The sequence below is a fragment of the Aeromonas sp. TECH754 genome (assembly GCF_056279295.1).
Genome location: NZ_JBWBRA010000001.1, coordinates 2798191 through 2854441, shown reverse-complemented (window position 1 = coordinate 2854441; position 56251 = coordinate 2798191). Strand labels below are relative to the sequence as shown.

The 56251-nt window shown below is 61.1% G+C and carries 53 protein-coding genes, 2 tRNA genes and 1 pseudogene (2 of these 56 running past the window's edge); 37 read left to right on the top strand and 19 right to left on the bottom strand.

The genetic code is table 11. The annotated features are described in order from the left end of the window. The 3 genes from torD to torC all read right to left on the bottom strand — a co-directional run. Positions 1 to 365: the 5' portion of a molecular chaperone TorD gene (gene torD, locus ACZ9IL_RS12835; protein WP_476003855.1), read on the bottom strand. The gene continues 304 nt to the left of window position 1, outside the view; only the first 365 of its 669 coding nucleotides appear in the window; it begins with the start codon at positions 363 to 365; its stop codon lies beyond the left edge, outside the window. A 98-nt stretch (positions 366 to 463) separates the two neighbouring features. Next, the gene (gene torA, locus ACZ9IL_RS12830) at positions 464 to 2956 is read right to left on the bottom strand and encodes a trimethylamine-N-oxide reductase TorA (RefSeq protein WP_476003854.1); all 2493 of its coding nucleotides are present in this window, start codon (positions 2954 to 2956) and stop codon (positions 464 to 466) included. 23 nt (positions 2957 to 2979) lie between these two features. Next, entirely contained in the window at positions 2980 to 4143 is a 1164-nt protein-coding gene (gene torC, locus ACZ9IL_RS12825; RefSeq protein ID WP_476003853.1) for a pentaheme c-type cytochrome TorC, read from the bottom strand. A 146-nt stretch (positions 4144 to 4289) separates the two neighbouring features. Between torC and torR the strand changes: the two genes are divergently transcribed. After that, positions 4290 to 5003, top strand: a complete 714-nt coding sequence (torR, locus tag ACZ9IL_RS12820; RefSeq protein ID WP_476003852.1) for a two-component system response regulator TorR — start codon at positions 4290 to 4292, stop codon at positions 5001 to 5003. Positions 5004 to 5084: 81 nt separating this feature from the next. Here torR and ACZ9IL_RS12815 read toward each other — a convergent pair whose 3' ends face one another. From ACZ9IL_RS12815 to torT, 3 genes are all read right to left on the bottom strand, one after another. After that, positions 5085 to 5489, bottom strand: coding sequence for a GFA family protein (locus ACZ9IL_RS12815; RefSeq protein ID WP_476003851.1), 405 nt, complete (start codon positions 5487 to 5489; stop codon positions 5085 to 5087). 26 nt (positions 5490 to 5515) lie between these two features. After that, positions 5516 to 5806, bottom strand: a complete 291-nt coding sequence (locus ACZ9IL_RS12810) for a hypothetical protein (RefSeq protein WP_476003850.1) — start codon at positions 5804 to 5806, stop codon at positions 5516 to 5518. A 107-nt stretch (positions 5807 to 5913) separates the two neighbouring features. Further along, positions 5914 to 6966: a TMAO reductase system periplasmic protein TorT gene (gene torT / locus ACZ9IL_RS12805; protein ID WP_476003849.1), complete on the bottom strand. Its 1053-nt coding sequence runs from the start codon at positions 6964 to 6966 to the stop codon at positions 5914 to 5916. Positions 6967 to 7035: 69 nt separating this feature from the next. Here torT and torS point away from each other — a divergent pair. The 15 genes and pseudogenes from torS (at position 7036) to ACZ9IL_RS12730 (ending at position 24494) form a co-directional block, all read left to right on the top strand. Further along, a pseudogene (torS, locus tag ACZ9IL_RS12800) lies at positions 7036 to 9851 on the top strand (TMAO reductase system sensor histidine kinase/response regulator TorS). Between the two features lie 130 nt (positions 9852 to 9981). Beyond that, positions 9982 to 11235, top strand: a complete 1254-nt coding sequence (gene glyA, locus ACZ9IL_RS12795; RefSeq protein ID WP_476003848.1) for a serine hydroxymethyltransferase — start codon at positions 9982 to 9984, stop codon at positions 11233 to 11235. 108 nt (positions 11236 to 11343) lie between these two features. After that, positions 11344 to 11772 (top strand): hypothetical protein, encoded by a 429-nt coding sequence (locus ACZ9IL_RS12790; protein WP_476003847.1) that lies wholly within the window; start codon positions 11344 to 11346, stop codon positions 11770 to 11772. Positions 11773 to 12151: 379 nt separating this feature from the next. Beyond that, the gene (gene nrdR / locus ACZ9IL_RS12785; RefSeq protein WP_033132390.1) at positions 12152 to 12601 is read left to right on the top strand and encodes a transcriptional regulator NrdR; all 450 of its coding nucleotides are present in this window, start codon (positions 12152 to 12154) and stop codon (positions 12599 to 12601) included. A 43-nt stretch (positions 12602 to 12644) separates the two neighbouring features. Next, complete coding sequence (ribD, locus tag ACZ9IL_RS12780; protein WP_476003846.1) at positions 12645 to 13754, top strand: bifunctional diaminohydroxyphosphoribosylaminopyrimidine deaminase/5-amino-6-(5-phosphoribosylamino)uracil reductase RibD; 1110 nt, start codon at positions 12645 to 12647, stop codon at positions 13752 to 13754. A gap of 128 nt (positions 13755 to 13882) precedes the next feature. After that, positions 13883 to 14536, top strand: coding sequence for a riboflavin synthase (locus tag ACZ9IL_RS12775; RefSeq protein ID WP_476003845.1), 654 nt, complete (start codon positions 13883 to 13885; stop codon positions 14534 to 14536). A gap of 290 nt (positions 14537 to 14826) precedes the next feature. Further along, positions 14827 to 15936, top strand: a complete 1110-nt coding sequence (gene ribBA, locus ACZ9IL_RS12770; RefSeq protein ID WP_476003844.1) for a bifunctional 3,4-dihydroxy-2-butanone-4-phosphate synthase/GTP cyclohydrolase II — start codon at positions 14827 to 14829, stop codon at positions 15934 to 15936. A gap of 131 nt (positions 15937 to 16067) precedes the next feature. Further along, on the top strand, positions 16068 to 16538 hold the full coding sequence (gene ribH, locus ACZ9IL_RS12765) for a 6,7-dimethyl-8-ribityllumazine synthase (protein WP_476003843.1): 471 nt from the start codon (positions 16068 to 16070) through the stop codon (positions 16536 to 16538). Positions 16539 to 16542: 4 nt separating this feature from the next. Continuing rightward, positions 16543 to 16956: a transcription antitermination factor NusB gene (gene nusB, locus ACZ9IL_RS12760; RefSeq protein ID WP_476003842.1), complete on the top strand. Its 414-nt coding sequence runs from the start codon at positions 16543 to 16545 to the stop codon at positions 16954 to 16956. Between the two features lie 59 nt (positions 16957 to 17015). Beyond that, entirely contained in the window at positions 17016 to 17975 is a 960-nt protein-coding gene (gene thiL / locus ACZ9IL_RS12755; protein ID WP_476003841.1) for a thiamine-phosphate kinase, read from the top strand. A gap of 70 nt (positions 17976 to 18045) precedes the next feature. Further along, positions 18046 to 18531 carry a phosphatidylglycerophosphatase A family protein gene (locus ACZ9IL_RS12750; protein WP_476003840.1) on the top strand — a complete coding sequence of 162 codons (486 nt, stop codon included), beginning with the start codon at positions 18046 to 18048 and terminating at the stop codon, positions 18529 to 18531. Positions 18532 to 19125: 594 nt separating this feature from the next. Next, the gene (locus ACZ9IL_RS12745) at positions 19126 to 20850 is read left to right on the top strand and encodes a dipeptide ABC transporter ATP-binding protein (RefSeq protein WP_476003839.1); all 1725 of its coding nucleotides are present in this window, start codon (positions 19126 to 19128) and stop codon (positions 20848 to 20850) included. A gap of 70 nt (positions 20851 to 20920) precedes the next feature. Further along, positions 20921 to 22477 carry an ABC transporter substrate-binding protein gene (locus tag ACZ9IL_RS12740; RefSeq protein WP_476003838.1) on the top strand — a complete coding sequence of 519 codons (1557 nt, stop codon included), beginning with the start codon at positions 20921 to 20923 and terminating at the stop codon, positions 22475 to 22477. A gap of 97 nt (positions 22478 to 22574) precedes the next feature. Beyond that, positions 22575 to 23549: an ABC transporter permease gene (locus ACZ9IL_RS12735; RefSeq protein ID WP_476003837.1), complete on the top strand. Its 975-nt coding sequence runs from the start codon at positions 22575 to 22577 to the stop codon at positions 23547 to 23549. Between the two features lie 3 nt (positions 23550 to 23552). Beyond that, on the top strand, positions 23553 to 24494 hold the full coding sequence (locus ACZ9IL_RS12730; RefSeq protein ID WP_476003836.1) for an ABC transporter permease: 942 nt from the start codon (positions 23553 to 23555) through the stop codon (positions 24492 to 24494). 210 nt (positions 24495 to 24704) lie between these two features. On the opposite strand, the gene dxs is transcribed toward ACZ9IL_RS12730, so the two are convergent. Genes dxs through xseB form a run of 3 tightly spaced genes read right to left on the bottom strand, consistent with a single transcriptional unit; the run spans position 24705 to position 27734 of the window. After that, on the bottom strand, positions 24705 to 26570 hold the full coding sequence (gene dxs / locus ACZ9IL_RS12725) for a 1-deoxy-D-xylulose-5-phosphate synthase (protein WP_476003835.1): 1866 nt from the start codon (positions 26568 to 26570) through the stop codon (positions 24705 to 24707). 21 nt (positions 26571 to 26591) lie between these two features. Continuing rightward, positions 26592 to 27482 carry a (2E,6E)-farnesyl diphosphate synthase gene (ispA, locus tag ACZ9IL_RS12720; protein ID WP_476003834.1) on the bottom strand — a complete coding sequence of 297 codons (891 nt, stop codon included), beginning with the start codon at positions 27480 to 27482 and terminating at the stop codon, positions 26592 to 26594. Then, positions 27483 to 27734, bottom strand: coding sequence for an exodeoxyribonuclease VII small subunit (xseB, locus tag ACZ9IL_RS12715; protein ID WP_476003833.1), 252 nt, complete (start codon positions 27732 to 27734; stop codon positions 27483 to 27485). A gap of 234 nt (positions 27735 to 27968) precedes the next feature. Here xseB and pomA point away from each other — a divergent pair, with 234 nt between their 5' ends. From pomA to greA, 3 genes are all read left to right on the top strand, one after another. Beyond that, positions 27969 to 28727, top strand: coding sequence for a flagellar motor protein PomA (gene pomA / locus ACZ9IL_RS12710; RefSeq protein ID WP_476003832.1), 759 nt, complete (start codon positions 27969 to 27971; stop codon positions 28725 to 28727). Between the two features lie 8 nt (positions 28728 to 28735). Then, complete coding sequence (locus ACZ9IL_RS12705) at positions 28736 to 29623, top strand: flagellar motor protein MotB (protein WP_476003831.1); 888 nt, start codon at positions 28736 to 28738, stop codon at positions 29621 to 29623. A 145-nt stretch (positions 29624 to 29768) separates the two neighbouring features. After that, positions 29769 to 30245, top strand: coding sequence for a transcription elongation factor GreA (gene greA / locus ACZ9IL_RS12700; RefSeq protein WP_033131601.1), 477 nt, complete (start codon positions 29769 to 29771; stop codon positions 30243 to 30245). Between the two features lie 50 nt (positions 30246 to 30295). Here greA and ACZ9IL_RS12695 read toward each other — a convergent pair whose 3' ends face one another. Both ACZ9IL_RS12695 and yhbY read right to left on the bottom strand, forming a co-directional pair. Next, on the bottom strand, positions 30296 to 30889 hold the full coding sequence (locus ACZ9IL_RS12695) for a PilZ domain-containing protein (protein WP_476003830.1): 594 nt from the start codon (positions 30887 to 30889) through the stop codon (positions 30296 to 30298). A gap of 105 nt (positions 30890 to 30994) precedes the next feature. Further along, positions 30995 to 31291, bottom strand: coding sequence for a ribosome assembly RNA-binding protein YhbY (gene yhbY / locus ACZ9IL_RS12690; RefSeq protein WP_033131603.1), 297 nt, complete (start codon positions 31289 to 31291; stop codon positions 30995 to 30997). A 97-nt stretch (positions 31292 to 31388) separates the two neighbouring features. Here yhbY and rlmE point away from each other — a divergent pair, with 97 nt between their 5' ends. From rlmE to ACZ9IL_RS12610, 16 genes are all read left to right on the top strand, one after another. Continuing rightward, complete coding sequence (rlmE, locus tag ACZ9IL_RS12685) at positions 31389 to 32018, top strand: 23S rRNA (uridine(2552)-2'-O)-methyltransferase RlmE (protein WP_476003829.1); 630 nt, start codon at positions 31389 to 31391, stop codon at positions 32016 to 32018. Positions 32019 to 32063: 45 nt separating this feature from the next. Then, positions 32064 to 34022 carry an ATP-dependent zinc metalloprotease FtsH gene (gene ftsH / locus ACZ9IL_RS12680; protein WP_476003828.1) on the top strand — a complete coding sequence of 653 codons (1959 nt, stop codon included), beginning with the start codon at positions 32064 to 32066 and terminating at the stop codon, positions 34020 to 34022. A gap of 80 nt (positions 34023 to 34102) precedes the next feature. Further along, complete coding sequence (gene folP / locus ACZ9IL_RS12675; protein ID WP_476003827.1) at positions 34103 to 34948, top strand: dihydropteroate synthase; 846 nt, start codon at positions 34103 to 34105, stop codon at positions 34946 to 34948. 17 nt (positions 34949 to 34965) lie between these two features. Continuing rightward, the gene (gene glmM, locus ACZ9IL_RS12670) at positions 34966 to 36300 is read left to right on the top strand and encodes a phosphoglucosamine mutase (RefSeq protein ID WP_476003826.1); all 1335 of its coding nucleotides are present in this window, start codon (positions 34966 to 34968) and stop codon (positions 36298 to 36300) included. A 130-nt stretch (positions 36301 to 36430) separates the two neighbouring features. Further along, positions 36431 to 37195 (top strand): triose-phosphate isomerase, encoded by a 765-nt coding sequence (gene tpiA / locus ACZ9IL_RS12665; RefSeq protein WP_476003825.1) that lies wholly within the window; start codon positions 36431 to 36433, stop codon positions 37193 to 37195. Next, entirely contained in the window at positions 37196 to 37522 is a 327-nt protein-coding gene (gene secG, locus ACZ9IL_RS12660; RefSeq protein WP_033131609.1) for a preprotein translocase subunit SecG, read from the top strand. 9 nt (positions 37523 to 37531) lie between these two features. Further along, positions 37532 to 37616: transfer RNA gene (locus tag ACZ9IL_RS12655), tRNA-Leu, on the top strand. A gap of 92 nt (positions 37617 to 37708) precedes the next feature. Next, positions 37709 to 37785 (top strand) — tRNA-Met (locus tag ACZ9IL_RS12650). Between the two features lie 166 nt (positions 37786 to 37951). Continuing rightward, on the top strand, positions 37952 to 38410 hold the full coding sequence (rimP, locus tag ACZ9IL_RS12645) for a ribosome maturation factor RimP (protein WP_042644116.1): 459 nt from the start codon (positions 37952 to 37954) through the stop codon (positions 38408 to 38410). Positions 38411 to 38424: 14 nt separating this feature from the next. After that, on the top strand, positions 38425 to 39927 hold the full coding sequence (nusA, locus tag ACZ9IL_RS12640) for a transcription termination factor NusA (protein ID WP_476003824.1): 1503 nt from the start codon (positions 38425 to 38427) through the stop codon (positions 39925 to 39927). A 20-nt stretch (positions 39928 to 39947) separates the two neighbouring features. Continuing rightward, positions 39948 to 42644: a translation initiation factor IF-2 gene (gene infB / locus ACZ9IL_RS12635; protein WP_476003823.1), complete on the top strand. Its 2697-nt coding sequence runs from the start codon at positions 39948 to 39950 to the stop codon at positions 42642 to 42644. A gap of 56 nt (positions 42645 to 42700) precedes the next feature. Beyond that, the gene (rbfA, locus tag ACZ9IL_RS12630; RefSeq protein ID WP_476003822.1) at positions 42701 to 43135 is read left to right on the top strand and encodes a 30S ribosome-binding factor RbfA; all 435 of its coding nucleotides are present in this window, start codon (positions 42701 to 42703) and stop codon (positions 43133 to 43135) included. Position 43136: 1 nt separating this feature from the next. Further along, positions 43137 to 44096, top strand: coding sequence for a tRNA pseudouridine(55) synthase TruB (gene truB, locus ACZ9IL_RS12625; RefSeq protein ID WP_476003821.1), 960 nt, complete (start codon positions 43137 to 43139; stop codon positions 44094 to 44096). A 159-nt stretch (positions 44097 to 44255) separates the two neighbouring features. Further along, positions 44256 to 44525, top strand: a complete 270-nt coding sequence (rpsO, locus tag ACZ9IL_RS12620; RefSeq protein ID WP_005317514.1) for a 30S ribosomal protein S15 — start codon at positions 44256 to 44258, stop codon at positions 44523 to 44525. 180 nt (positions 44526 to 44705) lie between these two features. Beyond that, entirely contained in the window at positions 44706 to 46853 is a 2148-nt protein-coding gene (pnp, locus tag ACZ9IL_RS12615; protein ID WP_476003820.1) for a polyribonucleotide nucleotidyltransferase, read from the top strand. Positions 46854 to 47006: 153 nt separating this feature from the next. Then, positions 47007 to 48224 (top strand): MDR family MFS transporter, encoded by a 1218-nt coding sequence (locus ACZ9IL_RS12610; RefSeq protein ID WP_476003819.1) that lies wholly within the window; start codon positions 47007 to 47009, stop codon positions 48222 to 48224. 3 nt (positions 48225 to 48227) lie between these two features. On the opposite strand, the gene ACZ9IL_RS12605 is transcribed toward ACZ9IL_RS12610, so the two are convergent. Next, positions 48228 to 48581 carry a DsrE/DsrF/TusD sulfur relay family protein gene (locus ACZ9IL_RS12605; RefSeq protein WP_476003818.1) on the bottom strand — a complete coding sequence of 118 codons (354 nt, stop codon included), beginning with the start codon at positions 48579 to 48581 and terminating at the stop codon, positions 48228 to 48230. A gap of 178 nt (positions 48582 to 48759) precedes the next feature. Here ACZ9IL_RS12605 and ACZ9IL_RS12600 point away from each other — a divergent pair, with 178 nt between their 5' ends. Further along, on the top strand, positions 48760 to 49134 hold the full coding sequence (locus ACZ9IL_RS12600) for a DUF1090 domain-containing protein (protein ID WP_042644101.1): 375 nt from the start codon (positions 48760 to 48762) through the stop codon (positions 49132 to 49134). A 67-nt stretch (positions 49135 to 49201) separates the two neighbouring features. Here ACZ9IL_RS12600 and ACZ9IL_RS12595 read toward each other — a convergent pair whose 3' ends face one another. Beyond that, positions 49202 to 49450, bottom strand: coding sequence for a YfhL family 4Fe-4S dicluster ferredoxin (locus ACZ9IL_RS12595; protein ID WP_033130936.1), 249 nt, complete (start codon positions 49448 to 49450; stop codon positions 49202 to 49204). 1 nt (position 49451) lies between these two features. After that, complete coding sequence (trhP, locus tag ACZ9IL_RS12590) at positions 49452 to 50813, bottom strand: prephenate-dependent tRNA uridine(34) hydroxylase TrhP (RefSeq protein WP_033130937.1); 1362 nt, start codon at positions 50811 to 50813, stop codon at positions 49452 to 49454. Positions 50814 to 51268: 455 nt separating this feature from the next. On the opposite strand from trhP, the gene ACZ9IL_RS12585 reads away from it, so the two are divergent. Further along, positions 51269 to 52195 carry a L,D-transpeptidase family protein gene (locus ACZ9IL_RS12585; protein WP_476003817.1) on the top strand — a complete coding sequence of 309 codons (927 nt, stop codon included), beginning with the start codon at positions 51269 to 51271 and terminating at the stop codon, positions 52193 to 52195. Between the two features lie 88 nt (positions 52196 to 52283). Here ACZ9IL_RS12585 and ACZ9IL_RS12580 read toward each other — a convergent pair whose 3' ends face one another. The 5 genes from ACZ9IL_RS12580 to fldB form a co-directional block, all read right to left on the bottom strand. Next, positions 52284 to 52658, bottom strand: a complete 375-nt coding sequence (locus ACZ9IL_RS12580; RefSeq protein ID WP_476003816.1) for a VOC family protein — start codon at positions 52656 to 52658, stop codon at positions 52284 to 52286. Positions 52659 to 52807: 149 nt separating this feature from the next. Continuing rightward, positions 52808 to 54148 carry a TldD/PmbA family protein gene (locus ACZ9IL_RS12575; RefSeq protein WP_476003815.1) on the bottom strand — a complete coding sequence of 447 codons (1341 nt, stop codon included), beginning with the start codon at positions 54146 to 54148 and terminating at the stop codon, positions 52808 to 52810. After that, positions 54148 to 54249, bottom strand: coding sequence for a TldD protein (locus ACZ9IL_RS12570; protein WP_476003814.1), 102 nt, complete (start codon positions 54247 to 54249; stop codon positions 54148 to 54150). The genes ACZ9IL_RS12575 and ACZ9IL_RS12570 overlap by 1 nt, the downstream gene beginning before the upstream one ends. After that, the gene (locus ACZ9IL_RS12565; protein WP_476003813.1) at positions 54249 to 55649 is read right to left on the bottom strand and encodes a TldD/PmbA family protein; all 1401 of its coding nucleotides are present in this window, start codon (positions 55647 to 55649) and stop codon (positions 54249 to 54251) included. The genes ACZ9IL_RS12570 and ACZ9IL_RS12565 overlap by 1 nt, the downstream gene beginning before the upstream one ends. A 182-nt stretch (positions 55650 to 55831) precedes the next feature. Continuing rightward, on the bottom strand, positions 55832 to 56251 hold the 3' portion of the coding sequence (gene fldB, locus ACZ9IL_RS12560; RefSeq protein WP_476003812.1) for a flavodoxin FldB. The gene runs 99 nt beyond the window's last position; only the last 420 of its 519 coding nucleotides appear in the window; the start codon falls outside the window, past its right edge; it ends in the stop codon at positions 55832 to 55834.

The window sequence follows — 56251 nt, the reverse complement described above, 5'->3', positions numbered from 1 at the left end:
CCAAGGCGCGTCAGGCGAGCCTGCATCTCTGTCATGGGGGACTGCATCAAGAGCCTGGCGTCCCCCCGATAGAGGGATTCATAGGGCAGGGCGCCCTGCTTGGGATCCACCAGGAACAGACCGGCGAAATCGGCGGCCAGCTCCAGTTGGCGATCCTGACGCACCAGCAGGCGGGCGATGGCATCGTTGAGCTCCGCCACGGCGTCACGCATGGGATCCAGCGTGGAGAGACTCTTCAGGAAGCTGCGCACGTCGTAGCTGTCATACTCGGCGATCTGCGCGTCGCTGAGCTCGGCGGCAAACAGGGTGGAGAACCACCAGTAGAGTTCGGCCCGGCGTTCGCTGGTAGCCATAAATTCCTGCATTCTTCCTCCGTGGATAACAATCGGGAGCCTGGATGGCCCCCGATTCTAACGACTTTAAAAATAAAGGAAACTCAAGGGGCGGTTTTGGCCGGCCCCGCTTACAGTGCCGGGAACATGGGGTCGATGCCGACCGCCGATCCCGGTGCACCAAAGGCGGTGACCGCCGGCGCCTGGCCCTGGAATTTCTCGATCTCCACCAGCGTGGTGTGGGCCGTGGTGGCCTGCGCCAGGCTGGAGGAGCCGATGTCCGCGGTCAGCACATTGGGGTCGCCATAGGTACAGAGGGTGCCCACCTTGCCCCCTTCCAGCGGACCATACCAGGCCCCCTCCTGGATGCGTACCACGCCGGGGGCATAGTCATCGGAGACCACCAGTCCCGCCAACACCTGGCCACGGCCGTTGAACACCCGCACCAGCTCCCCGTCCTTGAGGCCCCGCGCCTTGGCATCCTGCGGGCTCATGTAAACCGGCTCCCGACCCTGCACCGTGTAAGTGGCGCGGTAGGCATCCGAGGAGCAGAGCTGGCTGTGCAGCCGCTTGTCCGGGTGGCAAGACTGCAGGTGCAGCGGATATTGTTGGCTGCCCGGGCCGCCGTGGGAGCGCTCGAACGGCTCGATCCAGACCGGATGGCCGGGGCAATCCGCATAGCCGTAGTTGGCGATGGTCTGGGAGAAGATCTCGATGAGGCCGGACGGGGTGCCCAGCGGTTCCAGATCCGGCTCCTGGCGGAACGACTCGTGGCGCACCCAGGGCTGACCGGCGGGGAAGGTGACGAAGCCTTCTCCCTGCCAGAACTGGCTGAAGCGGGGCAGGCGGATGCCGATGCCACGGCCCTGCAGGCGAGCGTCGTCATAGATGCTCTGGATCCACTCCAGCTTGCTCTTGCCACCGGTGAACTCGGCCTCGCGATCGAAGCGGCGGCAGAGATCGGCGAAGATGTCGTAGTCATCGCGCGCCTCGAACAGCGGCTCCACCACCTTGCGCATGGCCAGGATGCCGGCGTTGGAGTGGGAGCCCCACTGCTCGATGTCGTCCCGCTCGTAGGTAGTGGTGGCCGGCAGTACTATGTCGGCGAAGCGGCAGCTCGCGGTCCACTGGTGATCCACGCTCACCACGGTTTCCAGCTTGCGCCAGGCCGCCACCATCTTGTTGCGATCCTGCTGGTGGTGGAAGGGGTTGTTGCCGCAGAACACCGCCATCTTCATGTCCGGGTAGGTGATGGTCTGGCCGTTGAAGGCGATGGTCTTGCCCGGATTGAGGATGCAGTCCACGAAGCGGGCCACCGGAATGAACTTGGAGTAACCCTTCCAGTCGCCGTCATGGCGCGGCTTGACGCCGGGGATGACGGAGCTGAAGCCGGACATGATGGGGCCTGTGCTGGTGAGAGTACCGGCGCCGTTGTAGTGCCAGCCAAAGCCATAGCCACCGCCCGGCAGGCCGATCTGGCCCAGCATGGAGGCAACGACCACCAGCATCCAGGCGTACTGCTCGCCGTGGTGCATGCGCTGCACGCACCAGCCGCCGATGAGCTGGGTGCGGCCAGCGGCCATGGTGCGGGCCAGCTCGCGGATGGTGTCGGCGGGCACGCCGCACAATTTGGCCGCCCAGTCGGCGTCCTTCACCTGACCGTCGCGGGTGCCGAGCAGGTAGGGCAGGAACTTGTCAAAGCCGGTGGTGTAGTTCTTCAGGAACTTCTCGTCGTGCAGCTTCTCGCTGTAGAGCGTGTGGGCGATGGCCAGCATCAAGGGCACATCGGTCTGCGGGTTCAGGGTGACCTGCTCGCAGCCCAGGTACTTCTGGGTCTTGGACTTGACCGGATCGACGCTGATGACCCGGATCTCGCCCTTGGCCACCTTCTCTTTGAGCTGGGCCCAGTAGTCGTAGACGCTGTGATCCGGCACCAGCCAGCCCACCTGCAGGTTCTTGATGGGATCCGAGCCCCAGATGACGATGGTCTTGCTGTGTTCCAGCAGCAGCGGCCAGGAGGTCTGCTGCTCATACACCTCCATGGCGCCCGCCACGTGGGGCAGGATCACCTGGGCGGCGCCGGTGGAGTAGTCACCGGCCTTGGCGAGGTAGGTGCCGTGCAGGTTCATGGCGCGGCCCAGCATGGCGCCGGCGGAGTGCAGCTTGCCCACCGATTGCCAGCCGGAGTGGCCTGCATAGAGAGCGCTCGGACCATGGCTCTTCTGCACCCGCTCCAGCTCGTGATAGAAGAAGTCCAGGGCCTGGGACCAACTCACCCGCACGAAGCGGTTCTGGCCGCGTTCGTGGGTGTCGGACTGGTGGCCCTTGCGCAGCCAGTCCAGGCGCACCATGGGGTAGCGGATGCGAGAGGGGTTGTAGACCACCTCGGCCAGCCCCTTGAGCATCTCGGTCGGGTGCTTGTCGTGCTCGAACGGCAGGGTCTCGACCCAGCGGCCATCCACCACCCGGGCGCGGAAGGCGCCCCAGTGGGAGCCCGATTGCACCAGCTTGTCACCGGATTCGGCGGCCATGACGGCGCGGCCGAGCAGGGAGGGGCCGATCAGGGCGCTGGCGCCGCTGGCCAGCAGGCCACCCAGGAAACCACGGCGGGAAATATTGATCATGATGTTATTCCTCTTTCGAATCCTTAGTGGCTACCCTGACCGCCGGTATCGGCGGCGTGGTTCTGCAGGTATTTGAGCAGGGTGCGCTCCTCTTCCTTGCTCAGGCGGTAGTAGGCTGACATCGCCTTGAGTCCGGAGATCCAGCCGTTGGCGGTGAAGTGAGCCGGGTTCGGCGCCGCGTGGCAGGAGTTGCAGGTGGATTTGTACATCTCGCCGGCATAGTCCCAGATGGGCTGCAACGAGGATTCAAGTCCCTTGCCATCGACCCAGGCCTGGACCCGTACCTGCTCCCAGGGGATCTGGGTCGCTTCATCCATCTGCTGCTTGAGCACCTGCTCACCGGCCTTGAGCTCATCGCGCAGGGTGGCGACGAAGACCCGCTTGCCCATGTATTCGCTCAGTACCCGGCCCTTGCCGCCCTGCTCGCGCCAGCCTTCGACCGCGACCTGCAGGCGATCGCCGCTGCGGGCCAGCACCTGGATGCGGGAGGCGGGCAGCAGCTTGCCGACGGCTTCGGTGCCCTGTTCATCGGCGTAGAGATCTTTCTCGGCCAGGGTGTAGAGCGCCTCGGCGGCGGGGGCTTCCTGGGCTGCCTCCTTGAGGCTGGCGAAGGTGGCGCGGAAGCCGCCGGCCATGTTCGGCAGCTCGTGGGCGATGCCCTTGTGGCACTCGATGCAGTTCATGTTCTTGGCGGCGGCGTCCTGCATGGCCAGGGCGGCGGCGGGGGACTGCTTGGCGTGATCCATGTTGTCGTAGCTGTGGCAGGACTTGCAGGTCTTGGAGTTCTGGCTGCTCATGCGGGCCCAGACCTTCTCCGCCAGGTGCAGGCGCCGGTCCTCGAACTTCTCCTGGGTGTCGATGCTGTGGCCTATGTACTCCTGATAGAGGTCGTTGGCGGCCTCCATCTTGCGGGACACCTTGCCGACGAAGTCCTTGGGCTGGTGGCAGTCGGTACAGACCGCTTGCACCCCGGAGGCGTTCTTGTAGTGAATGGACTCCTTGTACTCCTGGTAGACGGTGCTCTCCATGGAGTGGCAGGAGATGCAGAACTCCAGGGAGCTGGTCTTCTCGAAGCCGTAATGCAGGCCGACGGTGCCGGCCAGGGTCACGCCGACCCCGACCAGGATCAGCGCCAGCACCGACCAGCGGCGGCTGGGTGTGCGCAGGAAGTGCCACAGTTTTTTCATGGAAGGTCTCTCAGATCGCTTTTTTGATGTGAGCCATGATAGGGAGCGGCTGTGAACAGGGTTGCCGGTAAAAATTAATGAATTAGGGGTATTTATGAAAAAATGTGAATAGAATACTCCCCTCTTTCCCTGCTGCGAGCTCTGCCATGCGCCACCACATTCTGGTCGTCGAAGATGACGTCGTGACCCGCGAGAAGCTGACCGGCTATTTCGAGCGGGAGGGGTATCGCGTGACCGCGGTGGAGGACGGGCAGGGGATGCGGGCCGCCCTGGCGGAGCAGGAGATCGCCCTGGTGATGCTGGACATCAACCTGCCGGGGGAGGATGGCCTGCTGCTGACCCGCGAGCTAAGAGCCCGCAGCACGGTCGGTATCATTCTGGTGACCGGCCGCAGCGATGCGGTGGACAAAATAGTGGGGCTGGAGATGGGGGCCGATGACTATGTCACCAAGCCGTTTGAGCTGAGGGAATTGCTGGTGCGGGTCAAGAACCTGCTGTGGCGGATCACCCTGACGGCGCCGGCTCCAGAGGCGAGCGAACCCGATGACGATGCGGTCTGCTTCGGCCCCTGGCGCTTCGACATTCCCCGCCGTCAGCTCAGCAAGGACGGGGTGCCGGTGCGCCTCACCAAGGCGGAGTACGAGGTGCTGGTGGTGTTCATCGCCCACGCGGGCCGGGTGCTCAGCCGGGAGCGCATTCTTTCCCTGGTGACCCATCGTGGCGACGGGCCGAGCGATCGCACCATAGACGTGTTGATCCGCCGTCTGCGGGGCAAGCTGGAGGAGGACCCGCGGGATCCCCAGCTGTTTGTCACCGTGCATGGCGAGGGTTATCTGTTTGCCGGCCAGATAGCACCATAGGCAGTGAATCAGGCTATTTTTAGTGCCTTTGGTGAATTATTTGATAAGTAATATTGTGGTAAGTGGTGGGTTGTTCTGCCATCAGGCCGGTGGTCGGGTCTCGAACTGCGGGCAGTCGTCCCCTATCCGGTGCCAGGGGGCCTTGGAGCCGACGAAGATATGGAAGGCCGGCTGCTGACTCGGCACATCGTCCAGCACGCCGAGACGCAGGTTGATCTTGCCACTGCTGCGTTTCTGGCTGAACAGGCTGGAGCCGCAGTGGCGGCAGAAGACGAGGCTGGTTTCCTCCGTTTTCTGGAAGCGGGCCATGGCATCGCGGCCCTTCACCACCTCGACCTTGTCTCCATCCAACCCGCCCACCGAGGCGTAATCCGAGCCGGAAAACTTGCGGCACTCGCTGCAATGGCAGTTGCCCATGTAATCAAACTGATCCGGCAGCTGCAGACCGACGGCGCCGCACAGGCAGCTCGCGTGTAGCATCTTCATCTCTCTTCCTCGCGGGTGTCTCGGGCCTAGTGGTCATCGTCGGCGCGAAACAGCACCCGCTTGCACTTGGCACAGGCCCATTCGCGCCGGAAATCCGCCAGATGTACCAGGCCGACCTCCAGCAATTTGTGGTGACCGCAGTGGCGGCAGAACACTATCTTGCCGTCCACCGCCTCCGGGTGGTCGCTCAGGTACTGGGCCCGGGTGGGCACCTCCTCCCAGGGAGTGGCGGGGACGCGCTTGCGCTGATGGCTGTAGTAGATCCAGTAAAACAGAAAGAAGACCACCAGGATGATAAAGGTCAGCAGATGCTCCATCACGACTCTCCCCGTTTGCCTTGTGCGGTTTCAGACTTAAATCATATTCGAATGAATATGTTACAAGAACCGCCAGGGGGGGATTGTGATCCGCTTCGGGTTTTGGTCTAGGGGCTTGTCTGATCCAGGCCGACCCGGTAGATGGGGCGAAAATCCCCATCCGACAGCGAATGTTCCGGAGCGCTCAATGGCGCGGTCAGGGTCAGGATGGGAGGGCCCATGACCCGGGGGCACTGCGCCTCGCTGGCATCCGGCTGCCTGAGCAGACAGACCGCCTGCGCCACCGCGAGGCGCCCCTGCTCGCGCATCTGATCGCTGTTGGCGGCGAGGATCCTGCCGCGCAGCAGGCCGCGCTGGACGCCGTGGCTGAAGTAGATGGAGAGCACCCCGGGATGCTCGGCATGATGCTGGGCCAGCTCGTTGACCGCCACCTCGGCGGCGATGGCGCCCCCCACCAGATAGTCGAGGTCAGGGTGGCGGCTCAGGGTCTGCTGCACCAGAGTGCGCTGGATCTCGCGACTGTTGTCCCCCCGTGCCGTGGTGACCAGTTCGATGGCGCTGCCACGGATGGCCTCGATGAAGCCGGACTCGACGAAGGGGGTGCCGCCGCCGGAGTCGGGGCCCGGGAAGAGGGCGACCGAGACGGGCGGGCTGCCCGCCGGATGACGCTCTGCCAGCCAGTGGCCGATACGCCAGCCCATCTGTTGCCAGGGCACGCCAACCTGGGCGATGGCAAGCCCGGGGGCGAGATCGTTGACCAGCCCGAACACCGGCAGGGGGCTCTGCCTGATGGCCTCGGCCAGCCCTTCATAGCTGACCGCGCCGAGCAGGATGGCGTCACTCCCCTCATCGGCGCATTGGCGCAACTGCTTGCGCTGTTCGGCCAGGGCCCCGTAGCCCCCCGCCTCGTGGATCCGCACCCGGGCGCCCAGCCGCCTGGCTTCCTCCACCATGCCCTGATTGACCGACAGCCAGTAGGCATCCCGCAGATGGGGGTAGAGGGCGCACAGGGTCAGCGGCCGGGCGAGGGGAGCGGGCTCAGCCCAGGCCAGCCGCGTGGGTTGACCGGTGAAAGCCCCGTCCGCCCAGTGCTCCACCTCGAAGGCGAAGGCGGGACGGACGAGCAGCGCGAGCAGAATACACAGAGAGAGGCTTCGCATGGCAGAGGGTTTTGTTAAAGTGTGAGGCCCTATTATCCGGACAAAACCGATCACAACCAAGGATCCCGCGTGCGAATGTTTTCCGGCCTCGGCGGCAAGTTGCTGCTGGCCTTCTCCCTGATGGCATTGCTGACCCTGAGCGCCTCCCTGCTGGGCTGGGTCGGGCTCAACCGCCTGCGTCAGCTGGAACAGGGGGTGCAGCAGACTCTGGCGAGCCAGGAGAGCGCCCGCACCCTGGCGCGCCTTGGCGGCGAGATCCAGAACACGTCCCACCTGCTGGCCATGGCGAGCAGCGAGGCCGAACGTGCGCATCAGGGACGCCTGCTGACCCTGCAGGGGCAGCAGATGCAACAGGTACTGGAGCGGCTCGGCACCGAGGGGGATCTGGCGCAGTTGCATCGACTCAGCCAGACCATCATCGGCAACCTGGGTCAGCAGGGCTGGCTGGTGGGGGAGCGGCTGGGCCTGATGGCCGAAGGCAGTGCGCTGCGCACCCGGCTGGTGGGCGCCGCCGGTCAGGCGGCGGAGCTGGCCCGTAGCCAGATGGAAAACGCCGAGACGGTGATGGTGGCGGGCATGGGCTCCCTCTATCGGTTGCAGGGGGCCCGTGCCCATGGGGCCTTGGATCGACTGCTGGAGCAGGATCTCGACTGGCTGGAGCAGATGACGGAACTGCGCCACCGCACCCTGATGCAGCAGCAACGCATCGAGGAGATCTGGCGCAGCGAGCAACAACCCGCCCTGCAGCGGTTGCAACAGGAGAGCCGCAAGGCCCTGGCCATCTTGCAGCTGCGGGCCGGTGCCGTGACGGATCCCGGCCGCCGTGCCTCGGTGGAGCAGGCACTGGCGCTGCTCGGGCAGAGCGACAAGCTGGTGCAGCTGCGCAGTGACTGGCTCGGCAAGGGGGAGGCGCTGCGGGTGCTGGCCACGGCCAACGAGGTCATGATGGCGAGTCTCAACCAGCAGGTCGACAGCCTGGTGACGGGGGCGCGCGCGACGCCCTCGGTCAGAGCCAGCAGGCGCTGCGGGAGCGGCTGCAGCTGGTGGAGCGTGCGCTGGTGCTGATCGGCCTGCTCACCCTTGGCCTCTTGATCCTGCTGATGTGGCGCGTGGTCTACGGTCGCATCGTCTGGCCGCTGCAACACGCGGTGGAGGGGATGAGCCGGCTGGCGCGGGGGGATCTGGTGCCCTTGCCCCCCACGGCACGGGGACAGGACGAGCTGGCCGAGCTGGGTCGGGCCCTGCAGGTGTTTCGCGACAACGCCATCGAGCTCGGTCGCTATCAGCGGGAGCTGGAGTCCCGGGTAGAGGAGCGTACCGGCCAGCTCAGCCATGCGAACCTGCGCCTCAACGAAGAGGTGGAGAAGCAGCGACTGGCCCGCGCCGAGGCGGAGCAGGCCAACCGGGCCAAGTCGGTCTTCCTCGCCACCATGAGCCACGAGATCCGCACCCCCATGAATGGCATTCTGGGGGGGCTCAGCCTGCTGGAGGATACCCGGCTCAGCCCGGAGCAGCAGCGCTATCTGGCCGCCATCGGCCACAGCGGTGAATCCCTGCTCGAGATCCTCAACGATATCCTCGACTATTCCAAGATAGAGGCGGGCCATGTGGAAGCTCGTCGAGAGCCCTTCCCGCTGCGCCAGTTGGCAGACGATCTCTGCACCCTGTTTCGGCCAAGGGCCGAGGCCAAGGGACTGCGCCTCGAGCTGGCCTGCGTCGACACCCTGCCCCCCGTGGTGGAGGGGGACATGGGCAAGCTGCGGCAGGTGCTCGCCAACCTGCTCGGCAATGCCGTCAAGTTCACCCGGGAGGGGCGCATCAGCCTGTCGCTGATGCCGCTGGCCTGCGCCGGCCCCTGCGCCGAACCCTGCATCGAGTTCGTGGTGCAGGATACCGGTCCCGGCATTCCCGAAAATGAGCAGCAGTTGGTATTCGAGGCGTTTCGCCAGCGCAAACGGGATCTCGGCCATCAGGGGGGCACCGGGCTCGGCCTCGCCATCAGCCAGCGGCTGGTGACCGCCATGGGGGGCGAGTTGTTGTTGTCCAGCGAGCCGGGAGAGGGATGCCGCTTCAGCTTCAGCCTGCCCCTGCAACGTTCGGCAGCCCTCCTGCCCACTGAGCCACAGCCCTTCCACCTCTGCCGGCCACGGGAGATCCTGCTGGTGGAGGACAACGAGATCAACCGGCTGGTGGCCCAGGGCATGCTGGCGCGCCTCGGCCACAGCGTCACCCTGGCGGAGGACGGCCGCACCGCGCTGGCGTGGGTGACCGAACGGGCATTCGATCTGGCGCTGCTCGACATCAACCTGCCGGACATGGACGGCATCAGCCTGCGGGAAGATCTCGCCGCCATCAGCGAGGAGGTCCATGGCCGGGCGCTGCCCGCCATCGCCGTCTCGGCCCAGATGTACCCAGAAGATATCCGCCACTGCCTGGCCGCCGGTTTCGCGGATTTTGTCGGCAAGCCGGTGCGGCTGGCGGCCCTGGCCGGCGCCATCGCGCGTCAGAGCAAGGCGGAGGACGCCTCGATCGCTCAGGCTGGCACTGAGACGACGGCGCCAGGGCGGGCTGCGGGCCATGCGATGCTGGAGGCGGATCTGCCCCTGCTTGGCCTGGCGCGCATCCGCCAGCTGATCGCGCTGTTCGAGTCACAGGGCGCCGAGCTGGTGGCGGCACTGGCGGCGAGCGAGCCCGGAGAGGAACGGCGACAATGGGCCCACAAGCTCAAGGGCAGCGCCTTGGCGCTGGGCTTGAGCGAGCTTGCGACGTGCTGCGCCGAGCTGGAGGCGGGGGGCGGCGATCCGGCGAGTCTGAGCGCCGTGTTCGAGGAGACCATGGAGGCGTTGCGGCGCTGGCTGGCGACGAAAAGCGTGACCGCCGACTGAATAAATGTGCATTTTGCAACATGGATTCAACATTTTTTTAGGTGGTTGGACTGTCTCTTTGATCTCGCTCACGTTACAATGCGCGAGCCCACTTCACCTATCGCGCAAACGATTTTCAGGAGATAAACGGATGTTGAAACGTGACATGACCATCGCCGGCTACGATCCCGAGCTGTGGCAGGCCATTACCGACGAGACCCGTCGTCAGGAAGAGCATATTGAGCTGATCGCGTCTGAGAACTACACCAGCCCCCGTGTCATGGAAGCCCAGGGCTCCCAGCTGACCAACAAGTACGCCGAAGGCTACCCGGCCAAGCGCTACTACGGCGGTTGCGAGTATGTGGACGTGGTTGAGACCCTGGCCATCGAGCGCGCCAAGGAACTGTTTGGTGCCACTTACGCCAACGTGCAGCCGCACTCCGGCTCCCAGGCCAACAGCGCAGTCTACATGGCCCTGCTGCAGCCGGGCGACACCGTGCTGGGCATGAACCTGGCTCACGGTGGTCACCTGACCCACGGCTCCCCGGTCAACTTCTCCGGCAAGCTGTACAACATCATTCCCTACGGCATCGATGAATCCGGCAAGATCGACTACGACGAGATGGAACGTCTGGCCGTCGAACACAAGCCGAAGATGATGATCGGTGGCTTCTCCGCTTACTCTGGCGTGGTCGACTGGGCCCGCATGCGCGAGATCGCCGACAAGATCGGTGCCTGGCTGTTCGTCGACATGGCCCACGTGGCCGGTCTGATTGCCGCTGGCGTCTACCCGAACCCGGTGCCCCACGCCCACGTGGTCACCTCCACCACCCACAAGACCCTGGCCGGTCCGCGCGGTGGTCTGATCCTCTCCGCCGCCGACGACGAAGATCTGTACAAGAAGCTGAACTCCGCCGTCTTCCCGGGTGGCCAGGGCGGCCCGCTGATGCACGTCATCGCCGGCAAGGCCGTGGCGTTCAAGGAAGCGCTTGAGCCCGAGTTCAAGACCTACCAGGCCCAGGTCGTCAAGAACGCCAAGGCCATGGTCGAGGTGTTCCTGAGCCGCGGCTACAAGATCGTCTCCGGCGGTACCGACAACCACCTCATGCTGGTGGATCTGATCGGCCGCGAGTTGACCGGTAAAGAAGCCGACGCCGCCCTTGGCAAGGCCAACATCACCGTCAACAAGAACTCGGTGCCGAACGACCCGCGCTCCCCCTTCGTCACCTCCGGTGTGCGCATCGGTACCCCGGCCATCACTCGCCGTGGCTTCAAGGAAGCCGAGAGCAAGCAGCTGACTGGCTGGATCTGCGACGTGCTGGACAACCACGCCAACGACGAAGTGCTGGCAACAGTGCGCGAACAGGTGCTGGATATCTGCCGTCGTTTCCCGGTTTATGCCTGATAAACCAGAGATCCTGGTATGAAAACAATGCCACCCCAGGGTGGCATTGTTGTTTCTGCTGCGGCCTGGCCATGGGGCTGCACTCATTCGACCGACAGAGGAGGCTCCATGCCAAATCAGACCGCGCTCAGCGATGAGGAACTCATCTCTGCCATCCGCCCCCAGTATCACTTTCGCCCGAGCACAGAGGGCCTGCTGGCCTGGGATGTGCGCAAACTGGTGCGGTTGAGTCGTGCGCTGCCGGTGCGATCTGTGCCGCTTGCGCAGATTGCGGAGCTCGATAGCGAGCACTGGTACGGGCATGGCAGCGTGAGACCGACGGTGCGCAGTATCATCGAGCACTGCCAGCTGATGCTGGCCGCCGATCTCGCCTATCCCATCATTCTGGACAGCGCCGGACGGGTGATGGATGGCATGCACCGGGTGAGCAAGGCCATGCTGCAGGGGGCCACCCACATCGATGCGATGCAATTCGGGCAAGACCCGGCACCCGATTATGTGGATTGTGATCCCGATACCTTGCCCTATGACGACTGATGAGGGTGTCCACTCTCGCTGCAACCTCGATGTCAGCCATGGGTTGGGCAAGACCCGGCGCCCGACTATGCGGAGCGTGATTCCCGATACCTTGCCCTATGACGACTGATGAGGGTGTCCACTCTCGCTGCAACCTCGATGTCAGCCATGGGGTGGGCAAGACCCGGCACCCGATTATGTGGATTGTGATCCCGATACCTTGCCCTATGGCGACTGATGGCGGTGTCCATTCTCGAAGCAACCTCAATGCTACCGACGGGTGGCATTGTTTTTTCTGGGCTTTTACCGGTTTTGGATGGTCGTGTTACACTGGCAGGCCAAGATCCTGACCCTGGTGGCAGGTGACCCTTAATTTCCTGGAGTTTGCGCCGGAGGTCCGATGCATTGCCCTTTCTGTAGTGCCGTTGATACCAAGGTGATCGATTCCCGTCTGGTGGCAGAAGGCCATCAGGTGCGCCGACGCCGCGAGTGCCTGCTCTGCCACGAGCGCTTCACCACCTTCGAGATGGCCGAGCTGGTGATGCCTCGCATCATCAAGTCCAATGGCTCCCGCGAACCCTTCAACGAAGACAAGCTGCGCGGTGGCATACTGCGGGCGCTGGAGAAGCGTCCGGTGAGCATGGAAGCCATCGAGAAGGGGATCAATCACATCAAGTCCCGCCTGCGCGCCACCGGCGAGCGCGAGGTAGCGTCCCAACTGCTGGGCAACCTGGTGATGGACGAGCTCAAGACCCTCGACAAGGTGGCCTATATCCGTTTTGCCTCGGTCTATCGCAGCTTCGAAGACATCCGCGAGTTCGGCGAAGAGATCGCCAAGCTGGAAAAATAGCGCCAGCCACATAACCATTTTCTCGCCTGCAACGGGAGCCCAGATGTTTAGTCAAGACGATTATCAATGGATGAACCGGGCCCTCGAGCTGGCCCGTCGTGGCCGCTACACCACGGCCCCTAACCCTTGCGTCGGCGCCGTGCTGGTCAAGGCCGGGGTGGTGGTCGGCGAGGGCTGGCACCAGCGCGCCGGTGAACCCCACGCCGAGGTCTATGCGCTCCACGCCGCCGGAGAAGAGGCTCGTGGCGCCACTGCCTATGTGACCCTGGAGCCCTGCTCCCATCATGGCCGCACCCCGCCCTGCGCCGAGGCGCTGATCAAGGCCGGGGTGACCCGGGTGGTCGCCGCCATGGTGGATCCCAATCCCCAGGTGGGTGGGCGCGGTCTGCGCATGCTGTCGGAAGCCGGCATCAAGGCCGACTTCGGCCTGCTCAGCGCCGAGGCCGAGGCGCTCAACCCCGGCTTCTTCAAGCGGATGCGCACCGCCTTCCCGCAGGTGACGGTGAAACTCGGCGCGAGCCTCGATGGGCGTACCGCCATGGCGAGCGGCGAGAGCCAGTGGATCACCGGCCCTCTCGCCCGCGCCGATGTACAGCGTCTGCGGGCCCGCCACGATGCGGTGCTCTCCAGTGCGGAGACGGTGCTGGCCGATGGTGCCTCGCTGAACGTGCGCTGGGATGAGTTGCCGCCATCTGTCAAGGCGGTCTATCCCAAAGAAGCCCTGCGCCAGCCGCTGCGGGTCATCGTCGACTCGCAAAACCGGCTGACCCCGGACTTGCCGCTGTTCCAGAGCTCGGGACCCGTGTTGCTGGCCCGCCACAAGGTGGCCGGCGACTGGCCCGAGTGGGTGCAGCAGCTCGAGCTGCCGCTGCTGGATGGCAAGCTGGATCTGGTCAGCCTGTTCATGTTGCTGGCCAAACAGAACATCAATTCCGTGTTGGTGGAGGCGGGGCCAAAGCTGTGCGGCGCCCTGCTCGGCAAGGGGCTGGTGGATGAGCTGGTGCTCTATCAGGCGCCCAAGCTGCTGGGGGATGAGGGGCGTGGCCTGTTCCACCTGCCGGAGTTGACCCGCCTGTTCCAGGCGCCCAAGCTCACCCTCAAGGATGTGCGACTGGTGGGGCAGGACATTCGCATCACGGCCAGGATTGTGTAACCCGGGCTCATTCTCAAGGCCGGGCTGCTGGTCGATGGAAGCAACCTATTCGCATCACGGCCAGGATAGCCTGATCTTTCTATTCTTTGTCGGGGCTGCATGGCCCCGCCATCAGCAAGGTGATCTGCATGTTTACCGGAATTATCGAAGCCATGGGCACCCTGGCCGAGCTGCGTCGTCAGGGGGAGGACATGGCCCTCACCGTCCACGCGCCGACCCTCGACTTCAGCGACGTCAAGCTCGGCGATTCCATCGCCACCAACGGCGTTTGCCTGACGGTGGTGGCGCTGGGGGACAAGCGTTACACCGCTGACGTGTCGCTCGAAACCCTGTCGCGCACCGGTTTTGCCACGGCCAAGGTGGGGGACCCCGTCAATCTGGAGAAGGCGCTGTTGCCGACCTCGCGCCTCGGTGGTCACCTGGTCTCCGGCCATGTGGATGGCATCGGCGAGGTGAAGAGCAAGTCCAGCAGCGGTCGTGCCATCGAGTACTGGATTGCGGCGCCAGGGTCGCTCGCCCGCTATATCGCCGAGAAGGGCTCGATCGCGGTGGATGGCATCAGCCTCACGGTCAACGCCGTGCAGGGCAACCTGTTCCGCCTCACCATAGTGCCTCACACCGCGAGTGAGACCACCATCGCCCGCTGGAAGCCGGGTCATAAGGTGAACCTGGAAGTGGATCAGATAGCCCGCTATCTGGAGCGGTTGATGCAGGGCAAGGGGCAGGAGAGCGCAGGATCGTCCCTGACCCTGGATAAACTGGCCCAATCCGGCTTCCTGTGATAGTGAGTTGCTTTGTTTTTTATTGGTTTATCGCTCAATCTATCTATTAAATGTTGATTTTAAAGCGCAAATGACTGGCCGTGTTCGGTTATTTGCCTTGTTGACAAGCTCTCGCGACGGATCCCGGCCCGTCGCTCAGCCGGTTAGCCCCGCTGAGCGGCCCGTCAAAACGGTTTTCTGTGATCCCGCCCGGGTTGAAACGGGGGCCGGCGCCCCCATCTAACAACACATAAACCGTATCAAATCGGGCCCACGGGCTCAATCCCCGAAACATGTTGATGGAGTAGCCCATGGCGCTGAGCACAACCCAGGAAATCATTGCCGATATCAAGGCTGGCAAGATGGTGATCCTGATGGATGACGAAGACAGGGAGAATGAAGGGGACCTCATCATGGCCGCCTCCTGTGTTCGTCCTGAAGACATCAACTTCATGGCACGCTACGGCCGGGGCCTCATCTGCCTGACCCTGACCCGGGATCGCTGCAAGCAGCTGGCGCTGCCGCTGATGGTTGACCGCAACAACGCCCAGTTCTCCACCGCCTTCACCGTGACCATCGAGGCCGCCGAAGGGGTGACCACCGGTATCTCCGCTGCCGATCGCGCCGTCACTGTACAGGCCGCGGTCGCGCCCAATGCCAAGGCCGCCGATCTGGTGCAGCCGGGCCACATCTTCCCGCTGATGGCGCAAGATGGCGGCGTGCTGACCCGTGCCGGCCACACCGAGGCGGGCTGCGATCTGGCCCGCCTTGCCGGTTACGAGGCCGCTTCCGTCATCGTCGAGATCCTCAACGAAGACGGCTCCATGGCCCGTCGCCCGGATCTGGAGATCTTCGCCGAGCAGCACGGCATCAAGCTCGGCACCATTGCGGATCTTATCGAATACCGCAATCAGCACGAGACTACTGTGGAGAAGGTGGCCGAGTGCAAATTGCCGACCGAATACGGCGAGTTTGACCTCATCACCTTCCGCGACACCATCGACAATCAGGTGCACTTCGCCCTTAAAAAGGGTGAGATTCAGGCCGACCAGCCGGTGCTGGTGCGGGTCCATCTGCACGACGTGCTGAGCGATCTGCTGCACACCGACCGTCACAGCGCCCGCAGCTGGCCCCTGCCGAAATCCATGGCGCGCATCGCCGAGGAGGGCGGCGTGCTGGTGATCCTGGGGGCGGAAGCGAACAGCAATGAACTGCTGGCCAGGGTCAAGGCGTTCGAAGCCGCCGACAAGGGGCTGCAACCGGAAGGGGCCAAGTGGCAGGGCACCTCGCGCCGGGTTGGCGTGGGCTCCCAGATCCTGAAAGCCCTGGGGGTCGGCAAGATGCGGCTGCTGAGCTCGCCCAAGAAATATCACGCCCTCGGTGGTTTCGGTCTCGAGGTCGTGGAATACGTCGGCGAATAACCCCTGCGGATGAATGAACAAGCCACCATGCTCGCCCTGTGCGGGCATGGTTTTTGTCGTGGGTCTGTTGTGCTAGAATGTGCGCACTTTTGACCCCGGCCCTTTTTGATTGCACAGAGACAGGATTTCCAATGAAGATTATCGAAGGAAATATCGCCGCTCCCGAGGCGCGTGTTGCTATTGTCGTTGCCCGTTTCAACAGCTTCATCAATGACAGCCTGGTGAACGGCGCGCTGGACGTGCTCAAGCGTCAAGGCCAGGTGCAGGACAGCAATCTGACCCTGGTACGAGTGCCGGGTGCCGTCGAAATTCCCTTGGCTATCAAGAAGCTGGCCAAGAGTGGTCAATACGACGCCATCGTCGCGCTGGGCACCGTCATCCGGGGTGGCACCTACCACTTCGAACTGGTGGCAAGCGAGAGCAGCAAGGGCATGGCCCAGGTAATGATGGAATATGAAATTCCCGTTGCCTTCGGCGTGCTGACCACAGAAAACATCGAACAAGCCATCGAGCGTGCCGGTACCAAGGCGGGTAACAAGGGTGCAGAGGCTGCATTGAGCGCGCTCGAAATGATCAACGTTCTGAAACAGCTTGAGGAATAATACATTGAAACCGTCCGAGCGCCGTAAGGCCCGTCATTGCGCCACCCAGGCCATCTACCAGTGGCAGATGACCAAGGCCAACGTGGGCGACATCGAAGAGCAGTTCAAGATAGATCAGGACACCAAGGGTGTGGACCTGAACTACTTCCGCGATCTGCTGTTCGGGGTAGCCGTTCACTGCAACGAGCTGGACAAGGTGTTTTCACCTTTCCTCTCCCGTCCGCTGGAAGAAGTGGACATGGTGGACAAGGCGATCCTGCGTCTGGCGACCTACGAGCTGACCCGTCGTGATGATGTGCCGCCGCGCGTGGTGATCAACGAAGCGATCGAGCTGGCCAAAGCCTTCGCCGCCGATGACAGCCACAAGTTTGTCAACGGTGTACTGGACAAGGTGATCAAGACGCTGACCAAGCGTTGATCCCCCTTATCCATCAGCATTAAAGAGAGGAGCCAGCCTAACCGCTGGCTTTTTATTGCATGGGTGAATTTGAGCTGATTGAGAAGTACTTCAAGGTCCCCCACGCCCGCAAGGACGTGGTGATGGGCCCTGGAGATGACTGCGCCCTGCTGACCCTGCCCGCCGATACCCAATTGGCTGTGAGCACCGATACCCTGGTCAGTGGCGTGCATTTCTTTCCCGACATGGATCCGGTGGATCTCGGCTACAAGGCGCTGGCGGTCAACCTGTCCGATCTCGCCGCCATGGGGGCCGAGCCGCGCTGGGTCTCGATGGCGCTGACCCTGCCGGCCATCAACGAGGCCTGGGTTGCCGGCTTCGCCGAGGGCTTCCTCGAGCTTGCCGAGTATTACAACGTGGCCCTGGTCGGCGGCGACATGACCCGCGGCCCGCTCTCCATCACCGTCTCGGTGAAGGGTTCTGTGCCCGCTGGCCGAGCGCTGCTGCGCAGCGGCGCCAAGGCCGGTGACGGCATCTATGTCACCGGCACCCTGGGGGATGCGGCTCTGGCGCTCTCCCATCTGCTCGGCAAACGCGCCCTCAACGAGAACCAGCTGGCCGCGGTGCTGCCGCGCCTCGATCATCCTCATCCCCGCATCCTGGCGGGCCAGGCCCTGCGCGGGTTGGCGGGCAGTGCGCTGGATCTCTCCGACGGTCTGGCCTCGGATCTGGGCCACATCCTCAAGGCGTCCGGGGTGCGGGCACAGATCGATCTGGGTCTGCTGCCGCTCTCGCCGGTGTTGCAGGATGCGGTCCCCGTGCAGGATGCCTGGCAGCTGGCGCTGGCCGGTGGTGACGACTACGAGCTCTGCTTCACCGTGCCGCAGGAGCATCACGGCGCGCTGGACACGGCGCTCGCCAATTGCGGCGTCAAGTTCACCCGCATCGGCCGGATCCTGGCCGGCGAGCCCGGCATCGACTATATGCAGGACGATCAGCCGGTCGAGCTGACGCTCAAGGGATGGGATCACTTCGCATGACAGTCACCGCTGTACTCAAGACATCGGCTCCGGGACGGCCGCATCCGCTCAAGGGTTGGGGGCATTGCGCATGAAGATCAAACCCGAGCTGAAACGGTTGGACCTGAAAAATCCGCGCCACCTGCTGGCGGTCGGCTTTGGTGCCGGCTTGTCCCCCAAGGCGCCGGGCACCATGGGAACGCTGGTCGCCATTCCGCTCTATCTGCTGGTGAGCGGTCTGCCGACCCCCTGGTTTATCGCGTTGCTGGCGCTGGGCTTCCTGGTGGGGATCTGGCTCTGCCAGGGCGCGACCGATGCCATCGGCATGCCGGATCACGGCGCCATCGTCTGGGACGAGGTGATCGGCTTCGGGGTGACCATGATCGCGGCCCCCGCCGGTTGGGAGTGGGTGCTGGCCGGTTTCGTGCTGTTCCGGCTGTTCGATGTGCTCAAGCCCTGGCCCATCTCCTGGTTCGATCGCCGCATCCACGGCGGATTGGGGATCATGCTCGACGACCTGATAGCAGGGTTGTTCGCCTTGCTGTGCATGCAGTTGCTGGTCGGCTGGATAAAGTGATCCTGTCAGATTGAGCGCAGGTCCGACCTTTTGGCGGGCCTGCGCTGTTTTGTATGCAATTTTACCCCTGACTCCCCCCCATGGCCGCCCCCGTCACTGGCGGATCATTCTGATTTTTCCCTATTTATCTCTGCTTATTTTTCCTTCATCCAGATATGCTGCCGTTAAAAAATCATTTCACATAAATATTCACTACTCATTCGAAGCTTGGTAGGCGAAATTGAATAGTCGATCTGATTGCTTGTTAACTCATTGTTGAAATTTAAATGTGGTAATCGCTCGCATCGGCGTCACAATCTCTGGTAATGTGATTTTAGTCGACATTTTTAGCCATTGAACAGTACGTTATCCGTGCAAAACATTGCGAAATTGTATAACTGGATCATTTACACCCGCGGGCAAACCGACTAACTTACTCGCGGGTTATTCCAAAAAAATGCAAAAAACCCGCCCGGATCGCTGGTTTCACTGCCTCATGGATTGAGCGTTTCTTATTCGATAAACACTCAATATCACCTACCCAAGGCACCACCAGCATCTGCGGCTGATTTACGGACGAATTATTTGGGACGGATGTCCCCCGCAGAGGTAACCATGTCCTTGCTCGAAGTGAAAAACTTGCGGATCGAGTACCCCTCCCGCTATGGGGTGCTGGCCGCGGTGAAGGATCTCTCTTTTTCTGTGGAAAAGGGGGAGATCGTCGGGGTGGTCGGCGAATCAGGTGCCGGCAAATCCACCATCGGCAATGCCGTCATCGATCTGTTGAGCCCGCCCGGTCGCATCGCCCGTGGCGACATCTATCTCAACGGTGAGCTGATCTCCGGCAAGACCCAGAACGAGATGCGTGCCATCCGCGGCTCCCGTATCGGCTTCATCTTCCAGGATCCCATGACCTCCCTGAACCCGCTGTTCACCGTTGAACGGCAGCTGGTGGAGACCATCCTGGCCAATACCGATCTCTCGCGCGAGGCGGCCTTCGCCAAGGCGTTGGAGCTGATGAGCGCGGTCGGCATTCCGCAACCGGAATTGCGCATCAAGCAATATCCTCACCAATTCTCCGGTGGCATGCGCCAGCGGGTGGTCATCGCCATCGCCCTGTCCGGGGATCCCGATCTCATCATCGCCGATGAGCCGACCACGGCGCTGGACGTATCCATTCAGGACCAGATTCTGCAACTCATCCGCAACCTGTGCAAGGAGCGTCAGGTGGGTTGCATGCTGGTCACCCACGACATGGGCGTGGTGTCCAACGTCACCGACAAGGTGGCGGTGATGTATCGCGGCGATCTGGTGGAGTTCGGCACCACCGAGCAGGTGCTGGGTCGCCCCAGTCATCCTTATACCCGCAGCCTCATCTCGGCGGTGCCCCGCTCGGACGTGAAGCTGGTGCGCTTCCCGCTGGTCTCCTATATCGAAGATGCGAGCGCGCCGGACACCAGCATCGATCTCAAGACCCACTGGCTCGGCCAGAGTCAGGACCAGCGCAGCTATGAAGGCGCCCTGCTGCGGGTGGAGAACGTGGATCTGAAGTTCGTCACCAAGAACTCTCTGTTCCCGAGCCGTCGCCAGTATGTGCGCGCCTGCAACAACATCAGCTTCGAGATCTTCGAAGGGGAGACCTTCGGTCTGGTGGGGGAGTCGGGTTCCGGTAAATCCACCATCGCCCGGGCCATCACCGGCCTCTATCCGCCCGATACCGGCAAGATAGTGTTCGAGGGGATCGATCTGACCGCGTTGAAAGGGGAGCACGAGCGTCGCCCGCTGCGCCGTCAGATGCAGATGGTGTTCCAGAATCCCTACTCCTCGATGAACCCGCGCATGAAGGTGCGTGACATCATCGCCGAGCCGATCCGTTTCCATAAACTCGCCAGCAGCGAGAGCCAGATCCAGGGGATCGTCAGCGATCTGCTCGATCACGTCGGCCTTGGCCGGGGGGCGGGGGTCAAGTATCCCCACGAGTTCTCCGGTGGTCAGCGCCAGCGCATCTCCATCGCCCGCGCCCTGGCGACCCGCCCGCGTTTCCTCATCTGCGACGAGCCGACCTCGGCGCTGGATGTGTCGGTACAGGCCCAGATCCTCAATCTGCTCAAGGATTTGCAGCAGGAGCTTGGGCTCACCATGCTGTTCATCAGCCACGATCTGCCGGTCATCCGCCAGATGTGCGATCGCATCGGGGTGATGCAGCACGGTCATCTGGTGGAAGTGGCCGAGACCGAGAAACTGTTTACCAATGCCGAACATGAGTACAGCCGCAAGCTGATCTCCCTCATGCCGGAGTTTAAGGGAATGTCCCGCGAGGGGCTGGAAATCGCAAGCTAGGAAAGAGCCGGCTCGCCGGTCTGCTTGTCACAAAAAGTGTCAATAAAAAGCCAAAAGCATGGAGAAAGACATGAAGAAAGGATTATCCAAGATTGCCATGGCGCTGTTCGCCGCTGGTCTCGCATTTAACGTCTCTGCCGCCGACATCAAGGTCGCCGTCGCCTCCGACGCCACCTCGCTGGATCCGCAGGAGCAGCTCTCCGGTCAGACTCTGGAGATGTCTCACCTGGTGTTCGATCCGCTGATGCGTTACACCCAGGATCTGCAGTTCGAGCCACGTCTGGCCGAGAAGTATGAGCGCATCGACGACAAGACCGTGCGTTTCCACCTGCGCAAGGGTGTCAAGTTCCACTCCGGTAACGACTTCACCGCCGCCGACGTGGTGTGGACCGTCAACCGCCTGAAGGCCTCCCCGGACTTCAAGGCCATCTTCGACCCCATCGCCGAAGTGAAGAAGGTGGATGATTTTACTGTCGACCTGATCACCGCCAAGCCGTTCCCGCTGGTGCTGCAGACCGTCACCTACATCTTCCCGATGGACTCCAAGTTCTACACCGGCAAGGATGAAGCGGGCAAAGACAAGGCCGACATCGTCAAGAACGGCGACTCCTACGCTTCCACCCACGTCTCCGGTACCGGCCCGTTCAGCGTCAAGTTCCGCGAGCAGGGCGTGAAGCTGGAATACGCCCGTAATGCCAACTACTGGGACAAGGCTTCCAAGGGCAACGTTCAGAACCTGACCGTGGTACCGATCAAGGAAGATGCGACCCGTGTAGCCGCCCTGCTGGGTGGTGACGTTGACATGATCTATCCGGTCGCCCCGAACGATCTGGAGCGGGTGAAGAACGGTAAAAACTCCCAGCTGGTGACCCTGTCCGGTACCCGCGCCATCATCATCGAGCTGAACCAGAACACCAACCCGGCGCTGAAAGACAAACGCGTGCGTCAGGCGATCAACTACGCCATCAACCAGGTGGGCATCGTCGACAAGATCAACAAGGGCTTTGGTACCCCCGCTGGCCAGCTGAGCCCGAAAGGCTATGCCGGTTACAACGAGGCACTCAAGCCCCAGTATGATCTGGCCAAGGCCAAGGAGCTGATGAAGGAAGCCGGTTACGAGAAGGGATTCAAGATGAGCTTCATCTCCCCGGCTGCCCGCTACGTCAACGACGTCAAGATTGCCCAGGCGGTCTCCGCCATGCTGTCCAAGATCAACATCAAGGTCGATCTGAAGACCATGCCGGTGGCTCAGTACTGGCCCGAGTTTGACAAGTGCGCCTCCGACATGCAGCTGATCGGCTGGCACTCCGACACCGAAGACAGTGCGAACTTCTTCGAGTTCCTGACCTTCACCAAGGATGCCAAGACCGGCATGGGCCAGTACAACTGTGGCGGTTATGCCAACGCAGAAGCTGACAAGATGGTGATGGAAGCGAACACCGAGACCGATCCGGCCAAGCGTGCCGCCATCCTGCAGAAGGTGGAAGCCATGCTGATCGATGACGCTGCCTACGTGCCGTTGCATTGGGAAGATCTGGCCTATGGCGCCAAGAAGAACGTCGACATCAAGCCGATCGTCAACGTGATGAACTTCCCTTACCTGGGTGACCTGGTGGTCAACAAGTAAGTGACGTTGTAAGGAAGGACCCGGTGGGGGCGGCCATGGCGGCCCCCACCATTAACAGAAGCCTGTGCCACGACACAGGCCACGTAGAAGGACAAGCATGTTTACATTCCTGCTGAAACGGTTCTATCAGGCCGTGATAGTGATGTTCGTCATCAGCCTGGTCGCCTTCTCCATCCAGGACAACCTGGGGGATCCGCTGCGCGAGCTGGTGGGACAATCCGTCTCCGAGTCCGTGCGCCATGAATTACGCGAAAAGATGGGCCTCAACGATCCCTTCTTGGTGAAATACAGCCGCTTCTTGCAGAATGCGGTACACGGAGATCTGGGCACGTCCTATTTCTTCAAGCGACCCGCTCTCGAGGTGATCCTCGACAAGCTGGTGGCTACCCTTGAGCTGGTGTTTGCTGCCGCAGTCATCATCGTCGTCGTCTCCATTCCGCTGGGGGTTTATTCGGCGATCAGGCCTCGCAGCATACTGACCAAGTTCATCATGGCGGTGAGCAGCATCGGCATCTCGATCCCGGTGTTCCTGACGGCCATCATGCTGATGTATCTGTTCTCCATTCAGCTTGGCTGGCTGCCGGCCTATGGCCGTGGCGAGACTTACAACCTGCTGGGCTGGGAGTCGGGCTTCTTCACCTGGGATGGCATCAAGCACCTGATCCTGCCCGCGGTCTCGCTCTCCTCCATCATGCTGCCGCTGTTCATCCGGCTGGTGCGCTCCGAGATGCTGGAGCAGCTCTCCGCCGAGTACGTCAAGTTTGCCCGCGCCAAGGGGCTGGACAACAACAAGGTCTACTACAGCCATGCGCTGAAGAACACCATGCTGCCGGTCATCACCGTCGGCGGCGTGCAGATCGGCACCATGGTGGCCTACACCATTCTGACCGAGAGCGTGTTCCAGTGGCCGGGGACCGGTTTCCTGTTCCTCGAGGCGATCCACCGGGTCGATACCCCGCTGATCACCGCCTACGTCATCTTCGTCGGCCTTATCTTCGTGGTGACCAATACCCTGGTCGACCTGCTCTACGGGTTCATCAACCCGACCGTCAACTTGACCGCCAAGGGGTAAGCAATGACTAACGCTGTGACTGCAAGCCCAAGTCGTTGGGCTCGTTTCAAGAACTCTGACATCGTCTACTACTTCCTGCGGGACAAGGTAGCCATGTTCAGCTTCATGGTATTCGTGGTGTTCGTGCTGGCAGCGCTGCTGGCACCCTGGCTGGCGCCGCACAACGTCTACGACCTGACCAGCTTCGATCTGATGGATGCCGAGTTGCCGCCCTCCTGGCTGGAAGGGGGCGAGGCTCGCTTCTGGCTCGGTACCGACAACCAGGGCCGCGATATCTGGAGCACCATTCTGTACGGTGCCCGCATCTCGCTGACCATAGGTCTGTTCGCGGTGGCGCTGCAGCTGTTCCTCGGCATCGTTATCGGGCTGATTGCCGGTTACTTCGGTGGCCGCATCGACAACTTGCTGATGCGCTTCGCCGACGTGCAGCTGTCGTTTTCCACCATGATGGTGGCGATCATCATCTCCGCCATCTTCCAGGCGAGCTTTGGCTCCGAGCTCTATTCCGAGTTCGCCATCGTGATGCTGGTGGTGATCATCGGCATCGCCGAGTGGCCGCAGTACGCCCGTACCGTGCGTGCCTCGGTGCTGGCGGAGAAGAAGAAGGAGTACGTGGAAGCGGCGCAGATGATGGGGTTCCGTGCCCCGCGCATCATGTTCCGTCACATATTGCCGAACTGCCTGTCGCCCATTCTGGTTATCTCCACCGTGCAGGTGGCGAATGCCATCATGAGTGAGGCCGCGCTCTCCTTCCTGGGGCTCGGCATGCCGGTGGATCAGCCGTCGCTGGGCTCGCTCATCAGCGTGGGCTTCAACTACATCTTCTCCGGCTCCTGGTGGATCACCGCCTTCCCCGGTATCTGTCTGGTAGTGCTGGTGCTGGTCATCAACCTGCTGGGTGACTGGTTGCAGGATGTGTTCAACCCGAAGATCTACAAGGGCTGATGGAAACCTATCCACGAACTTACTGCGAGGCCGTGATCAAGGCTCATGCGCTGCTCGGAATCCTCATGTATGTCTATACGCTCCGGTTCCTGCGCTGCTCTTCACCTTGTTGACGGCCTTCTCGCGACAGTTCGTGAACAGGTTTGAGATCATGAATAACAAAAAGGGCGCCATCAGGCGCCCTTTTTTATTGCTCGTGAGTATCTATCGTCAGGCTCGTAGCCAGCTCTCGATACTGGCGAGGATACCCGCGCCATCGAGTCCCAGCATGGCGTAGATCTCTTCCTGGGTGCCTTGCTCGATGAAGCGATCCGGCAGGCCCAGGTTCAGCACTGGCTTGCACTGCTTGCTGCGCATCAGCAGCTCGTTCACCGCAGAGCCGGCACCGCCCATGATGGCGTTGTCTTCAATGGTGACGAACTGGGAGTGGGTGGCGGCGAGTGACAGCACCAGCGCCTCGTCCATGGGCTTGACGAAGCGCATGTCCACCAGGGTGGCGTCCAGCGCCTCGGCGGCGGCCTTGGCCAGGTGCAGCAGGGTGCCGAACGCCAGTATGGCGGTGCCTTTGCCCTCGCGAACGACGCGACCCTTGCCGAGTGCCAGCGCGGTCATCTCGGTCTGGATCTCGGTGCCGCAACCATTGCCACGAGGGTAGCGCACCGCCGCCGGTCCGTTGTGCTGGTAGCCGGTGTAGAGCATCTGGCGGCATTCGTTCTCATCGGACGGGGTCATCACCACCATGTTCGGCACGGTGCGCAGGAAGCTGATGTCGAATGCACCCTGGTGGGTGGGGCCGTCGGCCCCCACCAGACCGGCGCGATCGATGGCAAACAGCACCGGCAGTTGTTGCAGTGCCACGTCGTGGATCAGCTGGTCATAGGCCCGCTGCAGGAAGCTGGAATAGATGGCGACCACGGGTTTCTTGTCAGCGATGGCGAGGCCGGCGGCGAAGGTGACCGCATGCTGCTCGGCGATGGCCACGTCGAAGTAGCGCTCCGGATATTGCTGGCTGAACTTGACCAGCCCCGAGCCTTCACGCATGGCAGGGGTGATGCCGGCCAGCCGCTCATCTTTGGCCGCCATGTCGCACAACCACTGGCCGAAGATGGCGGAGAAGGTCGGCTTGCCGCCGCTGCTCTTGGGCAGGATGCAATCATCCGGGTTGAACTTGGGCACGGCGTGATAACCGATGGGGTCTTTCTCCGCCGGTTCGTAGCCCTTGCCCTTCTTGGTCTTGACGTGCAGTAGCTGGGGACCCTTGAGGTTGCGCATGTTGCGCAGGGTCTCGACCAGTGCATGGATATCGTGGCCGTCGATGGGACCTATGTAGTTGAAGCCGAACTCCTCGAACAGGGTGCCGGGCACCACCATGCCCTTGAGGTGCTCCTCCGCCCGCTTGGCCAGCTCCTTGACCGGCGGCACGCCCGCCAGCACCTTCTTGCCGCCTTCGCGGATGGTGGTGTAGAGCTTGCCGGACATCAGCCTGGCCAGGTGGTTGTTCAGCGCCCCGACATTCTCGGAGATGGACATCTCGTTGTCATTGAGCACCACCAGCATGTCCTTGTGGACATCGCCGGCGTGGTTGAGGGCCTCGAACGCCATGCCGGCGGTGATGGCACCGTCACCTATCACGGCGACGACCTTGCGGCCCAGCCCCTCGCTCTCGGCGGCGACCGCCATGCCGAGCGCGGCGCCGATGGAGGTGCTGGAGTGACCGACGCTGAGCACGTCATATTCACTCTCGTCGCGCCAGGGGAAGGGGTGCAGACCGTCTTTCTGGCGAATGGTGTGAATGCGCTCGCGCCGACCGGTCAGGATCTTGTGGGGATAGGCCTGATGACCCACGTCCCACACCAGCCGATCGAAGGGGGTGTTGTAGACGTAGTGCAACGCAACCGTCAGTTCGACGGTGCCAAGACCCGAGGCGAAGTGGCCGCTGGAGCGGCTCACCGAGTGCAGCAGATACTCGCGCAGCTCGTTGCACAGCACGGGCAGCCGCTCTTTGGGCAGGGATCGCAACTCGACCGGCGTATCCGCGAGGGCCAGGTTGGGGAAATTGCTTATATCAACGCTCATATTGTTACTGTTATCCAGCGTTTAGTGGGTTCGCTCGATGATGTAATCGGCAAACGCTTCCAGAATGTCGGTATTGTAGGGCAAGGATTGCAGGGCTGTTAAGGCCTTGTCATGCAGTTCGCGAGCCAGCTCACGGGCATTGTCGAGTCCGAGCAGGGCCGGATAGGTACTCTTTTGCTGCGCCAAATCCGAGCCTTGCGGCTTGCCGAGGGTCTCGGTATCGCCGGTGATATCGAGGATGTCATCCTGCACCTGGAAGGCCAGGCCGATGGCGGCGGCATAGGTTTGCAGGGCAGCCAGGGTGTCGGACTCCACATCGGCCTTGCACAGGGCACCCAGGGTAACGGCGCATTCGATCAACGCGCCGGTCTTGTGGCGATGCACCTGTTCCAGCTCGGCGAGGCTGATCTGGCGGCTCTCGGCCTCCAGATCCAGCGCCTGACCGCCGCACATACCCAGATATCCCGAGGCGCGGGCCAGGGTGCTCAGCATCTTGACCCGGTTGGCCATCAGTTCCCGGGGGAGGGGATGGTCGGCCAGGATCGAAAACGCCAGGGTCTGCAGGGCATCACCGGCGAGGATGGCAGTGCCTTCATCGAAGGCCTTGTGCACGGTCGGCTGACCGCGACGCAAGTCGTCGTTGTCCATGGCGGGCAGATCGTCGTGCAGCAAGGAGTAGGCGTGAATGCACTCAACCGCCGCCGCCGGTCCGTCGAGCCGTTCGCTCGGGACACCCAGCATCTCGCCGACGGCATAGACCAGGAAAGGGCGCACCCGTTTGCCACCGAGCAACAGGCCATAGCGCATGGCATCCCGCAGGCGAGGGGCCAGGGCGGGCAAGGTGTCAAGTTGTGCCGAGAGGCAGTCGTCGATACGGCGCCGGTGCAGGCGGGAAAAATCGTCCAGCGTCACTCACTCCTCTCCTTGCTCTGCCCGAAAGGGAACCGCCTGTTCAGTACCATCTGCCTGGGTCAACAGGATCTGGATCTTCTGCTCGGCCTGCTCCAGCTTCTGCTGGCCGGCGCGCACCAGGTGGATGCCTTGTTCGAACTGTTTGAGTGCCTCCTCGAGGGGGAGCGAGCCCTGTTCGAGCTGATGCACTATGGTTTCCAGCTCTTCCAGGGTGGCATCAAAACTCAGACGGTCGATCTTTTTACTGGCCATGTCCATCCTCGGGGATTGAAAAAAACGGCTCATCTTAACATCGACCGGCCACAGGGGGGAGGCAGAAAAACGCGCGGCGCTCAAACAATCGCGGCGGCGGCCGATAAGAGCCGGCTGGCATCCAGGTATTGCCCACCGGCCATTGCCGCGTGTCGGGCTTGCTGCCCGAGGCGCAATAACAGAAAATTCAACAAAGTATAAATAGATGGCAAGTTCGGTGACAGGAGTAAGGTTGTGGATTTAGGCAGTCTGATAGGCATAGTACTGGGCTTTGGTGTCGTCATTTACGGCATGTTGTTGGGCGGTCCGGTGACCATGTATGTGGATATGCCGTCGGTCTATATCACCATCTTGGGCTCCCTGTTCATCTGCATGATGAAGTTCAACATGAGTCAGTTCCTGATGGCGTTCAAGGTGGCGGGCAAGGCCTTCATGTACAAGGGCGACAAGCTCGATGACCTGATTGCCAAGGCGGTTGAGCTGGCCGATGCGGCGCGCAAGGGCGGCTTTCTGGCCCTGGAGGCGGCGGAGATCCCCAACCCCTTCATGAAGAAGGGGATCGACATGCTGGTGGATGGCCATGACGCCGACGTGGTGCGGGGCGTGCTGGAGAAGGACATAGAGCTGACCTCGGAGCGCCATGTCATCGCCATCAAGGTGTTCCGTTCCCTCGGCGATCTCGGCCCGGCCATGGGCATGATAGGGACCCTGGTGGGGTTGGTGGCCATGCTGGCCAACATGAGCGATCCCAAGTCCATCGGCCCTGCCATGGCGGTGGCCCTGCTGACCACCCTCTATGGCGCCATCCAGGCGAACATGATTGCCATCCCCATTGCCGACAAGCTGGAGCTGCGCAGCGGCGAGGAGCGGCTCTGCCGAACCCTGGTGCTGGACGCCATCATGGGCATCCAGGACGGCCAGAACCCCCGCGTGATCCAGGCCATGTTGCAGAACTATCTGCATCAGTCCAAGCGCAATAACGGGCTGGAATAGGAGGCCCCATGTCAAAGTGCAAGTGTCCGCCTCCCGGCCTGCCGAGCTACATGGGTACCTTCGCCGACCTGATGTCGCTGCTGATGTGCTTCTTCGTGCTGCTGCTCTCCTTTGCCGAGATGGACGTGCAGAAGTTCAAGCAGATTGCGGGATCCATGGAGAAGGCGTTCGGGGTGCAGCACATCCTGGAGGTCAAAGACATTCCCAAGGGGACCTCGGTCATTGCCCAGGAGTTCAGGCCGGGCCGGCCGGAGCCAACGCCCATCGATACCATCATGCAGCAGACCGTCGAGCTGACCGAGACCGAGCTGGATTTTCAGTCCGGTGACGCCGATCAGATCGGCGGAAAGGAGCAGCCGGATGGCAAGCTGAGCGGCGGTGAGAGTGTGCCGCCCATCCAGCAGGCGCAGCCCAGCGCCCTGGCCAGGGCGCTGGCCGAGCAGATGCGAGCCCAGATCCAGGACGGGACCCTGGAGATAGAGGCGCTGGGGCAGCAGATCATCATCCGTATTCGAGAAAAAGCAGCGTTTCCGGCAGGCTCTGCCTTCCTGCAACCCCAGTTCTGGCCGGTGATCCGCAAGGTGGCGGCGCTGTTAAAAGACGTGCCGGGAGAGATCACCGTCTCCGGTCACACCGACGATGCTGCTCCCGAAGACGAGTTGTTCCAGTCCAACTGGGAGTTGTCATCCCAGCGAGCGGTGGCGGTGGCCCACCAGATGATCAAGGTGCCCGGCTTCGACGGCAGCCGGCTGGTGGTGCAGGGCATGGCGGATTCCCTGCCGCTGGTGCCGAACAACAGCCCGGAGAACAGACGCATGAACCGACGGGTGGAGATTGCCATCATGCAGGGCAAACCGACGGTCGCGGCCCCGATCGGTCTGGTCGAGCCGCGGTAGCTTTCGGCAGGAAGCGCGATCCCGCTCGCAGGGGCTGACATGGATTTTGTGGCGGCTTCATATTAAGATGCGCCATCCGAACCGATAGCTGCGGCTCTCCCTGATTGCCGCAGCTTCTCTTTATAAAGCAACCCAGGTTTCGACTATGAATCATACTCCGATGACTGTTCGCGGCGCCGAAAAGCTGCGCCAAGAGCTCGACTATCTGAAGAGCGAGCTGCGTCCCCAGATTATCGAAGCGATTGCTGATGCCCGTGAACATGGTGATCTGAAAGAAAACGCCGAATATCATGCCGCCCGCGAGCAGCAGGGCTTCTGTGAAGGCCGCATCCAGGAAATTGAGAGCAAGCTCTCCAATGCCCAGGTGATCGACATCACCAAGATAACCAACAACGGTCGGGTCATCTTCGGTGCGACCGTGACCCTGCTGAAAAGCGAGACGGAAGAAGAAGTGGTGTACCGCATCGTGGGTGACGACGAGGCAGACATCAAACAGAACATGATCTCCGTGAATTCCCCCATCGCCCGCGCCCTGATCGGCAAGGAAGTGGACGATGTCGCCATCGTCAAGACGCCGGGTGGGGATGTGGAGTACGAGATCCTGGAAGTCGCCTATCTCTGATGGATGGGAACTGACTGACGAGACAGGGGAGCCCGGCTCCCCTGTTGCATTTAGTCCGATTGATATTCCTGAATGAAGGCGTCCTGATGACGCTGGAACAGCCAGTCACGGAACAGCTCCCGCTCCGTTGCCCCTAATTGAAACTGCAGGGCCCAGTCATGTTGCTGCTTGCGTGAGCGGATGCGCCTGATCAGGGTGCCGGTCAGCGGCAAGGGGGGCAGCCCCTCGATGCACAGGGTTCCGCTCAGTGGATCGCCCTTGGCCAGGGCTGGTGGCAGGCCTTCTACGATGAGACCGCCCAGCGACAGGCTGTGCACCTCATAGTCGGCGTCCGCCGTCTTCAGGCTGGCTTTCTCATCGAGCCGCCAGGCGCGCAGGCGCGGATGGCCGAGTTCGGTGATGGTGGGGGCGGCGATACGCAGCTCGGCGTGGCCCTCCGCGGTACCGGTGCAAGAGAGCGGGAAACGCAGCTGATGGCCGGCGATGCGGGCCTCGAGTATCAGGGGTTCGGCCCGTTGCAGCAGGCTGAGCAGGGGAAGGTTCAGATAACCGCGCAGGAATTGGCTGGCAGCCATTTCCTCGGCACCTCCCAAGTCCCGCAGCATGGCCAGCTCTTCTTCGGTGAGAATTTGATGCTTGTCCATCGTGGATGTCCGCAAGTATTCATCGCAGGTTAAGGGCCTGACGACTATTTTGGCAAGCGACTTGGGAAGAAGAGAAATGAAGGAAAGAGCGAATGCTCTTTCCTGTTACTTGCGCGGTAATTGGATTTTGGGTTCGCTGGCCTGACGGTAGATGGTCAGCACGTGGCCCATGCTCTGTACCTTGATGGCGCCGGTCTCACGGACGATGGCATCCATCACCAGCTGTTTCATCTCACGATCTTCAGACGACACCTTAACCTTGATCAGCTCGTGGTGGTTCAGCGCCAGATCGATCTCGGCCAGCACCCCTTCAGTCAGACCGTGCTGTCCCAGCAGGACAACCGGCTTCAGGCTGTGGGCAAGGCCCTTGAGGTACTGTTTCTGTTTATTGTTGAGAATCATGGCAATTTCTTCATAAGTCAGGGTTGAAAGGGGCGTATTCTACCCCCACTTAGCCCTTAATACTAATAACCCTTGTGGTTTTTTAAAGTCGACAATCATGACCCAGAAAAAGCATTCCCCCAGTTCAACCCGCTGGTTAAAAGAACATTTTGACGATCATTACGTCAAAAAAGCCCAGAAGTTGGGACTGCGTTCCCGCGCCGTGTTCAAGATCGACGAGATCCAGGGCAAGGACAAATTGCTCAAACCGGGCATGACGGTGGTGGATCTGGGGGCGGCACCCGGTGGCTGGTCCCAGTTTGCCATCAATCAGGTGGGTGACAACGGGCGAGTGATTGCGTGCGATATTCTGCCGATGGATTCCATCGCCGGTGTCGATTTCCTGCAAGGGGACTTTCGGGAGGAAACTGTCCTTGCTGCCTTGCTCGAGCGAGTCGGTCCGGACAAGGTTGATGTCGTCATGTCCGACATGGCGCCCAACATGAGCGGTACCCCGCAGGTGGATCAGGCGCGTTCCATGTACCTGATCGAGCTGGCGCTGGACATGTGCAATCAGGTCTTGCGCACGAACGGCAGCTTCGTGGTCAAGGTGTTCCAGGGAGAGGGTTTCGATGCTTATCTCAATGAAATTCGGAAGCTTTTCTCTGCCGTCAAGATTCGTAAACCAGACTCCTCCCGTGCCCGTTCACGAGAAGTCTACATTGTGGCTACCGGTTTTAAACTGTAGTACCCTAACCCTCATCGTTAACTGTCAGTCTGCGAGGTCATTGATTTGAGTGACATGGCGAAAAACCTAATCCTGTGGCTGGTCATCGCCGTCGTGTTGATGTCGGTGTTCAACAGCTTCAGCCCCAGCGATACCACCAGTCGCCAGCTGGACTATTCCAGCTTCGTGAAAGAAGTGACCCAAGAGCAGATCCGCGAAGTGCGGATGGATGGCAAGGTCATTAATGGCGTCAAGCGTACCGGTGAGCGTTTCACCACCATTATCCCGGCGCCGGATCCCCAGCTGCTCAACGACATGCTCAACCATAACGTGAAAGTCATGGGTGAGAAGCCGGAAGAGCCGTCGCTGATCACGTCCATCTTCATTTCCTGGTTCCCGATGCTGTTGCTGATCGGTGTCTGGGTCTTCTTCATGCGTCAGATGCAGGGCGGCGGTGGCAAGGGTGCCATGTCGTTTGGCAAGAGCAAGGCTCGCCTGATGAGTGAAGATCAGATCAAGACCACTTTCGTCGACGTGGCAGGTTGTGACGAGGCCAAGGAAGAGGTCAAGGAGCTGGTCGACTATCTGCGCGACCCGACCAAATTCCAGAAACTGGGTGGCAAGATCCCCACCGGCGTACTGCTGGTCGGTCCGCCCGGTACCGGTAAGACCCTGCTGGCCAAGGCCATTGCGGGCGAAGCCAAGGTGCCTTTCTTCACCATCTCCGGTTCCGATTTCGTCGAGATGTTCGTGGGGGTCGGTGCCTCCCGGGTGCGCGACATGTTCGAGCAGGCGAAGAAGTCTTCCCCCTGCATCATCTTCATCGATGAAATCGATGCAGTCGGTCGCCAGCGTGGCGCCGGTCTCGGCGGTGGTCACGACGAGCGTGAGCAGACCCTGAACCAGATGCTGGTCGAGATGGATGGCTTCGAAGGCAACGAGGGCGTCATCGTCATCGCCGCCACCAACCGTCCCGACGTACTGGATCCCGCCCTGCTGCGTCCGGGCCGTTTCGACCGTCAGGTCGTGGTCGGTCTGCCGGATGTCCGCGGTCGTGAGCAGATCCTGAAGGTGCACATGCGCAAGGTGCCGTTGGCGGATGATGTCAATGCGGCTCTGATTGCGCGCGGTACCCCCGGTTTCTCCGGTGCTGATCTCGCCAACCTGGTCAACGAAGCCGCCCTCTTCTCCGCCCGTGAGAGCCGCCGTGTGGTTTCCATGCTGGAGTTCGAGAAGGCCAAGGACAAGATCATGATGGGTGCGGAACGTCGCTCCATGGTGATGAAAGAGTCCGAGAAAGAGATGACGGCCTACCATGAGGCGGGTCACGCCATCATCGGTCGTGTGGTACCGGATCATGATCCCGTCTACAAGGTCTCCATCATTCCGCGCGGTCGTGCGCTGGGTGTGACCATGTACCTGCCTGAGCAGGATCGCTGGAGCCACTCCAAGCAGCATCTGGAATCCATGATCTCCAGCCTGTACGGCGGTCGTCTGGCGGAAGAACTGATCTACGGTGCGGAGAAGGTCTCCACCGGTGCCTCCAACGACATCGAACGCGCCACCGACATCGCCCGCAAGATGGTCACCCAGTGGGGCATGTCCGAGCGTCTGGGGCCCATGCTCTACGCCGAAGAAGAGGGTGAAGTCTTCCTCGGTCGCAGCATGGCCAAGGCCAAGCACATGTCCGACGACACCGCCCGCATCATCGATGCGGAGGTCAAGCAGGTCATCGATCGCAACTACGACCGTGCCAAGCAGATCCTGCTGGACAACATGGACGTGCTGCACACCATGAAAGATGCGCTGATGAAGTACGAGACCATCGACGCCAAGCAGATCGACGATCTGATGGCCCGTCGTGAAGTCCGTGCTCCCAGCAACTGGCATGATGAGCACGGCGATACCCCGCAAGGTGGTTCTACCGTGACCACCGAACCAGAAGCCAAGACTCAGGCCAAGGCCGATGACAACAGCGCACCGCGCAGCGACATCGACAAGGCCAACGATGTCCCGGCCAAATAAGTTGCCATGACCAAACCCCGGGCTTGCCCGGGGTTTTTCTTTATGCAAAAGCGCAGGTTTTCATACAGGTAGCAGTGAAGATGCAACTCAACAGCAAGGGGCGCAGCCTCTCCCTCGAACGTCCTCACGTCATGGGGATCCTCAACGTGACGCCGGACTCCTTCTCCGATGGTGGCCATTTCAACCAGCTTGAGCGGGCGATGACCCACGCTCGCCAGATGGTCGCCGAGGGAGCCACCCTCATCGACATCGGCGGCGAATCGACTCGCCCCGGTGCGCCCGATGTGAGCGTGCAGGAAGAGCTGGACCGGGTGATCCCCGTGGTCGAGCGGATGGTACGGGAGCTGGATGTGATGATCTCTCTCGATACCTCCAAGGCTGCCGTGATGCGGGACGGTTGCGCCGCGGGCGCCCATCTCATCAATGACGTGCGCTCCCTGCTGGAGCCCGGTGCGCTGGCTGCTGCGGCCGAGGCCGAGGTACCCGTGTGCCTGATGCATATGCAAGGTCAGCCAAGAACCATGCAGGCAGAGCCCCATTATGACGATCTGCTGGGGGAGGTGAGAGCCTTCTTCGATGAACGGATCGCGGCCTGCCTGGCGGCGGGGATCCCGCGTCCACATTTGTTGCTGGACCCGGGTTACGGCTTTGGTAAGACGGTCGCGCATAACTATCAGCTGCTGGCGGAGCAGCGGAAGTTGCTCGATTACGGTCTGCCGCTCTTGGTGGGAATGTCGCGAAAGTCTATGATAGGCAATCTGCTCGGTCGCTCGGTTGATGAGCGATTGGCCGGCAGTCTGGCCTGCTCCCTGATCGGGTTGCAACATGGCGCTAGGATCATCCGGGTGCACGACGTGCGCGCCACCATGGATGTTCTGCGCGTGGGCTGGATGACCATGACGGGACAAGATTTCGTATCCAGATAAAATAACGAGAACAGACAATGACCAGAAAGTACTTCGGCACAGACGGTGTGCGCGGCAAGGTGGGTGAATACCCGATCACTCCTGACTTCGTGATGAAGTTGGGCTGGGCCGCCGGCAAGGTGCTCTCCAAGAAGGGCACCAAGAAAGTGCTGATCGGCAAGGACACCCGCATCTCCGGCTACATGCTGGAATCGGCGTTGGAGGCGGGCCTCTCCGCCGCTGGCCTCAAGGCCATCTTGATGGGCCCCATGCCCACGCCGGCAGTGGCTTACCTCACTCGCACCTTCCGTGCCGAGGCGGGTATCGTCATCAGCGCCTCTCACAACCCTTTCTACGATAACGGCATCAAATTTTTCTCCGCCGACGGCACCAAGCTGCCCGACGACGTTGAGCTGGCCATCGAAGCCGAGCTGGATCATGAGCTCAAGTGTGTCGAATCGGCCGAGCTCGGCAAGGCGGTGCGTATTGACGATGCTGCAGGCCGTTACATCGAGTTCTGCAAGAGTACCTTCCCCAGCCACCTGAGCCTGGAAGGGCTGAAGATGGTGGTGGATTGTGGCCATGGCGCCACCTATCACATCGCCCCCTCTGTGTTCCGTGAGCTGGGGGCCGAGGTGATCGCCATCGGCTGCAGCCCGGATGGTCTCAACATCAACGATGGTGTGGGCTCGACTGCTCCCGAGGGGTTGGCCGCCAAGGTGCTGGAGTGCAAGGCCGATCTCGGCGTCGCCTTCGACGGCGACGGCGATCGCCTGGTGATGGTGGACAGCACCGGCTACATCATCGACGGTGACGAGATCCTCTACATCATCGCCCGCGATGCGCTGCGCAACGGCCGCCTCAAGGGCGGTGTGGTCGGCACCCTGATGGCCAACATGGGCCTGGAGCTGGCACTGCAGACTCTCGGCATCCCCTTCGCCCGCGCCAAGGTGGGTGACCGCTACGTGCTGGAAATGATGAACGAGAAGGGTTGGCGTATCGGCGGGGAAAACTCCGGTCACATCATCTGTCTGGATCAGACCACCACCGGAGATGGCATCGTTGCCGCTCTGCAGGTGCTGACGGCGGTGTGCACCGCCGAGATGCCGTTGGCCAAGCTGCGCTCCGGCATAACTAAGTTCCCGCAGGTGCTGGTGAACGTGCGCTTTGCCGAAGGCAAGGATCCGTTGACCTCGCCAGCCGTGCTCGCCGAGGTTAGCAAGGTGGAGCAGGAGCTGGGTGGTCGTGGCCGCGTCTTGCTGCGCAAATCCGGCACTGAACCCCTGATCCGGGTGATGGTGGAGGGGGAGCACGAACAGCAAGTGATGGACATGGCGAATCGCATCGCCAAACAGGTCGAGTCGGCGTTTTAATGAGCAACCAAGGCGACTTTCTAGTCGCCTTGGTTGTATCTTGTTCAAACGATTCGAAAATTCAAAAATAGCACTTGTCAGCTGAGCATCCTCTGGATATTATCAGCCCGCTTTCGCAAGGGAGTTGCCGATGGGACATCGCAAGCCGTTTGTAGCAGCCAACTGGAAGTTACACGGTAGTAGGTCGCAGTTAGAACAGTTTACTGGCCAGTGCCTTCAAGGCATTGATGAGCAAGTAGATGTGGTTTTGTGTCCTTCCCATGTGCATCTCGATTTCACCGCTTCGCTGCTCCATGAGCAGAGGGTGATGAAGTTGGGGGCTCAGAATGTGAGTCAGCACCAATCTGGCGCTTTCACGGGTGAAGTCTCGTGTCAGATGTTGGTTGAGGCAGGGTGTCGTTACGTATTGGTAGGGCACTCCGAGCGCAGGCGTCTCTTTGGAGAGACCAGTTTCATCGTCGCAGAGAAGTTTGCGACAGCCAGAGCGGCAGGCTTGATCCCCATTCTCTGTTTGGGGGAGTCAGGTGCAGCGAGGCAGGCGAGAAGAACCTTCGAGGTGATCGCCGAAGAGCTGGATATCGTCATAGAGAAAAATGGCGCGATGGCTTTCGATAATGCTATCATCGCCTACGAGCCGATTTGGGCTGTAGGCACAGGTAAATGCGCCACACCCGAGCAGGCACAAGAGGTTCATTCCTTTATTCGCGGTCGCTTGGCGGAGGATACTCCGGTAATAGGTGAGAAAGTCAGAATCATCTATGGTGGGAGCGTGACGCCGGCCAATGCACGAGATTTGTTTGCCCAGCCCGACATTGATGGCGGTCTGATCGGCGGTGCGAGTCTCGATGACAAGGCGTTTTTAGGAATCGTTGAAGCGGCAAAGGGTGCAAGTTAAATGTACGAAATTCTTTTAGTCGTTTATCTGTTGGTATCACTGGCTCTGATCGGTCTGGTGATGATTCAGCAAGGTAAAGGGGCTGATATGGGCGCCTCCTTCGGCGCAGGGGCATCGAATACCGTATTCGGCTCCGGTGGTTCAGGCAGTTTCCTGACCCGCACAACTGCAATTTTGGCTACTCTGTTCTTTTTGATTAGCTTGCTGCTTGGTTCGATGTCAAGCAACAAGGTAAAACAGGGTAGTGAATGGGAAAATCTGCAACAGACTCAACAAGTTGAGCAGACCAAAGCGCCAGTGAAGAAAGATACTGACGTTCCCGAATAAAGAGTTTTTGCCGTGGTGGTGGAATTGGTAGACACGCTATCTTGAGGGGGTAGTGCTCTAGGGTGTGCGGGTTCGAGTCCCGCCCACGGCACCAATTAAGTAGTGAGCCTGGGTAACCGGGTATATTATAGCCAGTCAGTCTTGTGTGACGAGAGTGAAGTGGCTATAATCTCGCACGATTTCGGACGCGGGGTGGAGCAGCATGGTAGCTCGTCGGGCTCATAACCCGAAGGTCGTCGGTTCAAATCCGGCCCCCGCAACCAAATTTCACGCATTTCCTACGCTCAGGAAGGCGGTCGCTGCGAGGCGACAATCAGGGTAAAGCGCCAAGCCCCGATTTGACATCGGGGCTTTTTGTTATGTGCGATTTATTCTGAATCGATCTCTATCTGGGCTATATGCCCTTTTTTTGTTTTTCGGAGGGTGACTTTGGCTACGTTGGAACAACGTTTGACCGATCTGCTCGAGGCTCCGGTCGTTGCCTTGGGTTTTGAACTTTGGGGTGTCGAGTTTATCCGTGCGGGTAGACACTCGACCTTGCGTGTCTTTATCGATGCAGAACAAGGCGTGACGGTGGAAGACTGTGCCGAGGTGAGCCGCCAGGTTGGCGCCATCATGGACGTTGAAGATCCCATCACCGAAGAGTACTTCCTGGAAGTTTCTTCGCCCGGCCTGGATCGTCCCCTGTTCAAAGTTGCCCAGTTCGAAAAATACGTTGGCCAAGAGGCGGCGGTTTCGCTTCGGATGGCCACAAATAACCGCCGCAAGTTCAAAGGCGTAATCAAAGCCGTGCAGGGCGACATGGTCACCCTGACGGTAGATGGTAAGGACGAGGTGTTGGCTTTCACCAATATCCAAAAAGCGAACATAGTGCCGAACTTTGGTTAACGAGGCTATCGGATATGAATAAAGAGATTTTGCTGGTCGTTGACGCCGTGTCCAACGAGAAAGCTGTTCCCCGCGAGAAGATTTTCCAGGCTCTGGAGACTGCGCTGGCGACTGCGACCAAGAAAAAATACGAAGGCGAGATTGAAGTTCGCGTCGAGATCGATCGCAAGACCGGTGACTACGACACTTATCGCCGCTGGGTAGTGGTAGCCGACCAGGCCTCCATGGAGAACGCTTACGGTGAAATCACCCTCGAAGCGGCCCAGATCGATGACCCCGAAATCCAGGTGGGTGACTATGTTGAAGACCAGATTGACTCTGTCACCTTCGACCGCATCACCACCCAGACCGCCAAGCAGGTTATCGTGCAGAAAGTGCGCGAAGCCGAGCGCTCCCAAGTCGTTGACCAGTTCAAGGACAAGGAAGGCACCATCATCAGTGGCGTGGTCAAGAAGAGCAACCGTGACAACGTGATCCTGGATTTGGGCAGCAATGCCGAGGCCGTGATCTTCCGTGACGATATGCTGCCGCGCGAGACCTTCCGTCCGGGCGACCGCATCCGTGGTCTGCTCTATGCTGTGCGTCCGGAAGCCCGTGGCTCCCAGCTGTTCGTCAGCCGCTCCAGCCCTGACTTCCTCAAAGAGCTGTTCCGCATCGAAGTGCCGGAAATCGGCGAAGAGATGATCGAAATCATGGGCGCTGCCCGTGACCCGGGTTCCCGCGCCAAGATTGCGGTCAAGACCAACGATCGTCGTATCGACCCGATCGGTGCTTGTATCGGCATGCGTGGTGCCCGCGTACAAGCGGTCTCCGCCGAGCTGAGCGGTGAGCGAGCCGACATCGTCCTGTACGATGACAACCCGGCTCAATACGTGATCAACGCCATGGCGCCGGCCGATGTGGCCTCCATCATCGTCGATGAAGACAACCATACCATGGACATCGCCGTGGAAGCCGCCAACCTGGCCCAGGCCATCGGTCGCAACGGTCAGAACGTGCGTCTGGCTTCCCAGCTGACCGGTTGGGAGCTGAACGTCATGACCGTCGAGGACATGCGTGCCAAGCACCAGGCCGAGAACGATCGCATCCTGACCCTGTTCACCAGCGCCCTCGACATCGACGACGATTTCGCCAGCCTGCTGATGGAAGAAGGTTTCTCCACTCTGGAAGAAATTGCCTTCGTGCCTGTCAATGAGCTGCTGGCCATCGACGGTCTGGACGAAGACATGGTGGAAGAGCTGCGCAAGCGTGCCAAGGACGTCTTGACCACCAAGGCCCTGGCCAAAGAAGAATCCTTCGAAGGTGTTGAACCTTCCGAAGACCTGCTCAATCTGGCCGGCCTCGGCCGCGACATGGCGTATGCCCTGGCCGCTCGCGGTATCGGCACCCTGGAAGATTTGGCAGAGCAAGGTATCGATGACCTTGCCGAGATTGAAGAGCTGACCGCTGAGAAAGCCGGTGAGCTGATTATGGCTGCTCGCAATATCTGTTGGTTCGGAGAAGAGCAGTCTAGTTAAGATCAAACGGAGGAAAATGAATGGCAGAAGTATCAGTCAAACAACTTGCCACTGACATCGACACGCCGGTTGATCGTCTTCTCCAGCAGTTTGTCGATGCCGGTATCAGCAAGAGCAAGGCCGACGACCTGGTCAGCGAGTCTGAAAAACAGACTCTGCTGGCGCACTTGAAAAAACAGCATGGAGGTGACGAGAGCACCGCACCTGCCCGCATGACGTTGCAGCGCAAGACCAAGAGCACCATCAGTGTTCAGGGTACCGGCGGCAAGAACAAAGAAGTGCAGGTTGAAGTGCGCAAGACTCGCACCTATGTAAAACGCTCGGCGCTGGAAGATGAACAGCGTCAGGCGGAAGCCGAGGAAACAGCGCGTTTGGAAGCAGAAGAAAAAGCTCGTCACGAGGCCGAAAACAAGGCCCGTCTCGATGCTGAAGAGAAGGCTCGCCGTGAGGCTGAGCAGGCTCGTCGTGAAGCTGAGGAAAAGGCGCGGATCGAGGCACAATCAAAGGCTCGACAGGCTCCACAGCCCGCCAAAGTAGCCGCTAGCACAGCTCAGCAAGAGGCAGAAAAGATGGCCAAGCGCGAAGCAGAAGAACTGAAGCGCCAACAAGAACAAACAGCCTTGACCAAGGCTGAAGAACTCGCCGCGAAGAAAGCCGAAGAGGCTCGCGTCATGGCGGAACAAAATGGTCCTCGCTGGGCCGAAGAAGAGGCCGCTCGCGCCAAAGAGAGCAGCGATTACCATCTGACCACCAACAAGCACGCGCAAGCGGCTGAAGATGAGTTGGATCGTAAGGAAGAGACCAGCCGTCGTACTGCGGCCGCAGCGAAGAGCAGCCCGAAGAAGCCGGGTCGCCGTGAGGACGACAAGGACTCTCGCAATCCCCGTGCTCGCAAGGGCAAGCGCGGCAAGATGGCCACTCCGAACGCCATGAAGCACGGCTTCAACAAGCCGGCTGCCGTGGTTAACCGTGACGTGGTGATCGGCGAGACCATCACCGTGGCCGAGCTGGCCAACAAGATGGCAGTCAAGGGCGTCGAAGTCATCAAGGTGATGATGAAGATGGGTGCCATGGCCACCATCAACCAGGTGATCGACCAGGAGACCGCTCAGCTGGTCGCCGAGGAGATGGGTCACAAGGTGTTGCTGCGCCGTGAGAACGAGCTGGAAGAGGCGGTACTGTCCGATCGTGACGAGACCTCCGAAGCCAAGCCGCGTGCCCCGGTCGTGACCATCATGGGCCACGTCGACCACGGCAAGACCTCGCTGCTGGATTACATCCGCAAAGCCAAGGTTGCCGCGGGCGAAGCCGGTGGCATTACCCAGCACATCGGTGCCTATCACGTCGAAACCGAAAGCGGCATGATCACCTTCCTGGATACCCCGGGTCACGCGGCCTTTACCTCCATGCGTGCTCGTGGTGCCAAGTCGACCGATATCGTGGTACTGGTTGTTGCTGCCGATGACGGCGTCATGCCGCAGACCATCGAAGCCATCCAGCACGCCAAGGCGGCTGAAGTGCCCATCGTGGTTGCGGTCAACAAGATCGACAAGCCCGAAGCGGATCCGGATCGCGTCAAGACCGAGCTGGCCCGTTACAACGTCATGTCCGAAGACTGGGGTGGCGATAGCCAGTTCGTGCATGTCTCCGCCAAGTCTGGCGAAGGCATCGACGATCTGCTGGAAGCCATCCTGATCCAGTCCGAAGTACTGGAGCTGAAAGCGGTTGTCGATGGCATGGCCAACGGCGTCGTGATCGAATCCTTCCTGGACAAGGGACGTGGTCCGGTTGCCACCGTGCTGGTACAAGAAGGTACTCTGCGCCAGGGCGACATCGTCCTCTGTGGTCTGGAATACGGTCGTGTCCGCGCCATGCGTGATGAACTGGGTCGCGAGATCAAGGAAGCGGGTCCGTCTCTGCCGGTCGAAATCCTGGGTCTGTCCGGGGTGCCGTCTGCCGGTGACGAAGCCACTGTTGTACGTGACGAGAAGAAGGCCCGTGAAGTGGCACTCTATCGTCAAGGCAAGTTCCGCGACGTCAAGCTGGCTCGCCAGCAGAAGGCCAAGCTGGAAAACATGTTCGCCAACATGACCGAGGGCGAAGTGTCCGAAGTGAACGTGGTGATCAAGGCCGACGTACAGGGTTCCGTGCAAGCCATCTGCGATGCGCTGGTGCAACTCTCTACCGACGAGGTCAAGGTCAAGATCGTTGGCTCCGGTGTCGGTGGTATCACCGAAACCGACGCCACTCTGGCTGCCGCCTCCAGCGCCATCCTGGTAGGCTTCAACGTCCGTGCCGACGCTTCTGCGCGCAAGGTCATCGAGTCCGAGAGCCTGGATCTGCGTTACTACTCCGTCATCTATGACCTGATCGACGAAGTGAAGCAGGCCATGAGCGGCAAGCTGGCTCCTGAGTATCGTCAGGAGATCATCGGTCTGGCTGAAGTGCGTAGCGTCTTCAAGTCACCGAAGTTCGGCGCCGTTGCCGGCTGTATGGTTACCGAAGGTGTGGTCAAGCGCTCCAACCGTATCCGTGTTCTGCGTGACAACGTGGTTATCTATGAAGGCGAGCTGGAATCCCTGCGCCGCTTCAAGGATGACGTCAACGAGGTCCGCAACGGTTACGAGTGTGGTATCGCGGTCAAGAACTACAATGACGTACGCGAAGGCGACCAGATTGAAGTTTACGAGACCGTGGTCATCCAACGGACTCTGTAAGCCGAGCAATAGACAAAATAGGGGGCCACGGCCCCCTTTTATCGCAGGATAGAAATATGGCCAGAGAATTCAGCCGGACCAACAGGGTCGGGCAGCAGATCCAGCGTGAAATCGCGCTGATCCTGCAGCGTGAGGTCAAGGACCCGCGCATCGGCATGGTAACCGTCTCGGACGTCGAAGTGTCCAAGGACCTTAACTACGCCAAGGTATATGTCACCTTCTTGCAGCTGGAGAACGACGGCGAGCGGATCAAGGACGGGCTCAAGGGCCTGACTGAAGCCGCCGGCTACATCCGCAGCCTGCTCGGCAGCGCCATGCGCCTGCGGGTGGTGCCAGAGTTGCGTTTCTACTACGACCAGACCCTGGTCGAGGGGATGCGTCTCTCCAACCTGGTGACCAACACTGTGCGTGAAGACAAGCGCCGCATGGCCGAATCCGGCCGTGAGGAAGAGCAAGCCGCACCCGATGACACTACTGAGGATAACGCCTGAGATGTCTCGAAGACGTCGTTTCAAGGGCCGTGACGTACACGGTATCCTGCTGCTGGACAAACCGACCGGCCTGACTTCCAACGATGTGTTGCAGAAGGTCAAGCGGATCTACAACGCCGCCAAGGCCGGTCATACCGGTGCCCTGGATCCGCTGGCGACCGGCATGCTGCCGATCTGCCTCGGTGAGGCCACCAAGTTCTCCCAGTATCTGCTGGAAGCGGACAAGCGTTATGAGGTGACCGCCAAGCTGGGCGAGCGCACCAACACCAGCGACTCCGACGGCGAGGTGGTCTCCACCCGGCCGGTGAACGTGGCCGTGGGCACCCTGATCGAGTCACTGGACCAGTTCCGTGGCCCCATCATGCAGGTGCCGTCCATGTACTCCGCGCTCAAGCACAACGGTCGTCCGCTCTACGAGTATGCCCGTGAAGGCATCGAGATCGAGCGCGAAGCCCGTCCCATCACCGTCTTTGAACTGAAATTGCTCAGCTTCGAAGGGGATGAAGTGCGCCTCGAGGTGCATTGCAGCAAGGGTACCTACATTCGCTCCCTGGTGGACGATCTGGGCGAAGTGCTGGGCTGTGGTGCCCACGTCACCCAGCTGCGCCGTACCCAGGTTGCGAATTATCCCTATGAGCGGATGCTGACCCTGGATCAGCTCGAGTGCATCTTCGAGCAGGCCAAGGCCGAGAGCATTCCGCCACGCGAGCAGCTCGATCCCTTGCTGTTACCGATGGATACCGCCGTGGCTGCCCTGCCCGAGGTGAACATGCTGACGGCGGTGGCCGCCTATGTGAACCAAGGTCAGGCGGTGCAGGTTGCCGGTGCGCCGCAAAGTGGCCAGGTGCGCATGACGGTCGGTCCGGAGCGCGAGTTCATCGGCGTCGGCGAGATCGACGACGAAGGGCGCGTAGCCCCGAAGCGGCTGGTGCGTTACCACGACGATCGCGACGAGGAGTGATCCTCGGGCGGTAGTGCCGTGGCGTCTCGTCACGGCGCATGCTCGTTGCCCGTCTTTCTCATTGCGAAATGCGGCGGGGGCGATTATGATACCGCCCTCATTTCACGGCTGAATTAGAGATTGGCTGTGAACCTTTAAACACTCTACTGGAGTAATACCATGTCTCTAAATGCTGAGATCAAAGCTTCCATCGTTGCTGACAACGCTCGTTGCGCCAACGACACCGGTTCCCCCGAAGTGCAAGTTGCCCTGCTGACTGCCCAGATCAACCATCTGCAAGGTCACTTCAAGGAGCACGCCAAGGATCACCACGGTCGTCGCGGTCTGCTGCGCATGGTTTCCCAGCGTCGTAAGCTGCTGGACTACCTGAAGCGTAAAGACGTTCAGCGTTACGCTGCTCTGATCGCCAAGCTGGGTCTGCGTCGTTAATCGACCATCAGATTTCGCGAAAAAGGGGAACCTCAGGGTTCCCCTTTTTTATTGCGTATTTTTCTGACGCCGCAAGTCGTTGCCTGCCTCACAGAATTCGTGTCGCCGCTTACCTTTTGGTTCGAATCAAGTATACTTGCACGCGAATTTAAAGCGCCAAATTGTAAAAAGGAAATTCACGTGAATCCTATTGTTAAGTCATTCCAGTACGGTCAACACACCGTCACACTGGAAACTGGTGTGATGGCCCGTCAAGCCACTGCGGCCGTCATGGTCAGCATGGACGATACCTGCGTATTTGTGACCGTTGTCGGCAAGAAAGAGGCCGATCACGGCCGTGATTTCTTCCCGCTGACCGTCAACTACCAGGAGCGTACCTATGCTGCTGGTCGTATCCCGGGTGGTTTCTTCCGTCGTGAAGGCCGTCCGAGCGAAGGCGAGACCCTGATCTCCCGTCTGATCGACCGTCCTATTCGTCCGCTGTTCCCGGAAGGCTTCCTCAATGAGGTTCAGGTGGTTGCCACCGTCATGTCCGTGAACCCGGCCGTGTCTCCTGACATCGTTGCCATGATCGGTGCCTCTGCGGCACTGGCCATCTCCGGCATCCCGTTTGGCGGCCCGATTGCGGCTGCCCGCGTGGGTTACATGAACGGTCAGTATGTGCTGAACCCGACCACCACCGAACTGCCCCAGAGCGATCTGGACCTGGTGGTTGCCGGTACTGCCAATGCGGTGCTGATGGTGGAATCCGAAGCGGCCATCCTGTCTGAAGAGATCATGCTGGGCGCCGTTGTCTATGGCCACGATCAGATGCAAGTTGCGATCAACGCCATCAACGAATTCGCCGCCGAAGTGGGTACCCAGCCGTGGGATTGGACCCCGCCTGCGACCAACGAAGCGCTGAAAGCCAAGATTGCCGAGCTGGCCACCAGCGATCTGGGTGAAGCCTACCGCATCACCGAGAAGGCCGTGCGTTATGCCGCCATCGGTGCCATCAAGCAGCGTGTGGTTGAGCAAGTCATCGCCTCCGGCGTAGAAGAAGATGCCAAGAAGATCGGCGAAGAGTTCCACAGCCTGGAAAGCCGCATCGTCCGTGGCCGTGTGGTCCGTGGCGAGCCGCGCATCGATGGTCGCGATCCGGAAATGATCCGTGCCCTGTCCGTTGGCACCGGTATCCTGCCCCGTGCTCACGGCTCTGCCCTGTTCACCCGTGGCGAGACTCAGGCCATCGTGGTTGCGACCCTGGGTACCGAGCGTGACGCCCAGAACATCGACGAGCTGGCTGGCCACCGTGCCGACCGCTTCATGCTGCACTACAACTTCCCGCCGTACTGCGTCGGTGAAACCGGCATGATGGGTAGCCCGAAGCGTCGTGAAATCGGTCACGGTCGTCTGGCCAAGCGCGGCGTTGCTGCCGTGATGCCGAGCGCCGCCGAGTTCCCGTACGTGGTGCGCGTAGTGTCTGAAATCACCGAATCCAACGGTTCCTCCTCCATGGCTTCCGTCTGTGGTTCCTCCCTGGCGCTGATGGACGCGGGTGTGCCGATCAAGGCCTCCGTTGCCGGTATCGCCATGGGTCTGGTGAAGGAAGAAGAAGGTTTCGTCGTGCTGTCCGACATCCTGGGTGACGAAGATCACCTGGGCGACATGGACTTCAAGGTGGCCGGTACTACCGAAGGTATCACCGCGCTGCAGATGGACATCAAGATCGAAGGCATCACCAAAGAGATCATGGAGATTGCCCTCAAGCAAGCCCGTGGCGCTCGCCTGCACATCCTGAAGGTCATGGACGAAGCCATCCAGGCTCCCCGTAGCGAGATCTCCGATTTTGCTCCGCGCATCCACACCATCAAGATCAATCCTGAGAAGATCAAGGACGTGATCGGCAAGGGTGGTTCCGTGATCCGTGCCCTGACCGAAGAGACCGGCACCAACATCGAGCTGGATGATGACGGTACCGTCCGCATCTCCGCCGTTGCCAACGAAGCCGCCATGGAAGCCATTCGCCGTATCGAAGCCATCACCGCCGAGATCGAAGTGAACCGCATCTACGAAGGCAAGGTTGTGCGTCTGGCCGATTTCGGCGCCTTCGTCAACATCCTGCCGGGTAAAGACGGTCTGGTACACATCTCCCAGATCACCGATGCCCGCGTGCAGAACGTGGCCGACTTCCTGAAGATCGGTGACGTGGTGAAGGTGAAGGTACTGGAAGTGGACCGTCAAGGCCGTGTGCGTCTCTCCATCAAGGAAGCGAATGCACCGACCGAAGCCGCCGCTCCGGTTGCCGATGTGGCCGTTGCCGCCGTCGAAGAGCCGGCTGCCGAATAAGGCTGCCGCGCCATGAAAAAGCCGACCCCAGGGTCGGCTTTTTTTATGCCTGCGTTTCTGCCGGACTCTGTTGTGAGCGAGATGACTTGTTCCTTTTGGCGCCAGTTGTTATAAGGAACGACTCGTCGCTTCGCTGCCAAAAGGAATTGCAGTATGTCATGGGCCTATCTCAGGCATTTTCCCCCGCTGGTCTGGATCGTGATCCTGGGAACCTTCATGGTACGCACCACTTTCTTCATGGTCTGGCCGTTTCTCTCCATTCTGCTCTACCGTGACTACGGTCTGTCGGCGACACTGATTGGCCTCATCCTGGGGTCGACTGCCGCACTCTCCACCCTGGTCAGCTTCTATGGGGGTTGGCTGTCGGACAAGTGGGGAAGGCGCAACATACTGTTGTTTGGCTGCCTGGTGTCGGCCTTGAGCGTGGGGCTGCTCGGGCTCTCCCATCAGGTGGCCTGGCTGGCACTTGGCGTCATAGGCAGTGGACTCTCCTACGGACTCATCGACTCGCCGGGCAAGGCACTGATGGCCGATAGCCTGGCCGAGCCCAAGGCGCGCGAGTTGGCGTTGCACCTTCGCTACTTTCTGCTCAACCTGGGCGCGGCCATCGGCCCCCTGCTCGGGATAAGCTATGGTCTGAGCGCGCGGCAGGAGACCTTCCTGCTGCTCAGTGCCAGCTATCTGCTGCTTGGCCTCATCTTCATCTTCGGTTTTCGACTCGCGGGATCTCAGGCAAGCAGTGCCGCCGGCCCCGGCATGCGGGCCGTGCTGCGCGTGCTCTGGCAGGATAGGGGCTTCCTGTTGTTGACCCTGGCCAACGTGCTGCTGATGCTGGTCTATGCCCAGTTCGAGTCGCCGCTCATCCAGTATCTGACCCGGGCGGGGACCCCGGAGGTGGAACGTCTCATCGGTTGGCTGGTGTCAATCAATGCGTTGACCATAGTGATCCTGCAATTCCCGCTGCTGCACCTGACAGCCAACTGGCTCACCAAACGCAGATTGCAGCTCGGGGTTGCCTTCTTCCTCAGCGCCCAGCTGCAGTTTGCACTCGGTGACACCGCCATCTGGTGGCACTGGATAGTGGCGGTGATCCTGCTCAGCATCGGCGAGTGCATCCTGTTCCCGCTGCTCAACGTGCTGGTCGATCAGATGGCGCCCGATCACCTCAAGGGCAGTTACTTCGGGGCGGCCTCCATGTCCGGGCTCGGGATCGCCATCGGTGCGCTGCTGGGAGGTTGGCTCCTGGCCAACTGGGGGGGCAGTTGGCTTTACGGCTTCATGGCGCTGCTCTGTCTGGCCATCCTGGTGCTCTACGGATGGGGGGCCAAGGCCCCTAGGCCCGCTCAGATCCGGGCCGGCGCCGAGTCCTAGGGACTAGAAGGTCAGCACCTTGTCGGCGGCCAGGGTCCACTGGGCCAGCAGGGGCAGGGTGCCGATCTCGATGCCCTCGATGAGGGGCAGAGCCGTGATGCCGCGGGCATCGGTGCAGGTCTTGCACAGCCGGATCAGGGTGCCCTGTGCCAGCAGGATCTCCAACATCTGGCGCAGGTTGTAGCCTTCGGCCGGTGCCTGACTTGCCAGCGCGGCACCGACGGCATCGGACATCAGGAACAGCTTCAGGATGATGCCACCCTGCTCGTTGAGGGCGATGGCCAGACGCAGGGTGTTGAACAGGGACTCGCTGCCGTAGGGGGCGCCGTTGGCGATGATGACGATCTGTTGCTTCATGGGGTTCTCCGGATTGAAAGGCGTCATTGTAGCGCCATACGGGCGCTGTTGACGTGATGGGGTACAAACTCTGTCGTAGGTTTTTCCCGCTGGCTTGACCTCGAAGGGTGAGTCAGGTCTCATAGGCGGCCATCCAATATGACAGAATGACGAGGTCGTTATGTGGAAGATTGCCGGAATGAGTATGCTGCTGTTGGCCGGTCAGGCCTATGGCAGCCAGGAGGTTGGCTGCAAGGCACGCCATCAGGCGGTGACCGATCAGCTGGTCTTCGCCAAGGCGCACAACAATGCGGATCAGGTGGCCGGGCTGGAGCAGGCCCTGCGCAACATCGAGACCCACTGCACCGATGCGGGCCTTCTCAAGGAGCAGCAACAGAAAGTGGCCAAGCAGAAGGAGGAGGTGGAAGAGCGCCTTGCGGATCTGCAGAGTGCACGGGTATCGGGCAAGCCGGACAAGATCGCCAAGAAGCAGGCCAAGCTGGAGGAGTCCCAGGCCGAACTGCTGGAAGCCCAGCGCGAGCTGGAAGCGTTGCAGAAGCTGGTCAAACCCTGAGGCTGCAGAGCACGCATAAAAAAGCCGGACATTGTCCGGCTTTTTTATTGCTTGAGGAGGCGACCTGTTACTGTCTGTGCATCAGCACAAACTTGTCCATCAGCTGCTCTTCGGTCTCCACATGAGCGGGGTCCCAGATGATGCAGTCGATGGGACAGACGCTGATGCAGGTGGGCTTCTCATAGTGGCCGACGCATTCGGTGCAGCGATCCGGGTCTATCTCGTAGATCTTGGCCCCCAGGCTGATGGCCTGGTTCGGACACTCCGGATCGCACATGTCACAGTTGATGCATTTGCTGGTGATGAGCAGCGCCATCTCAGGCAGCCGAGTGCGGCTGACGGGTATCCTGACGATCGCCAAGGTTGCGCAGCAGTATGCCGTAGTTGATGTCGATCTCTTTCGGGACCGGCACATAGACCACGTGACCGTTGCCCGGCGCGGTGTCGATGAGCTCGCCCTTGCGGTTCTGCATCTGCTCCAGGTTGAAGCTGACGTTGCCCTGGGGGGTCATCAGCTCCAGGCTGTTGCCCACCAGGAACTTGTTTTTGACCTCCACTTCCACCATGTCACCCTGACGGCCGGTGATCTCGCCAACGAACTGCTGAGTGTCGGAGACGGAGTAGCCGTAGTCGTAGTTCTGGTACTCGCTGTGGTTGTGACGACGCAGGAAGCCCTCGGTGTAGCCGCGGTGGGCCAGGTTCTCGAGGGTGCCCATCAGGGTCGGATCGAACGGACGACCGGCGACAGCATCGTCGATGGCCTTGCGATAGACCTGGGCGGTGCGGGCGCAATAGTAGAAGGACTTGGTACGACCTTCAATCTTCAGCGAATGCACGCCCATCTTGGTCAGACGCTCGACGTGCTCGACCGCGCGCAAGTCCTTGGAGTTCATGATGTAGGTGCCGTGCTCGTCCTCGAACGCGGTCATGTATTCGCCGGGACGGTTGGACTCTTCCAGCAGCACCAGCGCATCGCTCGGCTTGCCGAGCCCCAGGGTGTTGTCCGGGCGCACGGCGATCGGCTCCTGACGGTGGACAATCTGGCCCACGTCATCTTCCTTGCCCTCGTGCACCTTGTACTCCCAGCGGCAGGAGTTGGTGCAGGTACCCTGGTTGGGGTCGCGCTTGTTGATGTAGCCGGACAGCAGGCAGCGACCGGAGTAGGCCATGCACAGGGCGCCGTGGACGAAGACTTCCAGCTCCATCTCCGGCACCTGCATGCGGATCTCTTCGATCTCGTCGAGAGAGAGCTCACGGGACAGGATGGCGCGGGTCAGGCCCATCTGATGCCAGAACTTCACCGTGGCCCAGTTGACCGCGTTCGCTTGCACCGACAGGTGGATGGGCATATCGGGGAAGGCTTCGCGCATCATCATGATGAGACCGGGGTCGGACATGATCAGCGCATCCGGCTTCATGTCCACCACGGGGCGCATGTCGCGGATGAAGGTCTTGAGCTTGGAGTTGTGGGGCTGGATGTTGGCCACCACATAGAACTGCTTGCCGAGGGCGTGAGCTTCGTTGATGCCGAGCTGCAGGTTCTCGTGATCGAATTCGTTGTTGCGCACCCGCAGGCTGTAGCGCGGCTGGCCCGCATAGACGGCGTCGGCGCCATAGGCATAGGCGTAACGCATATTCTTGAGGGTCCCGGCGGGGGAGAGCAATTCTGGTCTGAACATGTTGGGCTCTTTATGTCTGATTGCAAATCAGGACGACGCCACCTGATGGCGTCGTATTGGTTCATCTGTGATGCACGACGGTACTCGACGCACTGGCACCCGATGGGGTACACCCTGAGTATGAAATGGCTCGATACTCCTGATATACGGGGTGCGAGATTGTACTCGTCACTGGCCCATCATGCAATTTGAGCGGCTGGGACAGGAGCCACGAGGCTGTTCATTTTACGCTCAGATTGCCCATGCTAGGGTGTCGGGGCGCCGATGGAGGGAAATTGTTGAGGGCAGAATGGATCTTTTCCGCTAAAAAGCCCCCTCTTCAAGTTGAAATTTTGTCCGACTCGGGAAAGAATGCGCGCTCGGTGATTGGTCCAGGGCGCGAGCGAATCGCAGCAGGACAAACCGGGAAAAAACAGGTCTCAGGCCCACAGGTTCAGGAACAATACAGGACATTTATGAATCCCCTTCGCATTGCCGCTTCGGCCCTTTTTTGTACTCTGACTCTGGTCAGCCAGCAGGCAGCTGCCGTTGAATACGCGCTGCCCGCCGCCAACAGCCGCCTGATCGGCGAGAATCAGGAGTACGTGGTGCCTGCGGATAATCGTCCGCTGGAGCAGATCGCCTCCGACTTCCAACTGGGCCTGACCAACATCATGGAAGCGAACCCGGGCGTCGATCCCTATCTGCCGACGCCGGGCAGCAAGCTGGTCATCCCCCATCAGCTGATCCTGCCGAATGCGCCGCGCGAGGGGATCGTCATCAACGTGGCCGAGATGCGTCTGTACTACTACCCGAAAGGCCAGAACGTGGTGCAGGTTCTGCCCATCGGCATCGGCCAGCTGGGGGTCAACACCCCGGAGAACTGGATCACCAAGGTGGAGCGCAAGCGTGCCAACCCGACCTGGACCCCGACCGAGAACATCCGTCGCCGCTATGCCGCCCAGGGCAAGACCCTGCCTGCGGTCTGGCCGGCAGGCCCGGATAACCCCATGGGTCTGCATGCGCTCTACATCGGCAACCTCTACGCCATCCACGGCACCAATGCCACCTTCGGCATCGGCCTGCGGGTGAGCAGCGGTTGTGTGCGTCTGCGCGCCGACGACATCAAGTACCTGTTTGACAACGTACCTGTCGGTACCCGCGTCCAGTTCGTCAACCAGCCGGTCAAGTCTACCGTCGAGCCGGACGGCGGTCGCTACATGGAAGTCCATGAGCCGCTGTCTCGCACCGAAGCCGAGTTCAACTCCAGCGAATCCGTGCCCTTGCCCATGACCCCGGCCATCACCCGCTTCATCGCCCATGCGGAGAGTGACTCCAATGTGGTCAAGCAGGTGCTGGAGCAGCGTAACGGCTTGCCGACCCGCCTCAATCCGCAGGCCTGATGGCTGCTGACGAGACAATGAACAACGGCGACCTCAGGGTCGCCGTTGTTGTTTCTGCCGTGTCTGACGTGACCTGTCAGGGCCCCACTCAGGCGGGAGGGGCATAGAGGGCCAGCCGGTTGCCCTCGGTGTCTTCGATGATGACCCGGGAGCCGTGGCCGCTGCCGATGGCATGCAGCGGCTCGAGCACCCTGCCGCCGAGCTGGGGCACCATCCGTTCGGCCTCCCTCAGCCGCTCCCCGAGGGAGAGGTAGATGAGGGGGCCGGTGCCACCCGGCTGATGATATTGATCCATGGGGCCGAGGCAGGCCGCCGCGTTGTTGCCATCGTGGCGCAACATGGCGAAACGCATCTCCTCCTCCTGTATTGGCGTGACCGGCACGTCGAGCAGAGCCGAATAGAAGGCCATGGCGCGATCCAGATCTCGTGTCGGAATGTCGGCCCAGACCAGGGTGTTGTCCATCTTGGTAATCTCCAGCGGTGTCCGGCCGATGCGGCCGGCGGCTCTTTGAGGGTAGGAGTGGCCAATGAGGGGCGCCAGAGGCAAAAAAACGGCGCCTGATGGCGCCGCGTCCGAGTGGGGAAGAGACGGATTTTCCCCACTATATACAGCTACTTGCCCGCAATGCTCAGCCCGCCAAACCGGATCAGCGGGGCGTAGAAACCCTTGCCGTCATCGTGGTGCAGCTGGTCGCCGACTGCTTCCAGCTCTCCCAGCAGGCGGTAGAAGTTGCCGGCCACCGTGATGCCGCGCACCGGCTGAATGCGCACGCCGTCCCGGCACAGGAAGCCGGAGGCGCCGAACGAGAAGTCGCCGCTCACCGCGTCCGCCCCTGAGTGCAGGCCGTCGAGCTTGACCAGCTCCAGATACTCGCCGCTCTGCACCTCGGCCTCTGCGTGGGGGCCTGCGCCCAACACCAGGTGGCGGGCTGTCACATCCAGCGCGCCGCGGGCACTGCGGGCCGCCGCACCATTGCTGGCGATGCCGAAGTGGTGGGCGCTGGCGCTGTTGTGCAGCAAGGTCTTCAGCTCCCCCTCGCCGATCAGCAGCAGATCCCGGGTGGGGGCGCCTTCACCGTCGAAGCCCTTGATGTTCATGCCACCCGGCATGTAGGCCCGGCTCTCCAGGCTGAGCCAGCGGGAGGCCACCTGTTGCCCCAGCTTGTCCCGCCAGGGGTTGATCCCCTGCTGGGCCCACTTGCCGGAGAGCGCCGCCTGGAAGCAGCCGAACAGGCTGGCCAGGGTGTTGGGCGTGAAGATCGCGCTGTAGTGACCGCTTGGCACCGCCTCGCCGGCCAGCAGGGCATCGGCCACGGCATGGATCTGCGCGATGAGGCCATGGCTGTCCAGCTCGTCGAAGCGGCGGCCATATTGTGCCTGGGAGTGCATGGACTGGCGGCCATCGCGGGAGATCAGGGCCGAGCTGTAGCAGCCGACGCTGAACTCCCGGTGCTGGCAGAGGGTGCCCCGGCTGTTGGCGAGCCAGAGCCGGCTCTCTCCCTCGAAGAAGCTGTTGTAGGGGGCACCGGTCACATCGGGCAGTGCCAGCATGTCTGCCTCGAGGCGCAGGGCGAGGGCGATCTTCTCCTCCACCGGGGTGTTGTCTGGCTGATAGATCTCGGCGCAGTCGGTGCTGATCTGGCTGCCTTCGACCCGAATGGCCTGATCTGCATCCAGCTTGGCGAAGCGGCTGGCGTCGAGCGCATCCTGCAACATGGCGCCGAGGGCCGCCTCGTCCAGCGACTCCGAGTAGGCGATGCCGACTCGACCCTCCTTGATTAGGCGAATACCGATCTGCTGGCTGCTGGTGACCTTGTATTCAGCGAGCTCGCCCTTGTCGGCCTTGAGGGAGAAGGCCTTGTCCCGATTGGCGATAAGATCCGCCTCGGCACCGAGATCGGCGACCTGATTGAGCAAACGGGACAGCAATGCGTTCATATCGAGTTGGCTCATCAGGCGTTCCCCCCCACGAGGATGTTGTCTACTTTGAGCGGCGGCTGGCCGACCGAGGCCGGGATGGAAACTGAGCCCGGCAGATGGTCTATTGTGCTCATCAGGCGTTCCCTCCGACCAGGATGTTGTCGACCTTGAGCGGCGGCTGGCCGACCGAGGTGGGCACGGAGCCCGAGACCGAGCCGCACATGCCGGCGGCCAGCGCAAGATCGCGGCCCACCATGGAGATCTCTTTCAATACCTGAGGCCCGGTGCCGATCAGGGTCGCCGACTTCAGTGGGCGGGTGATCTTGCCACCCTCGATGAGATAGGCCTCCTGCACGTTGAAGTTGAACTCGCCGGTGCCCGGTTGCACCGAACCGCCGCCCATCTTCCTGGCGTAGATGCCGTGCTCCACCGTGGCCAGCATCTCATCGAGCGAATGGTTGCCCGGCTCGATGAAGGTGTTGCGCATGCGCGAGGCGGGGGCGAAGCGATAGGATTCGCGCCGGCCTGAGCCGGTACGGGCATGGCCGGTCTTCAGCGCCCCCATTCTGTCCACCAGGAAACCGGTCAGTACCCCGTCCTTGATGAGCTGGGTGTGCTGGGTTGCCATGCCTTCGTCATCGACGTTGATGGAGCCCCAGGCGTTGCTCTGCAGACCCTCGTCCACCGCGCTGACCGCCGGATTGGCAATCCGCTCTCCCATCTTGTCGTGGAACACCGAGGCCTTTTTTGCTACCGAGGTGGTCTCCAGCAGGTGGCCACATGCCTCGTGGAAGATGACGCCGCCAAAGCCGCTCTCCATGATGACCGGCAAGTTGCCGCTCGGGCAGGGGGCCGCGCCGAGCTTCACCAGCGCCTGACGGGTGGCGGTGAGCGCGAGCTCCCGGGGATCGATGAGGGCCGCGTGCTCCCAGCCCATCAGCGCGCCGGGGGCCTCGTAGCCCATGCTCTGCTCGCTGCCTTCCATGGCGATGGTCTGGGCCATGATGCGGTTGTAGTGGCGGCGATCGCGGGCCTGTAGCCCCTCGCTGTTGAAGATCTCCACCTCCTGCTCCCAGCCCAGCGCATTGGCGGAGAACTGGCTCACCTTGGCGCTCTCGGCGCGGGCCGCGGCGTCCATGGCGTGCAGATAGGCAATCTTCTGCTCCAGCAGCTTGTCCGCCGACAACGGCAGCGCCACCGGGTTGCGGTCGGTGAAGCGGGTAAAATCGAAGGCGGTGGCGGTCACCACGGGGTCGCGTCTGTCCTTGGCCGCCAAGAGGCTCACGATGCGCAGCAGTTCACCGCGATCCGCCAGATTGGTGTAGCCATACAGCACCTTGTGGCCGTAGCACAGCCGCACGCCTATGCCGAAATCGAGGCCGCCGCTGATATTTTCGATCTGGCTGGAGAGCAGACTGAGCTGACTGCGGCGCTTGCGCTCCACGAACAGCTCGGCGAAGTCGGCGCCAAGGCGCAGCGCGTGATCGAGCACATCGCGGGCGATGGAGGGAGTCAACAGGGAGAATGGGGTCATAGCATATCCTTTTCTGGTCTGAGCCTGTTTACGGCCGCCCCCCGGCGCCGAGGGTGACTGGGGGCGGTTTCATTGTTACAGACCTGTGCAAAAAAGTCGTCATGGCGTCATGCGATGATACCGATTGGGGCAATCGGCTCGAGATCTGCACCCGGTGGCTTCAAGCAAGCCACCCGGTGCGATTACAGCAGCTCGTGGATCTCGCCGAGGATCTGATCGACCCACTGCTCGATGCGGGGCTCGGTCTGGTCATACTGATTGGCATCGTCGAGGGCCAGACCGACGAAGTGGCGGCCATCGTCGATCAGCGCCTTGGAGGCATCGAACTCGTAGCCTTCGTTGGGCCAGTAGCCCACCAGCTTGACGCCTTTGGGCACCAGCTGATCGTGCAGCAGGCCGAGGGCATCCTGATACCATTCGCCATAACCCAGCTGATCGCCCATGCCGAACAGGGCGATGATGCGTCCTTCCAGATGGAGATCGCCGATGTCTTCCCAGCGGGACTCCCAGTCTTCCTGCAACTCGCCGAAATCCCAGGTGGAGATGCCCAGGATCAGGATGTCGTACTCCTGCATGCGGACGAGGGGCACATCTTTGATGTT

Excerpts from the sequence above, each read along its gene's own strand:
- torR (WP_476003852.1), top strand. The coding sequence starts at position 4,290 with ATGCGCCACCACATTCTGGTCGTCGAAGATGACGTCGTGACCCGCGAG.
- ACZ9IL_RS12790 (WP_476003847.1), top strand. The coding sequence starts at position 11,344 with ATGCCAAATCAGACCGCGCTCAGCGATGAGGAACTCATCTCTGCCATC.
- trhP (WP_033130937.1), bottom strand. The coding sequence starts at position 50,813 with ATGTTCAGACCAGAATTGCTCTCCCCCGCCGGGACCCTCAAGAATATG.
- glyA (WP_476003848.1), top strand. The coding sequence starts at position 9,982 with ATGTTGAAACGTGACATGACCATCGCCGGCTACGATCCCGAGCTGTGG.
- ACZ9IL_RS12735 (WP_476003837.1), top strand. The coding sequence starts at position 22,575 with ATGTTTACATTCCTGCTGAAACGGTTCTATCAGGCCGTGATAGTGATG.
- infB (WP_476003823.1), top strand. The coding sequence starts at position 39,948 with ATGGCAGAAGTATCAGTCAAACAACTTGCCACTGACATCGACACGCCG.
- thiL (WP_476003841.1), top strand. The coding sequence starts at position 17,016 with ATGGGTGAATTTGAGCTGATTGAGAAGTACTTCAAGGTCCCCCACGCC.
- ACZ9IL_RS12575 (WP_476003815.1), bottom strand. The coding sequence starts at position 54,148 with ATGAGCCAACTCGATATGAACGCATTGCTGTCCCGTTTGCTCAATCAG.
- ribD (WP_476003846.1), top strand. The coding sequence starts at position 12,645 with ATGTTTAGTCAAGACGATTATCAATGGATGAACCGGGCCCTCGAGCTG.
- ACZ9IL_RS12705 (WP_476003831.1), top strand. The coding sequence starts at position 28,736 with ATGTCAAAGTGCAAGTGTCCGCCTCCCGGCCTGCCGAGCTACATGGGT.
- tpiA (WP_476003825.1), top strand. The coding sequence starts at position 36,431 with ATGGGACATCGCAAGCCGTTTGTAGCAGCCAACTGGAAGTTACACGGT.
- ACZ9IL_RS12565 (WP_476003813.1), bottom strand. The coding sequence starts at position 55,649 with ATGACCCCATTCTCCCTGTTGACTCCCTCCATCGCCCGCGATGTGCTC.
- ACZ9IL_RS12695 (WP_476003830.1), bottom strand. The coding sequence starts at position 30,889 with ATGGACAAGCATCAAATTCTCACCGAAGAAGAGCTGGCCATGCTGCGG.
- torT (WP_476003849.1), bottom strand. The coding sequence starts at position 6,966 with ATGCGAAGCCTCTCTCTGTGTATTCTGCTCGCGCTGCTCGTCCGTCCC.
- ACZ9IL_RS12775 (WP_476003845.1), top strand. The coding sequence starts at position 13,883 with ATGTTTACCGGAATTATCGAAGCCATGGGCACCCTGGCCGAGCTGCGT.
- ACZ9IL_RS12815 (WP_476003851.1), bottom strand. The coding sequence starts at position 5,489 with ATGAAGATGCTACACGCGAGCTGCCTGTGCGGCGCCGTCGGTCTGCAG.
- nusA (WP_476003824.1), top strand. The coding sequence starts at position 38,425 with ATGAATAAAGAGATTTTGCTGGTCGTTGACGCCGTGTCCAACGAGAAA.
- torC (WP_476003853.1), bottom strand. The coding sequence starts at position 4,143 with ATGAAAAAACTGTGGCACTTCCTGCGCACACCCAGCCGCCGCTGGTCG.
- rlmE (WP_476003829.1), top strand. The coding sequence starts at position 31,389 with ATGACCCAGAAAAAGCATTCCCCCAGTTCAACCCGCTGGTTAAAAGAA.
- secG (WP_033131609.1), top strand. The coding sequence starts at position 37,196 with ATGTACGAAATTCTTTTAGTCGTTTATCTGTTGGTATCACTGGCTCTG.
- ACZ9IL_RS12605 (WP_476003818.1), bottom strand. The coding sequence starts at position 48,581 with ATGAAGCAACAGATCGTCATCATCGCCAACGGCGCCCCCTACGGCAGC.
- ACZ9IL_RS12570 (WP_476003814.1), bottom strand. The coding sequence starts at position 54,249 with ATGAGCACAATAGACCATCTGCCGGGCTCAGTTTCCATCCCGGCCTCG.
- ribH (WP_476003843.1), top strand. The coding sequence starts at position 16,068 with ATGAAGATTATCGAAGGAAATATCGCCGCTCCCGAGGCGCGTGTTGCT.
- ACZ9IL_RS12585 (WP_476003817.1), top strand. The coding sequence starts at position 51,269 with ATGAATCCCCTTCGCATTGCCGCTTCGGCCCTTTTTTGTACTCTGACT.
- torA (WP_476003854.1), bottom strand. The coding sequence starts at position 2,956 with ATGATCAATATTTCCCGCCGTGGTTTCCTGGGTGGCCTGCTGGCCAGC.
- ACZ9IL_RS12610 (WP_476003819.1), top strand. The coding sequence starts at position 47,007 with ATGTCATGGGCCTATCTCAGGCATTTTCCCCCGCTGGTCTGGATCGTG.
- ACZ9IL_RS12745 (WP_476003839.1), top strand. The coding sequence starts at position 19,126 with ATGTCCTTGCTCGAAGTGAAAAACTTGCGGATCGAGTACCCCTCCCGC.
- ACZ9IL_RS12740 (WP_476003838.1), top strand. The coding sequence starts at position 20,921 with ATGAAGAAAGGATTATCCAAGATTGCCATGGCGCTGTTCGCCGCTGGT.
- ACZ9IL_RS12810 (WP_476003850.1), bottom strand. The coding sequence starts at position 5,806 with ATGGAGCATCTGCTGACCTTTATCATCCTGGTGGTCTTCTTTCTGTTT.
- ACZ9IL_RS12730 (WP_476003836.1), top strand. The coding sequence starts at position 23,553 with ATGACTAACGCTGTGACTGCAAGCCCAAGTCGTTGGGCTCGTTTCAAG.
- greA (WP_033131601.1), top strand. The coding sequence starts at position 29,769 with ATGAATCATACTCCGATGACTGTTCGCGGCGCCGAAAAGCTGCGCCAA.
- folP (WP_476003827.1), top strand. The coding sequence starts at position 34,103 with ATGCAACTCAACAGCAAGGGGCGCAGCCTCTCCCTCGAACGTCCTCAC.
- ACZ9IL_RS12600 (WP_042644101.1), top strand. The coding sequence starts at position 48,760 with ATGAGTATGCTGCTGTTGGCCGGTCAGGCCTATGGCAGCCAGGAGGTT.
- truB (WP_476003821.1), top strand. The coding sequence starts at position 43,137 with ATGTCTCGAAGACGTCGTTTCAAGGGCCGTGACGTACACGGTATCCTG.
- nrdR (WP_033132390.1), top strand. The coding sequence starts at position 12,152 with ATGCATTGCCCTTTCTGTAGTGCCGTTGATACCAAGGTGATCGATTCC.
- xseB (WP_476003833.1), bottom strand. The coding sequence starts at position 27,734 with ATGGCCAGTAAAAAGATCGACCGTCTGAGTTTTGATGCCACCCTGGAA.
- ribBA (WP_476003844.1), top strand. The coding sequence starts at position 14,827 with ATGGCGCTGAGCACAACCCAGGAAATCATTGCCGATATCAAGGCTGGC.
- ACZ9IL_RS12595 (WP_033130936.1), bottom strand. The coding sequence starts at position 49,450 with ATGGCGCTGCTCATCACCAGCAAATGCATCAACTGTGACATGTGCGAT.
- dxs (WP_476003835.1), bottom strand. The coding sequence starts at position 26,570 with ATGAGCGTTGATATAAGCAATTTCCCCAACCTGGCCCTCGCGGATACG.
- yhbY (WP_033131603.1), bottom strand. The coding sequence starts at position 31,291 with ATGATTCTCAACAATAAACAGAAACAGTACCTCAAGGGCCTTGCCCAC.
- rpsO (WP_005317514.1), top strand. The coding sequence starts at position 44,256 with ATGTCTCTAAATGCTGAGATCAAAGCTTCCATCGTTGCTGACAACGCT.
- ACZ9IL_RS12580 (WP_476003816.1), bottom strand. The coding sequence starts at position 52,658 with ATGGACAACACCCTGGTCTGGGCCGACATTCCGACACGAGATCTGGAT.
- glmM (WP_476003826.1), top strand. The coding sequence starts at position 34,966 with ATGACCAGAAAGTACTTCGGCACAGACGGTGTGCGCGGCAAGGTGGGT.
- ACZ9IL_RS12750 (WP_476003840.1), top strand. The coding sequence starts at position 18,046 with ATGAAGATCAAACCCGAGCTGAAACGGTTGGACCTGAAAAATCCGCGC.
- rbfA (WP_476003822.1), top strand. The coding sequence starts at position 42,701 with ATGGCCAGAGAATTCAGCCGGACCAACAGGGTCGGGCAGCAGATCCAG.